Below are 57671 nucleotides of genomic sequence, written 5' to 3'. Positions count from 1 at the left end.
GGACGACGGACGACACCGCGTTGGACTTTGCCCGCGAAGTCCAGCCGATCTTGGCCAAGCATTGCTATGCCTGCCACGGACCGGACGAAGCGGAGGGTGGTCTGCGTTTGACCGACCGCGACGGCGCTTTGGCCGAAACCGACAGCGGCGAGATCGCAATCGTTCCGGGTGATGCGGATGCCAGCCATCTAATCGAACGCATCACCGCAGATGAAGAATCGTGGGTCGACCCGATGCCGCCCGAGGGCGATCGTGTTTCTGCCGCCGACATCGAAATCTTGCGGCGTTGGATTGACCAAGGTGCCCCTTGGAAAAATCACTGGGCATTCGAACCAATCAGTGCACCGGAGATTCCTGCCGTTCCTGGGCACCCGGAGATAAGTCATCCGATCGACGCGTTTGTGATGCAAAGGTTGCAACAGCGTGGATTGACCCCCAACGGCCCTGCGGATCGGCCGACGTTGATTCGGCGATTGTATTACGACTTGATCGGAATCCCGCCCACCGCACGCCAGATCAAGCGTTTCGTCGATGATCCAGATCCACGGGCGTACGAACAGTTGGTCGATCGACTTTTGCGATCGCCTCACTACGGCGAACGTTGGGGCCGGCACTGGTTAGATCTGGTTCGCTACGCGGAAACGAACTCATTTGAACGAGACAATCCGAAACCCAACGCGTGGAAGTACCGCGACTATGTCATTCGGTCGTTCAACCAGGACAAGCCTTACGACCAGTTTGTCATTGAACAATTGGCCGGCGATGAATTGTCCGATGTGACCACTGAAACGCTAACCGCGACTGGTTTTTATCGACTGGGGATTTGGGACGACGAACCGGCCGATCCCGAGCAGGCGTTTTACGATGAAATGGATGACTTGGTCACCACGGTTGGCCAAGCCTTTCTGGGGCTGACGATCAATTGTGCCCGATGCCACGATCACAAAATCGATCCGATTCCGCAGTCAGATTATTACAGCTTTCTGGCGTTTTTCGGCGACGTGACGACTTATGGAGTGCGTCGCGACCAGACGGGAAACAACCAAATCGATGTGTCCAACGAAAGTTTGCAACAACAGTATGCCGACCTGGATCGTCAGACGACGGATTTGGAAAAACAATTGACCGAGATCGAACAACGCGGAATTGCGTCGATGTCGGCTGAAAATCAACGAGCGACGGAGGGTCGCAAAGCGGACCGCGAAGCGGTGTTGGAAAAGCATTTGCGTGGCCATCTGTCTGATGATGACTGGCGGCGGTACGAATCCCTGCGGGCTGAACTGCGCGACGTGCGAAAACGTCGGCGGGATCTGCCCGCACGCCAAAGCGTTTTGGGCTTGGCCCGTTTGGCCGATCCGCCTCGGGAAACGTTCGTGCTGTTTCGCGGAAGTCCTCATTCACCGACGGACGAAGTCGACATCGCCTTTCCCGAGCTATTCGATTCCAACGTCACCGCGATGCCGGCATCGACCAGTCGATCGGATTCGTCGGGGCGTCGATTGGCACTGGCAAATTGGATCGTTGACCCAGAAAACCGCTTAGCATCGCGGGTGATCGCCAACCGAATCTGGCAGCATCATTTTGGTCGAGGCATTGTCCGTAGCACGAACAACTTTGGCCAATTGGGAACGCCGCCGACGCATCCGGCACTGTTGGATTGGTTGGCCAATCGATTCGTCGATGGCGGCTGGCGTTTCAAGTCGATGCATCGGCTGATCGTCACCAGTGACGCCTATCGCCGGTCATCCGATTCGCGTCCTGATTCCATGCAAGTTGATCCTGCCAACGATTTGTTTTGGCGATTCGATCGACGTCGGTTAAGCGCCGAAGAGATTCGTGACAGCATGTTGAAAGTCAACGGATCGTTGAATGATCAGGTCTATGGGCCCAGCATGTACCCCACCCTGAGCCAGGAAGTCATGCAGGGCCAATCGCGACCGGGCGAAGGTTGGGGTGATTCTGATACGGTCGACCAGAATCGACGCAGCATCTACATCCACGTCAAACGATCCTTATTGACACCGATGATGACGGTGTTCGATTTCCCCGATCCGGATCGCAGTTGCGAAGCTCGATTCATGACGTTGCAGCCCGGACAGGCCCTCGCATTGTTGAATGGTGATTTCGCCCACCAACAGGCCGCTCGCTTGGCAAAGCGGATTGATGCCAACCACATTGACGATTCCCAGTTGGTGAATCGCTGTGTCCGCCGGGTTTTGGGGCGCGATCCATCGCAAGAAGAAATTGCCGCCGGGCGACACCTGATGCAACGGCTTGTCAACGAATTTGAAGTCCCGCGAGAACGAGCCGTCGAACTTTATTGTTTGTCCGTGATGAACTGGAACGAATTCCTGTTTGTCGATTAAAGGAATCACGTTGTGACCAGCCAAGAATCATTCCATAACAAATCACGACGAGCCGCTTTTTGCCGCCGGACGCGACGTGAATTCGTGTGGCAATCGGGCGCCGGTTTCGGTGCCACAGCCTTGTCAGCCATGCTGGGACGGGACGGCTTTTTCGGCCAATCGGCACAGGCCGCGGAAACCAACTACCAAAACCCGTTGGCACCCAAACCGCCGGCGTTCGCGCCGAAAGCCAAGTCGGTCATTTTTCTGTTCATGTACGGCGGGCCCAGCCATATCGACACGTTCGACTACAAACCGGACATGGTCGGGATGGATGGCAAAACCGTGGAGGTGAAAACTTTTGGCCGCGGTGGGCACAAGTCCGGTGGCCGGATCGTCGAACCACGCTGGAAGTTTCAGCAACACGGCCAGTGTGGCAAATGGGTCAGTTCGCTGTTTCCCAATGTCGCCAAACACGTCGACGACATTGCGTTCTTGCATTCGATGACGGCCGATTCTCCGATTCACGGATCGGCCATGTTGATGATGAACAGTGGACGGATCCTTTCGGGCAGCCCCGCACTGGGTTCGTGGCTGACCTATGGATTGGGCAGCGAGAATGAGAATTTGCCCGGCTTTGTCGTAATGTTGGACCCGACCGGTGGACCGATCAGCGGTGCGAAGAACTGGTCCAGCGGGTTCATGCCGGCGACGTATCAGGGGACGGTTTTCCGTAGCGAAGGGGCGCCCATTTTGAACCTGGCACCCCCGGCGGATCTGCCCAGTGGTGTCCAACGTGAATTGATCGATTCGATCCAGCAAGCCAATCGTCGTCACCAATTGCAACGACCGGACGACCATGCGCTGGCATCGCGAATCGCCAGCTATGAATTGGCCTATCACATGCAAACGAGTGCACCGGAGTCGGTGGATTTGTCGAACGAGTCGAAACAGACGTTGGCGATGTACGGGGTGGACCGTCCCCAGACGGCGGATTTCGGACGCCGGTGTTTGCTGGCGCGTCGATTGGTCCAGCGTGGCGTACGGTTCGTGCAGCTTTACAGCGGTGGGTCACACAACGACGACAACTGGGACGCGCACGGTGATTTGGAAAAGAACCACAACTACCACGCCGGTCGAACCGACCAGCCCATCGCCGCGCTGTTGGCGGATTTGAAACGCACCGGGCTATTGGATGAGACGTTGGTCGTTTGGGGTGGTGAATTCGGTCGTCAGCCGACGGCGGAATACGCCAAGGGCAGCGGCCGCGATCACAACAGTTACGGCTTTACCATGTGGATGGCCGGCGGTGGTATTCGCGGTGGTGTCAGTTTTGGGACGACCGATGAACTGGGAAGCCGGGCGGTTGAAAACACGTTGCATGTCAAAAACCTGCACGCGACCATCTTGCATCTGATGGGGCTGGATCCGAATCACCTGGCGTATTTCTACGGCGGGTTGGACCAGAAACTGGTTGGCGTCGAACCGGTCGAACCGATCCATCAGATCATCGCCTGACCGCCTCGACATACTCGCCAAGATGGACGCTGACCCCTCCCCGACCGGGACGTGTCCGGCGGCGGATCCAACAAGACCAATCTGACCAAAACCGCCAGACAGCTAGGCCGCTTTGCGTGCGGCGATTCGCTCAGGCAGACGGATGGTGGTGTCATAATCGTCCGGCGAAATCACTTCACCGGTGAACACCATCAGTTCGATATCCGCATCGGCCAGCGGCGCGGTGGCTTGGCCGATCGCTTCGCCCAAACCGACCGAACCGGTCAACACGCCCGCGGCGCTCCGCAGTCCGGCGGTGATGGCGGTCGCCCAACCGCCGCCGCGCAAGTGATGGCGGATTGACCGCAAGCGTTGGCCCCGATCCAGCGTGGATCGATCCCAAGGCAGACGGTCGTCGTCGGACAGCACAACGCTGTCGACCGCCACGGCCGATCGCCAACCGGTTCGACGGGCCAGCAAGCCATAGGCATAGGTGGCTTCGGCGGATCGTGTTCCGACAAATCCCCGGCCCAAGCTGGCCAACAGGTCGCGTCGCCAGAAACCGGCTTGAAGGTAACAGCCGATCGAACGCACCATGTCGCCTTGGCGTGGCGAATCTTGGCCCGCGCAAACGGCGGTGCACAAGCGATGCGGTGTGTCGGTCCATCCGCATGCCAGAACGTCGCCGTCGCGATGGCGGATCGTCGGCGAAACGAAACCGACGTCATCGTCTTCGAATCGTTCGACCGCGGCGGACGCCCAACCGGCGGTCGCGCACATGCCGTCGGCAATCACGTGGACCAAGTGCCCGCGAGCATGTTTCACGCCCTCCTGGACCAGTTCGACGGTGCTAGCACCGCCCGCTTGAACAAAGCGAACCTCATCACCCAAATCAAAGGGGTCATCGTAGCCCCCGTCGTGTGCGACAATGACCTCGCACGATTCGGGTTGATTTTCCAACACGCTGACCAAGCTGGATTCAAACGTGTTGACCTGTTGGTTAACAGGCACGATGACAGACAGTTGTGGAATCGACGGAAAGCGTGGCACCGATTTCACCCGTGCGGCAAGAATGACCGAAGTCCAGCGAATCGGCAAAGCGTTTCGAACCGCCTTATTGTTCCGATCGCTCCTTTTTTCATCATCGGACGGATCAGACAATCAGGTTGAGACGTTCGGCGATGAACCGTTCGAATCCTTGGCGTCGCGGCAAAGCAGGCTTGATTCTGTGCACTAATCGGCAAACTTTTCCTGTTCGGAAACGGTGCGTCGTCCATCGGTGATCAGAATTCGCATCAGCGGAGGCTGCCCTGATTGCTTTCAAATACTGGATCGCGTCCACCAAAGCGTGCCTTGGGGTGCCACCCTGCCCCGTCACATCCAAAAAACAGTTCACGCCCAAGAAAGTCAGGGAAATGAAGACAAGACCTTTCGGACAAACCGGATGGGACGTTTCCGAAATCGGTTTCGGCAGTTGGGCGCTGGGCGGCCAATGGGGACCGCAGACGGATGACCGGTCCACCCAAACGTTGCGTTTGGCGATCGATCGTGGCATCAACTTCATCGATACCGCCGCCGGCTACGGTGACGGCCGCAGCGAAAAAGTCATCGCCAAGACGTTGGATGCGATAGCGGACGCGAGCCCCGTCCGATTGGCAACCAAAGCACCACCGGCCGAAGGCCCTTGGCCGCCCAGCCCGTATTGCCGGTGGCAGGACCGATATGGCGCCGCATACCTTCGCGAAAATATCCAACAGCGTTTGCGAAACTTGGGGACCGATTGTTTGGACGTACTGCAACTGCACACCTGGACCCGGGCGTGGAACGATGATCCGCAACCTTTGTTGGTGCTGCGGCAGTTGTGTGACGAAGGTCTGATCCGCTACGTGGGCGTCAGCACACCTGAGCAAGATCAGAATTGCGTGGTCCAACTGATGCGCGACGGTTTGGTGGATGTGGTCCAGGTGATTTTCAACCTGTTCGATCAAGAAGCCGCCGCGCAGATTTTCCCGGTTGCCGAGGAAACCGGCACTGCCGTGATCGTCCGCGTTGCGTTGGATGAAGGATCACTGACCGGAAAATACGATCGCGACCACAAGTTTGGCAACGATGATTTTCGTCAAGCCTACTTTGCCGGTGATCGACTGGAACGGACCGTTGATCGTGTGGAAATGATCCGCCGAGACATCCGCGATTTCGGTTTGCAGGATGATTACAGTCTGACCGACGTGGCGATCAAGTTCGCGCTTTCCCATGCCGCGGTCAGCACGGTCATCGTCGGAATGCGTTCGCCCGAACACGTCAAAGCCAATGTGGCCGTCAGCGATAAAGCCGATTTGCCGGCCGAGTTTCTTCAGCAACTGCGGCGACACAATTGGCGTCGCGGTGTTTGGTACGCCGGGAAGTGATTTGCCAGATGATCGATTTCCATCCGTGACATTGGTCTGCCGACAACACGGTTGATTCTCGGGGGTTGTTACGGCATTACGGGCGACGATGGATGTGGTTCGGTTCAAACGCGGTTGTTGCTACATTGTGGCCGCTATGACGAATCCAAATACCAGCGAATTGTTGTCCGTGGCGACGGACGCAGCCCGACAAGCCGCCGACGTGTTGATGCGGTATTACCGTGACGGCGTACAGATGCGGCAAAAGACGGGGGGCAACCGTACGTATGATTTGGTCAGCGACGCGGACGAAACCAGCGAAGCAGTGATCGCCAAGTGCATCCGCCAGACCTATCCCGATCACGAGTTGTTGGGTGAAGAAAGTCTTAGCGATGGTGATGCTTCGGCGGAACATTTATGGGTCATCGACCCGCTGGACGGCACCAATAACTTTGCGCACCGTGTTCCGCACTTCGCCATTTCGATTGCCTACTACCATCAAGGTCGCCCGGTTGTCGGTGTCGTCTTGAACCCGGTTCGTGATGAGTTGTTCACGGCGATCAAGGATCAGGGAGCCCAATTCAATGGCCAGGCGATCGTGACACCACCAGCGGTCAGTTTGGACCAAGTGCTGATCGGATGTGGCTTCTACTACGATCGCGGTGACATGATGAAACGAACGTTGTCGGCGATCGAAGAGTTTTTCGATCGTCACATCCATGGCATTCGTCGCTGGGGAACCGCATCGCTGGATTTCTGTAGCGTTGCCCAAGGTCATTTTGGTGGATTCTTTGAATACCAATTATCGCCGTGGGATTTTGCCGCGGGACAATTGATTGTCCAGGAATCCGGTTGTCTGATCACCACCGCCAAGGGTGACGAGTTGCCGATGCAAAAGACCAGCGTCTTGGCCGCGCATCCCGATATCCACGATGCGATGTTGCAGATCACACGTCGACATCATCCCTGAATCGGTTGCACGATCGCGGGTGAAATCTAGTGGGTCGATTCGCGTTCGATTAACAGGTTCGGTTTGCCGGAACGTCGAATCAGCTGGAATGAATCATAGGGTCGTCCCGTTGCGGTACAGGCACGGTAACGCAGCCGGTTTCCGACGATGGAAATGATCTGGTACAGCTGGGTTCGCTCGGCCGACGACTGCATGAAGGGTTCCGGATCCAGGTCATACATTTTGGGGCCACTGACGGAGACCACATAGACAGTTCCATCGGCGTCTTGTTTGGACAAGCCTTCGCCCACGTTTTCGCTGCCGACCGGTACATCGTTCTTCACCGCAGTGGTCTCCGGTGCGTTGTCTTGGAACCGCATCATGCGACTGCGAGCATAGGTGTGGTCGTGTCCCTGCAGCACCAAATCAACGCTGTGCTTGTCATAGATGGGTTGCCACAAATCACGCAGCTCCGGATTGTCCCGCCCCTTGCTGGCGGAGTAGATCGGGTGGTGGTGAGTGACGATCTTCCAACCGGGGGCTTCGGACAAGACCTGTTCCAGCCAAGCGACTTGTTCGGCTTGTTGCTCGTTGCTGTTCAAACAGACAATCCGCACGCCCTGGTAGTCGATGTAGTAGCAAGATTCGGCCAGCGATTCCGGGCCATTGGTGGGAAACGCAAAGGTTGGTTTCCAGTGTCGGCTTAAGCGGCGAGTGCTGCCCGATTCATCCTCCTGCTTGACCATCTCATGGTTTCCCGGCACGGCGACGGCGGGCAGCATCCGATGAATGAATCCGCTGGCACCAAACCATTGGCCCCATTCCGCGTCGCTTTCGGCACGGTTGATCAAGTCGCCGGCATGCAAGAAAAACGCCGCCCGCGGCGCATCGCGAAAGGCATTTCGGACCACCCGTGACCAGTGGCTTTTGATGTTGTTCTGGGCATCACCGAAATAGACGAACGAAAACGGTTGGGCCGTTGAAGCTGCCGTTTGAAACTCCGACCATTCGCTCCAATTCACACCATCGCCGACGCGGTACAGGTACTTTGTTCGAGGAATCAATTCGGTCAGCACCACTTCATGATAGGCGGCGGCGCCCAAGTCCGTTTCCAAACGGCTGAAAGTGCCCTCAACGGTGATGGCGTCGTCCACGAAGTCCGGTCCGTCTTGTGCCACGGCGTATTGTGCGATCGTGGCAGATGTCTTTGCGTCCGTCCGCCAGGTGATGGCCATTGCGGTGGCCGGAGTTTCGGTCATCGACAAACAGATGCGATCCGGGACCGCCGAGGGTCGATAAGTCTGTTGGTCCGGCACCGGTTTGATTTCGTGCTGATGCACGTCGTGCGCGAAGGCGACCCGATGCGAAGACGTGGCGGCCAACAGCATCATCATCACGCCGATTGACACCTGGTGACGGCGGCGATGGCTGGAGGCGTAAACGGATGGGGCGGGCGACGAATTGGCGGGCGACGACATGATGTTTCTCAACAGCCGGAAGAAAACGTTCTTCGCGAACTGTAAGAAGCCGGCACGCACACTGCAATGATGTGGAAACGGAGTGTCAGGTTGTTTCTGACGTCCCGCGAATGGTTTCGCTCTGCAAGCGATATCGGTCGCCTTGGGGACCGACCAGTCGTTGCAGGTGAGGCCGTCGAATCATTTGCAGCCCCGTTTTGGGCTCGCTGCGACCCAGTTGTGGCAAGGCCCGTTGTGCGACGACACCCCATGCGACCAGACGCCGGATCAGTTCGGCGGGAAAGCTGGGCGGCTGGGTCTGTGCACGCGCGGCCAAGACGGTCGGATCTTGACTCATTTGATATAGCTTCTTCATGTCATCTTCGCGAATGTCAGCGTCGTCTTCTTGAATGAAGACAAGATCGCCGGTCGCGCGTTCCAGGCCGGTTTGACCCGCGGCTTCCATTCCCCGCACTCGACTATGGCGAACCAACCGCAGCCGTGGATTCTGTTCCGCCAATTCGCCCAGGTATTCCGCGGTATCGTCCTGGCTGCCGTCGTCGACGACGATGACTTCGGCCGCTTCGGGATCCGCGATCATCTCATCCAGCAGACCCAGGACTTGGTCGATTCGCTTTTCAATTCGATCACGGCCGTCTCGTACCGGTAGCACGACGGACATGCGGTTAGGTCTGGCCATGGAAGTGTTTCGGGATGGGAAGAAACGGTAAGGCGACCGAAGGAAGACATCGGGATGATCGGGCGCATCGCTTCTGTGGATCGGATGACGGCCGCAACGTTCTGCAATGACGCTGGCATCCGGTGGGTTGCCGTGGTCAAACGCGTTGCATGGGCCGTTCGGATTCTGTGGGGTGTGTCTATAATCGCGGCATGACCACGCCAAAGACGACCGAAACGGAAACCGCCGCAATGCCCAACTTCGATGCAGGAGCCAACGGGTTGCTGCCCGCGATCGCGCAAGATGCCCAGTCGGGGCGGGTGTTGATGATGGCCTGGATGAATGCCGAGGCGTTTGAAGAAACGCTGCAAACGGGCCAAGCGACCTATTACAGCCGCAGCCGTGGAAAACTGTGGCGTAAGGGTGAAACCAGCGGCCACCGCCAGCGTGTCCGTGAAGTTCGCATCGATTGTGACGCGGACGCGATCTTGCTGAAGGTCGATCAAGTCGGTGCGGCCTGTCACGAGGGTTTTGCATCGTGTTTCTTTCGCGTTGTCGACAGCGATGGCGGGGTCCGCGAGGTGGAAAAACGGTTGGTCGACCCTGCCGAGGTCTACGGCGACGCATCGAAAAAGTCTTGATCCCGCGGAGTCCGAACTTCCGCGCAAGCCAGCTTCGTCCGCAAAGCCGACGTCGACTTTGTTCGGCCGCCAAGGAGACGATTCACCATGCGGGTCCATGCCGGGACCTGGCTGGTTCGCTACAGTGGATTATCACACCCCATCTCGGACGGCTTGCACGCTGTATCGTCGGGATGGATCCAAAATTTCGACGCCACAACGGACCACAGATGAGCAGCAACGATCAACGATTGGATGCCTTGAATCTACCCCTTCCTCCGGCACCGCAGGCGATGGGGGTCTACAAGCCAATCGTGATCGTCGGCGACATGGCCTATCTGTCGGGGCACGCGCCGCTGAAGGAAGACGGCAGCATGGTGACCGGGCGGCTGGGTTTGAATCTGGACGTCGAAGCGGGCTTTGCGGCGGCCAAATTGACCGGACTGGCAATGTTGTCGACCCTGCGTGCCGAATTGGGTTCGCTGAATCGCGTCGCACGATTGGTGAAGCTTTTGGGGCTGGTTCGGTGCACCGAAGGCTTTGTCGATCAGCCGGCGGTGATCAACGGATGCAGCGAACTGTTCCGCGACGTTTTTGGCGATGATGCCGGTGTGGCGGCCCGCAGCGCGATCGGAACCAACGCCCTGCCCGGTGGTATTGCGGTGGAAATCGAAGCCATTTTTCAGATCCGACAAGACTGATTTCGCCTGTTGCCGGCGTCGTTCTGACCGACGGCGGTGCGTCATGGTTGTGTCGGCGAATCGCTATCGCCTGGCTCCAGATTTGCGATAGACGCGGACATCGTGCGGACCGGCGAATTGGATATGGATCGCACCGACGGTCGCCCGCGCGTCGAAGACGTCACAGTGATAGTCGTTCTCACCCGGCCAGGGATACGAATAAACGACCGCAAAATCGTCTAGATCCAAACCCAGTATTTCATAGGCCGAATCGCTGTGATGCCCCAAGCTGGGCAGCGTCGGGTCGTCGGCCAAGCATTCCGTTCCAGGCGGCAAAAAATTCCCGGCGACAAGTTCCGGGCCCAACGCCGGCGGGTCGAACCAATCCGCCAGCGTGTCCCGGCCTTGTCGGATCAAGTCGGGCTCGGTTTCGATTCCGATGCTGTCGAAACCAAGTTCGGTCGCCAAGCAAGCGACTACCGCGAAACCGCATCCCCATTCGCAGAAACGGTTTCCTGGCAACGGTTGGCTTTCTTTGACCCAAGCCAATGTTTGGTAAACCGCTTCGTAATCGGCCGCCACAAACTGCTCGATCGCGTCGCGGTCCCAACAGTCTTGGAAGGTTTCAATTCGCTGACGAGCCGCCGTAATCGCCAGCCGGATTTCCGCTGGCAACGGACGTTCATCCCAGCGGCGGGGCAAGTCAATCGGAATCAACATGGCGGATTCCGGATTCCCGATGCGAGGCCGCCGGCGGCCATCGTCGGTCGGCAATCTTCTCGCATTCCAAACGCCGACGGGATATTCTGATTCCTCCCCTCGGTATCCCTCCAGCGACGGTTCCATCGAAGAACGATCATGCGTTTACCCACCTTGTCGGCTGTCTGTTTCCTGTTATTTGCGACCGGCACGGCGCCGGCTGCCGACCTGTTCGTCGAAGCGGAAAGCTTCCAAGACCGTGGCGGCTGGAAGCTTGATACCCAATTCATCCAAGAAATGGGATCGCCCTATTTGTTGGCACACGGATTGGGAAAGCCGGTCGACGATGCCACCACCACTATCACCGTGCCCGCCGATGGGAAGTATCGCGTTTGGGTGCGTACCAAGGACTGGGTGGCACGTTGGGGCGCCGCACCACCACCGGGGAAGTTTAAGGTCCGCATCGGCGAAGATGTCTTGGAAACGACCTTCGGAACCCAGGGTAAACAATGGTCGTGGCATGACGGCGGCGCCGTTCAGTTGGCCAAAGGCGCGACGTCACTGGCACTGATGGATCAAACCGGTTTCGACGGTCGGTGTGACTGTCTTTATCTGACGACTGACTTGTCCACCGATCCGCCCGCAGCCGACCAAGTCTTGGGGCCATGGCGCCGCCAACAGTTGGGACTGCCCGATCAGCCACAGCAAAAAGGCCCCTATGATTTGGTCGTCGTCGGTGGCGGTTATGCGGGCATGGGCGCGGCAATCTCGGCAGCGCGAATGGGTTGCAAGGTCGCGCTGATTCAAGACCGACCGGTGTTGGGCGGCAACGGATCGAGCGAAGTTCGTGTTTGGGCAAAGGGGAACATTCGCCGTGGAAAATTCCCCAGGATCGGCGAGATCATCGACGAATTTGCCGACAACGCCACCAAGTCGCCCGGCACCTATGAAGAATTCGGCGACGACTTGAAAGAACGCATCGTCCGGGCGGAGCCTAACATCGACTTGATGCTGAATCATCACGCTCACGATGTCACGATGAACGGCGATAAAATTGTGGCGGTCGCGGCACTGGACACACGGACCGGCGCGGAAGTCGTGGTCGAAGGAAGTTTGTTCTGCGATTGCACCGGTCACGGCTGGATCGGAACTTGGGCCGGTGCGGATCTGGACATGACATCCGAGGGCCGCATGGGAATGAGCAACATGTGGGCCTGGGATGAATTGGACCAGCCGACTGAATTCCCGGAAACTCCATGGGCACTGGATTTGAACATGGCGGACTTTCCCTACCCACGTGATCACCACGGACAATGGTTTTGGGAAAGCGGTTTCGACAAGGACGCGATCGGTGACGCCGAAGCGATTCGCGACTGGAATCTGCGCGCCGTCTACGGTGCTTTCAACGCGATGAAGAATCGTGATGGTGCCGAAGACCACGAGACCGCGATTTTGACTTGGGTCGCGTACATCGGTGGTCCACGAGAGAGTCGTCGCTTGATGGGCGATGTCGTGCTGACGCAAGAAGACATCGTGTCCAAACGAGACTTCATCGACGGTTGCGTTCCCAGCACTTGGTCAATCGATCTGCATTACCCGAAAGAACAATACGCCAAAAAGTTCCCTGACAACCCATTCATCTCGATTGCCGAACACAACCGTGCCGTGGATCGAAACTATGGTTATCCGGTCCCGTATCGATGTTTCTACAGCCGTAACATCAACAACCTGTTCATGGCCGGCCGCTGCATCAGTGTGACCCACGAAGCGCTGGGGACCGTTCGCGTGATGAAGACTTGTGGCATGATGGGCGAAGTGGTTGGAAAAGCCGCTTCGATTTGTGCCGCCGAAGATTGCCTGCCGCGAGACGTGTACGAAGACCATTTGGATGATCTGGTGCGTTTGATGCACTATCCCGGTAAAGCCCGACGGGAAACGCCGACCTCGGACATCGTGGTTCCTGGTGATGCGATGACATTGGCGGGACCCTATGGACCGCCCAGTGGTTTGGACCCCGCAAAAATCGATGGCATCGTCGCCGATGATGGTGATGCGATGCTTAGCGGCAAATGGCAACAAGGCCAAGGTTTGAAGGGTTACGTCGGGTACGGTTATCGCTACGCCGCCGCCGGTACAGAGGCAACCGCGACATTCAAACTGGCCGTCAAATCGTCGGGCAAGTACGAATTGCTGGTTTTCAGCAGCCCCCACAAGAATCGTTCGACTCGCACACCGGTGACCCTGCGAAACGGCAATTTCAAACGTGATTATCACGTCGATCAAAGCATCCAGCATCCCGAAAACGCCGCCATCGCCGGTACGGTTTCGTTAAGCGAAGGTGACGTGGTCGAAGTCGTTCTTAGCACCGAAGACGCCGACGGCATGGTGCATGCCGATGCGGTAGCGCTTCGCAAGGTCGATTGATCGGGCGAATCCTGCCGGTGCGTCGCAACGCTATGAACCAAGCCGCATCAAACGGCAAGCGAATGGTCGGCGCCCATTGGATCCGCGTCGGCATCGTCGCGGTCCTGGCCTGGTTGATCCCGTCGCCAAATCCGATGCTGACGACGGAACAAATCGGTCCTCCGACGATCGGTCAGTTACCTGTCGATTTGCCTTGGGATGTCGCAACGATTGAGCCAAAGCCCGGTGCGGCTGGGTTTTGGTCCATCGCTGATTCGGAGGGCGAAGCTCTGGGCTACGTTGCGCGAACCATGCCAGACGCGCAAGACGTCGTCGGGTATCGAGGACCCAGCGAAGCGGTGGTTGTGATTGATTCGCAGCGCCGCATCGTGTCGGTTGGTCTATTGGAAAGTGCGGATACTGTCGAACACGTCCAAGTGGTGCGGAACAGCGATGATTTCTTCGCACAGTTCCAAGGTTGGACATGGGGCGAAATTGATCGCCGAAAGAAAGTCGATGCGGTGTCCGGCGCTACTTTGACGTCACTGGCACTTGCCCAAGGTCTGATCCAACGCATGGGCGGCGAAGCGGGGTCGCTGGTTTTTGCCGATCCACTGAACATCGACGATGTCCGCGACTGGTTCCCCGATGCACGGCGTTTGACCGGCGGTCCCGCGACGTTGGATGTGATCGATGCCGAAGGCGATCGCATCGGCACCGTCGTAAGGACCGGCCCTCTGGTTGACGATGTCATCGGCTATCAGGGTCCGTCGGAATGGTTGGTCCGCATGAGTGACGGTGATGTCGTCGAAGATTTGAAGCTGTTGACGACGTTCGACAACGAACCCTACGTCGACTGGATTCGACAGGAAAAGTATTACTGGAAACGTTTCACCGACATGACGGCGTCACAGTTGGGACAACTGGATTTGGAAGCCGAATCCATCGAAGGCATCTCCGGTGCAACAATGAGTAGCATTGCAATGACGCAAACGCTGGTCGACGCAATGGCACGCTACGGTGATGCGGAACCGGACGTCGCTGAAGCTACCGACCCATCGGTTTGGCATTCAATCCGGTTTTCCAACAGTGATGCTTGGATGATCGGATTGTTGCTTGCCATGGGATTGCTTCATCAATTCGGTGGGTTTCGCAACCGATCCCTTCGCCGAACATGGCTGATCGCCGTATTCGTCATTGTCGGGCTGTACGCGGGGAATCTTTTGTCGTTGGCTTTGCTGGCCGGTTGGTCGGCCGAAGGCATTGCATGGCGATTGGCACCGGGGCTGACGGCGATCGCCGCGGTCGCCCTGCTGTTTCCCCCGGTCAACAAATCCAATCCCTATTGCAATCATCTGTGCCCGCACGGGGCGATCCAACAATGGGTGCGTCCAGGATCAAAGTCACGTCGACGGGTGTCGGTCCGACGTGGTGTCGACGTTTGGTTGCGGCGGATTCCCGGCGGTTTGTTGACGATCGCCTATGTCGTGCTGCTGTTTCGTCCCAGGGTCGACCTGAGCGGCTGGGAGCCATTTCACGCCTACCTATTCCGGATCGCCGGGCTGGGTTCGATTGTTTTTGCGTTGGCAACCTTGGCGGTCGCCACGGTGATTCCCATGGCCTATTGCCGCTATGGATGCCCGACCGGCTATTTGATCGATTACGTCCGCCGCGCCGGTGACGGCCGAAAGCTGGCGGTTGCCGATCTGGTTTTGCTGGGACTCTTGGTCTTGGCCATTGCCAGACATTGGGTGACGGGCTGATCCGAACAAACAGCATGCCCATGCCGGGGCGGTCGACTTGCCTGTGCGTTCAGGTTGATGGTTCGGGATCGCAGTCGTCGGGGCTGTAATCGAGTTCGGGATCGGTCAAATGTGCCCAACCCAGAAAGGCGACCTCGTCTGTGTTGGCCCAGTGGCTTTGGTCACCGAATAAAGGTTCATGACAGATCGGACACTTGGGGTTTTCGGCATCCGCGTATTGATGCGGACCGGACGTGTCGGGGTCTAGCCAGATCGCTTCGCATTCGTCACAAACGACCAAACCATGGGGGGCGGTAGCTTCACCAATCTCCGGTGCGACGACTTGTTTCTGTATTTCAGCTGAATCGCTCAGCATTGCCTTCTGCAATTCGTGGCTGGGCAATCCGCAGATACGGACGCCACACAGGCCGCCACCACAGATCGGGCATTTGCTGATGGAATGAAAAGGTGTCATGGCTTGAACCGGGTTCGACCTTGGACTGGGTGCGAAAACGTGTGGTGTTCGGGCGATCGTTGGACAACCGCCATCATTTGGGATAGGCCGTGATGACGCGTTGGTCTTCCAACACCAATTGGACGCGGCGGGCCATTGGATTGCGTCGGCGGTTGCCGTCACGCCCGCCGACGTATCCGACACGACGTCCCATATCGACGGTGTGGATGGTTCGTCTGCCGTCTTGTCGCGTGGTTGTGCGCTGGCCTGACTTGGCACGCACGTAGGCTGCATCAATTGTTTCCAAGGTGCCCTGCATTCCGCCATCAAAAACGCCGTGGCTGCCCGGGCGTCCCGGTTGGTCGGACGCGTGTCGTTCGACGTGCTTCAACCGATGGCCTTCGGCACTGCCGGGACCATAAATCAGTCCTGCGGGCGACATGTATCGCTGGCCGCCCAAATCTTTCAACAGGCCGTATTTCAGTCCCGCAGCATTTTCGGCCCCGGCGTCGGGTGGTGTTGTGGCGGTCGACTTGGATGACGAGTATTCCGACGCTGTGCCGTCCGCACCGTCACGTTCGTTCTGAATTTCCGCGGTTGCTTGGGAATCAGATCCGGCGGACTGAACAACCTGGGCCGTGCGATCGCCGGGCGAACTCTTTCGCAAATCGGGCAGTTTCCAGCCGAAACGCTCGTTGGCCATCGGTGCCAAGAACGTGTAAAGAGCCGCCAGTACGGCGATGGCGATTCCCGCCGCCGATTTGCCTGCCTTGGGGCGACGATGGGCTGACGCTCCGGGTCGTGCGGGTTTTTGCGGCTCTGCGGGCACTTCAGGATCCATAAAAACGACTCATTCCGTTGGAAGGTGGGGCTCGATAACCGTCCAGAGCTTTCCACGTTGCAAGGCTAATGTAGCCTACGAAACGGCCGTGCCCGGCACGACCGCGTTGCCGCCGCAGGCCCAAAAACCGTGCAAGTTTTCCACAACGGTTCGGGCGATGATAAATCGTCGCGGCGGTTGATCCGGCACATTCAGAACGCGTCCGTGCGGTGGGTCGACCGCAAACATTGCCTGAAGCATTGGCAGGCATCGGCTTTGCAGCTGTGAAGATTGCGTGCCGAAACCGAAACGTGTGGGTAAAAATTTTACGGTTCGCCAGTTAGAATCTGAGCGTCCGCGAACACATCGAACCCCGGGGAACCGCTGGGATGCCGTCATCCGAATTCACGAACTGCCCGACACTGCCGGAACTGATCCGGCGTCGAGCCGAGCGAACCGGTGATCGAACGGCATTGGTTTTTGTGTCCGATGATGATGAACGGTTCGAATGGACTTATGGCGATTTGTGGCGCCGCGCCCTGGAGACGGCAGCCCGGCTGCCGGAGCCAAATTCAGTCCATTCGTCCGATGCTTCGGCGTCGTCAAATTCAGCCAACCGGATTTCATCGCAGGGCCAACCTGATCGCGCCCTGTTATTGTTCCCGCCGGGTTTAGAGTTCATGGCGGGCTTTTTGGGGGCCCAACTGGCCGGCTTCATTCCGGTTCCGACGGCTTATCCCAAGCCGAATCGACAGATGCCACGACTGGATTCCGCAGCCGATGATTGTCGTCCCACCGTGTTGATCGGTGATGCCGCATCGTTGGCTGGTTTGGACGACAATCGTCTGGCCGCATCGGCACGTTCCATCGCTCGGGTCGCCACCGATGAAAACGTGCTGTCCAATCACGGCATCGCGTTGGCCGACGCGCCCGCGTTCAGCCCACAGCACTTGCCCGGCGCGGACACCGTCGCGTTCTTGCAATACACCAGCGGCAGCACCAGTGAACCCAAGGGCGTCTTGGTACGACATCGCAATTTGATCGCCAACTTGGAATCGATCAGGCGTGGGTTCCAAATCGATTGGCAGGACGATGACGTGCAGCGGCCCGACCGAGGTGTGTTCTGGTTGCCGTTCTTTCACGACATGGGTTTGATCGGCGGTATTTTGGAACCGTTGTACGTCGGCGGGACTGCGGTCTTGATGAGCCCGCGAGCCTTTCTGCGGCGTCCGATCCGTTGGTTGGAATTGATCAGCGAAGAAAAGGCACGCATCAGCGGTGCCCCCAACTTTGCGTTTCAGTTGGCCGTCGATCGTGTCACGCCCGAACAAGCGGACAACTTGGATTTGTCAAATTGGAAGACCGCGTTTTGCGGCGCCGAACCGATCGCGCCCCGGACGTTGTCCGACTTTGCAAACCGATTCGAACCATGCGGCTTTTCCCGCGACGCTTTCTATCCCTGTTATGGATTGGCCGAAGCGACGTTGTTGGCAGCCGGCGGCGATGGGCCTTCCGAACCAAAGACGGTGACCGTGCACCGTGGGTCGTTGGGGCAAGGCAAGGCGGTGGTGGATCCCAAAGGCCGCGGCCGAGAATTTGTCAAATTGGTCGCCTGTGGATCGGCCGCCTATCAAACCGAATTGGTGATCGTCGATCCGCAATCGCGTCAGCCCGTCGCATCGCAAGTGGTCGGTGAAATCTGGATCCGTGGCGAAGGTGTCACCGACGGCTACTGGAATCGTGACGAAGAAAACGAAACCCAGTTCCGCGCGTCGTTGGCCCATGACGATGGCCGTCGTTTTTGCCGTACCGGCGATCTCGGCTTCGAATTCGAGGGAAATCTGTTCATCACCGGACGCCGCAAAGACGTGGTCGTGCTGCGGGGTCGGAACCACTATCCGCAGGACATCGAAGCCACGGTACGCGAGCTTTTCGCGGGCGAATCGATCCAGACCGCTGCGTTTGCCGTGGATGCCCACCGCGGCGAAGCGTTGATTGTGGTGGTCGAATTGCCCCGCCGTGACGCCAACGCGGACCACGCCGGAACGGTCCGGCGGATCCGCCGGGCGATCGTCGAAGCCCATGAAATCGACCCAACGGAGGTCTTGCTGGTTCGTGCCGCGACGGTACCGTTAACCAGTAGTGGGAAAGTCCAACGTCTGCGTTGTCGCCAACAGTTTCTTGACGGCGACATCAAAACGAAACACCACTACCGGCGTGCCTTTGCCGGTGAACAGTCCGTGATGTTGCCCGATCTGCCGGCTTCGCCCGACGGTTCGGACCGCAACACGGTCATTCAAGCCATCGAGGCTTGGCTAGTCGAATGGTTGACGGTTCGCGCTGGTGTGCGACCCGATGACATCGAACTGGACAAGCCCTTTGCCGAATACGGATTGGATTCGATGACCGCTGTGGAAATGAGCGGTGAGATCGAAGATTGGTCCGGGATCGAGTTGACCCCGGTGCTTGCCCTAAATCATCCGACCGTTTCAAGACTGAGCGTGTATCTGGCCGACCAATGGTTGGGCGATTCCCGCACGAGTGCGAGTGCCGAGGACGGTTCGGCACCCCAAGCCTTGAACGGCCACGCCGACGATCTGTCCCAGCCGACGGTCGAAGAACTCGATCCCGCAGAATTGGAAGGGCTGCTTGACGAGATCGAAGGCCTATCCGAAGACCAAGTCAATCATGCCCTCGCAGATAAACGACGAACCTGAATCCGGTGCACCGCCGGCCGACGATCTCAACAAGCGACTATCGAATCTTTCTCCCGCGCAACGCGAACTGCTGGCCCGCCGCCTTCGTGAAAAGGCCCAGTCTTCATCCGCCAACGGTTCCAATCATTCCAATGGTCATGGAGCCGCGGATCCATCGGTTGACGCGCATCGTTCGACGTCCGCGGCGCCGCTTCAGGATGACCTGATTGCCATCGTCGGTATCGGCTGTCGGCTGCCGGGTGCGCCCAATCCCGATGCCTATTGGCAGTTGATCGAATCGGGAAATCGCGCCATCCGTGAAATCGGCAGCGATCGATGGGATCAGCGTCAATTCTTTGACGCCACCGGTCGTTCCCCCGGGAAGATGTCGGTCGACAAGTTGGCATTGATCGACAGTGTCAGCGACTTTGATCCAGAATTTTTCGGCATCTCACCCCGCGAAGCTTCTCGAATGGATCCCCAACAACGTTTGTTGTTGGAGGTGGTTTGGGAAACGTTCGAAGACGCCGGGGTGACCATCGATGCATTGCGTGGCAGCCGCACGGGTGTGTACGTGGGCATTGGTGGAACGGACTATTCAAAGGTTCCGTCGCGCTACCCGGACTACTTTGAACACATCGATGCGCACCTGGGCACCGGGAACGCGCTCAGCATCGCCGCGGGACGGATCTCGTATCTGTTTGATCTACGCGGGCCTTCCTTCATCGTTGACACGGCTTGTTCGTCTGCCTTGGTGGCCATTCATCAAGCGGTCGTGTCATTGCGCCGTCGTGAAAGCGACGCGGCCATCGCCGGCGGTGTGAATTTGATCCTGACGCCGGAAACCACCATCGCTTTCAGCAAAGCTCGGATGCTAAGTCCTGATGGTGATTGCCGCCCCTTCGATGATGATGCCAACGGTTATGTGCGTGGCGAAGGCTGCGGCATGGTGCTGATGAAACGTTACACCGATGCGGTTCGCGACGGCGATCAGGTGTACGGGGTGATTCGAGGTTCGGCGATCAACCAAGATGGCCGGACCAGCGGCATCACCGCCCCCAGCAGCGAAGCGCAGGTCCGATGCATTCGCGAAGCCATGGCGGGTGCCAAAGTCACGCCGGACCATGTCAGCTATGTCGAAGCCCATGGCACGGGAACACCTTTGGGTGACCCGATTGAAATGACCGCGCTGCAAAAAGTCTTCGGCGGCCGCGCACAAGAACTGTCGCCCGTCCGTGTCGGCAGCGTCAAAGGCAACATCGGCCACACCGAAACGGTCAGCGGAGTCGCGGGACTGTTGAAGGTCTTGCAGATGTTCCGCCATCAGCAGATTCCTCGGCAGGCGGGTTTCGGTCGGCTGAATCGAAACATCCGTTTGGAAGACAACCGGTTGAAAATCGCGGATTCTTCACACGATTGGATGTGCGACGATTTGGGAACGCGGATCGCGGGAGTCAGCAGTTTCGGTTTCGGCGGAACCAACGCGCACTTGATCGTCCAGGAAGCTCCCCATCCGCACACCGGTGAAAACGGCACCGCCGTGGCCAATGGCCACGTCAATGGATCTGCGATTGCTCCGGTGCAACGCAATGGTTCATCGGTCGCGTCCAATTGCGAAAGCGAATCCGACGCTGCCAGCCAAGTGGTCGTGTTGTCGGCCAGGGATGATGGTCCATTGCAGGACTTGGCCGTCCAATACGCCGATCGCTGTGACGAATTTGATGCGGCCCAATTACGGGACTTTGCCGCCACGACGACACTGCACCGTTCGTCGCTGACCCGGCGGTTGGCGGTGGTCGGAAACAGTGGATCGGACATCGCCAAGTCGCTGCGTGATTTCGTGACGCAGGAACCTGCGCGTTCCTCAGCGAAGGCCTGCTACGGACGACCGCCGCAAGGACGACGTCCAAAGCTGGCGATGGTTTTCACCGGCCAGGGTTCGCAATATGTCGGCATGGGGCAAACGCTGGCGACGCGATGTGAACCGTTCCGACGATCGATCGATGCGTCATCGCAATGGGTGGACCCTCATTTGCCCTACCCGCTGTGGGACGTTTTGCGGGGCGACGCCGGCGACATCGATCATACTTCGTTGGCGCAACCGGCGATCTGCGCGATCCAATGTGCGTTGGTGGATGTCCTGCGGGACCGCGGCTTGACCCCCGACGTCGTGGCCGGTCACAGCATCGGTGAAATCGCGGCGCTTTACAGTGTCGGCGCGATCGATCAACGACAAGCCATGTTGTTGGCCACCTATCGCGGCAAATGGATGGGCGATCTGCCCGCCGGCGGAACGATGGCGGCGTTGCTGGCCCCCGTCGAACAAGTCCAACAGTGGATCAAACAATCCGGCAGCTCCGCCGTGATCGCCGCGATGAACGGAGTCAACGCAACGGTGATCGCGGGGACCAACGACGCGGTCGCCGAACTGGGACGCGTCGCCCAGGAGGCATCCGTCCCCGTTTATCCGCTGGATGTGTCGCACGCGTTTCATTCACCGCTGATGCAGCCCGCGAAGCAGCCGTTGGAAGACGAGTTACGCAGACTGTTGGACCCGATACACATTCCAAGGAGCATCCGATTCGCTTCATCGCTGACGGGTGACTGGTTGGAAGGTTCGATCGACGTCGATTATTGGATCGAACATCTGGTGTCACCCGTTCGGTTCACCGATGTGATGAATCGCTTATCGGAAGTCACCAACGACTTAGTGATCGAGGTGGGCCCCCGGCCGCAATTGATCGGCATGTTGCGGCGGCATCAACCGACACCAACTGATCCGGATCACGGTCAAGGTGAAACGCCGGAACTGGTTTCCGTCTTGGATTCCGGCACCCCCGATCGTGAAAGTTGGTTAAGAACGCTGGGACAGGCTTGGACTTGTGGTTTCGATGTCGATTGGAAAGCGGAGTGGAGCGGGAAATCGTTCCGTCGGGTCGCCCTGCCCCTGTATCCGTTTGCACGATCACGATACTGGTACGATCCGCCGGCAAAGCGTGGTGCCGCGGTCGGTGGTTCTCAAGTTCATCCGATCTTGGGTTCGCAGCAAACTCTGGCCATCGGCGGGACTCTTTTCGCCAACACGATTCGCGACCGATTGCCGGCTTTCCTGGCCGATCACATTGTCAGCGGCAGCGTCACCGTGCCCGGTGCCGCGTGGTTGGAATCGGTCTTCGCGGCGGCGCGTCAGTGTTTCCCGGATCAGCCAATCGCGTTGGAGTCTTTCGAAATTGAGCGACCGGTGTTCATGCAACCGGAACGCGCCGTGGACGTGCAGATTCATGTCGCACCGCTGGCGGCCAATCGATCCAAGGTTCAAGTTTCCACTGCCGAACACGACGACCAAACCAAGGCCGACTGGGCAACCTGTGCCAGTGCTACGGTCCGGATCGGCCCCACCGCGGTGTCCACCGACGGTATTCCCGCGGCCAAGCAATCGACGCCGGAATGTTTGGATGAAATTCCCGTCGATCAGTTCTATCAATCGGCCGAACGCGCCGGTTTGAAGTACGAGCCGCTGTTTCAAGTGTTACGAAAGATCCGTGTCGGTCACGGCATCGCCATCGGTGAACTTGCCGTCGACGCGACATTGGAATCGGACGTCGACAATTACCAATGGCATCCGGTTTTGCTGGACGGGGCGTTGCAGCTGATCGGTGCGGCCATCCATGGTTCCCCGCGATCTGACAAAAGATCGGACGTCGCTGCATTTCTGCCGCACAGCATCGGGTCCGTTCACTTGGGGACGTCGACCCGCCAAATCGCAAAGGCCGAAGCTGTATTGAAGTCCTGCGATCATGACGCGATCGCGGATGTCGTGTTGCGCGACGATCAAGGCGACGTCGTGGGGACATTGGTCGACGTGACCCTGCGTCGGCTGCAACGTGACCGTCGTGCGAATACCGAAGATCCATCACGCTGGATCTATCAAACCCAGTGGTCGCTGGCCGCCGAACCGGATGCCGGTTTAAGCGGCGATTTGCCCTCGTTCGTTTGGACTTCATCGGGGCACGCCCAAGATCAACAGGTGGGGCAAGAATGGCTGTGGGTCCAGCCGACGTCGAAATGTTCTGGCTCCGGTGCAATCAGCGGGAATTGCGATTTGGCTACGCGAGTCGCCGATCAAACCACCGCCGTATTGGACTTCATAAAGGCGGCTTTGAAACATAGTCCGCCGCCGCGACTGTCGGTGATCACACAGGCGGCTTTCAGCATTGGTGATTCGACGGTCGATGTGGATCCGGTTGCATCTGCCGTCGCGGGATTGATCCGTTCGGCGACCAACGAGTGCCCCGGGCTGCGAATCCGTCACTTGGATGTCGACGTACGCGATGATTCGACCGCTGCGATGGTTCGTCATTGGCTGGCATCTGACGATGCGGTGGAAACGGAATCTGCGATTCGCGACGGCCAGTGGTGGATCCCACGATTGAACCACTTGCCTGATGCACTGCTTTCGCGTCCGGAGGGTTCGGAGTTGGCGTTGCCCGACCGTGGCGAATACCGGATCCGGCTGGACGGGACACACCGCATCGAAGGTTTGTGGGCCCAGCGGATGCCTCAGGAAATCCCGATCGATGACGAAGTCCGTGTTCGCTGTCGCGCCGTTGGCTTGAACTTCAGTGACGTCTTGAAATCGATGGACCTCTATCCGGGCGTGACCGATCAGGTGGTTCCGTTGGGAATTGAAGTTTGTGGCGTTGTGGAATCGGTGGGTCCCGACGTTCAAGATCTGCGCCCCGGCATGCGGGTCATGGGTGTGGTCCCCCATGGATTTGCCTCGGCGGATCGCACGACTGAGTCTTTATTGACTCGCGTCCCGAATGGCCTGAGTGATGAAGAAGCGGCCGGCGTTCCGATCGTCTTCCTGACCGCCCATCACGCGCTGGTAAACGTCGGCCGATTGGCGGCCGGCGAAAAAGTATTGATCCATGCGGGTGCCGGTGGTGTGGGTTTGGCCGCGATTCAGGTCGCCCAGGCTGTCGGTGCCGACGTGTACTGTACGGCCGGTAGCGAGCATAAACGACAGTTGTTGGCTCAGTTGGGAGTCTCTGAAGATCAGATCTTTGATAGTCGCGATCTTGGATCCATCGAACAGATCCGCCGGCACAGCAACGGGATCGATGTCGTCTTGAATTCGCTACCAGGCGAGTGGATTGATGCGTCGATCGGCTTGCTAAGGGCACATGGCCGGTTCTTAGAAATCGGCAAGATCGACATTTACAAGAATCGGCCGATGGGTCTGTTGCCGTTCCAAGACAACCTGACCTACAGCGCGATTGATCTGGATCGTCTGCTACGAAATCGACCGGACGAAGTCCGAGAACTGTACCGCCAGGTCGTCGATGGATTTGAAACCGGGCATTATCGTCCGTTGCCGATCACGCGTTATCGTCTGGACGAATTGCCGGCCGCGATGCGTTACATGGCGGCGCGCCGCAACATCGGAAAGATCGTGGTTGCGCCGGCGTCGCATCAAGATGATCTGGCACGGCAATCGGGATCTCATCTGATTTCCGGCGGCAGTGGGGCGATTGCCACCACCGTCGCTCGACGTCTGATTCAACGAGGGGCGAAACGTGTCGATTTGGTGGCCCGTCGTCCGTTGCCCGAACGGGTGCATGCTTTGACCCAGTGGGCCAGGCAATGGGATGCGACCGTTGTTTATCACCAGGCAGATGTGACCGACGTCGATTCGATGCAAATCGTGGTGGATCGGATCACGCAGTCGGCGGGGCAGTTGCGAGGCGTGATTCATGCGGCGGGCGTTCTGGATGACCGTTTAATCGGTTCGATCGATCACGATTCGCTGTCCGGCGTGTTAAGTCCAAAGACCAACGGTACCGTCGCGTTGCATCAAGCGACTCGTTCGCATGATCTGGACTATTTCACGCTTCTGGGCAGCGTTGCCAGTGTCTTTGGTTCGCCCGCTCAATCGAACTATGCGGCGGCCAATGCGTTCTTGGAAGGCTTCGCCGCGGCACGTCGTGGCGCCGGGTTGCCCGCCAATGTCGTCCAATGGGGACCCTGGGATTCGGCCAACGGTGGCATGACCGACGACGCAGCGACGCAGAAGAATATTGCTGCGTTGGGAATGCGGCCCTTGCCGGTGGAAGTCGCCAGCGACGTCTTGATCGATGCCGCAACCGCATCGGCCGCGCCCGAAACGTTGACCGTGGTGGACGTTGATTGGCGAGAAATGATGGCGGCCGGATTCGCCGACCCCGGACCGTCGCGTCTGCGTGGGCTGACCGGTTCGGTATCGGACGACGTTTCCGATTCCGGTTCGGTCGATACCGAATTTTTGGCCGTCTTGGACCAAACCAAGGTGGACAGCCGGCTTGGTTTGACGCTGACCTACCTGTCCAACCAGCTTGCGATGATTTTGGGGATGTCGGCGGATTCGATCGACCGCACCGAACCGCTTGCGGCGCTGGGGCTGGATTCGCTGATGGCGATCGAATTGAAGAACAATATCGAAGCCAAACTGGACGTCCAGTTACCCATCAGTCGGTTTGTAGAAAACCCCTCACTAAGCACTTTGGCCGAAGCCGTGCTGGATGCCCGTGAAGGAAAGTGACCGTCAGTCCAAGATGACGGTCGTTTTGACGTGCGACAGTTGGTGCGAATGCGTTGATTCAAGGTGAACGAATTTTGCCTTGATGGATATTTGTGGCCGACCGGTTCCCGCAAGACTTGCCGATCGGTGACGGAGGACCATTCGACTTGGGGTCTTGATAACCTAGGGGCCGAAGTATCCGGAATCACCTGACGATCCATCGGGTGAATCACCGACCGACGTCTCTTTTCTTGATGGATGATTCATGCCACTGAAAGAACTGCCGGAATTAACCCTCTCGCAATCAGCGATGAGTGTTTTGGAGGCCGCCGAAGCTGAAAACCGCCTGTCCCTGGTCGGTTCCGTTGCCGAATTAGTCGAAGCTGCGGCACCGGTCGACCAGCGAGACGCCGCCGGATATTACACCGTCGGGTATGACATCCCCGGCAAAGGCTTCATTCCCGAAGCCAAGGTGTGCGAAGTCAAAAATGGCATCGCGGCCAACTATTTGGATCCGTACATGCGACGTCGGGATCCGAACTGCATGGTCATCGGTGACAATCGCGAAACCGACAAGCCACGCTACGAAGACCGATTCGGTGAAGCTTTTGATGGGCTTCGGCAAGAAACGTTCGAATGGCTGAAAACCCAGCCGTTGTCCTGTTTCTTTTTCGAAACCGGCAGCAAAGACGACCCCATTCGCGCCGTTGCGATCTGTCCGACCAACGCGGCCTTCTTCGCACTTGGCTTGGCCATGCTGCAAGGTATCGTGCCGTTGGAAAAGGTCCGCAAGGCGGGCAGTGAGTATTTCCACAAAGCCATTCTGTACATCGCGCCGCCGTTTCGGCACACGCATTTCGAAGGCAAGCAAGTGGTTGTCCACAATCGTCGCTTTGACGATATGGGCAGCGATGGAAACACGACGACGCTTCACGAACTGTTTTCGTACAACTTGTATCCCGGCCCGTCCGCCAAGAAGGGCGTCTATGGGATGTTGTTGACCGCGGGCGAACGTGACGAACAACCTTGGACCACCGCACACTGCAGCACGGTTCAGGTCATCACGCCGTATGACAACACCACAACCATCATGCACGAAGGTGCGTCCGGCGGTGGTAAGTCGGAAATGCTGGAACAAATGCACCGCGAATCCGACGGTCGTTTGAAACTGGCCACCAACCTGATCACCGGTGATGAGCGGTTCCTGACGATTCCACGTGCGTGTGAATTGCATCCGGTCACCGATGACATGGCACTGTGTCACCCGGATCTGAAAGGTCCCGACGAACGGACACGCAAAGTGACGTTGGTGGACGCTGAAGCCGCTTGGTTCATTCGTGTGAATCACATCACTCGGTACGGCACCGACCCGCACTTGGAAGCGTTGACCACGCATCCCCCGGGACCGATCCTTCACTTGAACATCGATACCGTTCCCGGTTCGACGGCACTGATTTGGGAACACATCCAAGACGAACCCGGCGTCCCCTGTCCCAACCCTCGAGTCGTGATGCCGCGGGAATACTATCCCAACATCGTCGACGCACCGGTCACCGTGGATATTCGATCCTTCGGTGTGCGATGCCCACCGTGCACCATCGAAAAGCCGACCTACGGCATCATGGGTCTGTTCCATGTCTTGCCGCCCGCCCTGGCTTGGTTGTGGCGATTGGTGGCACCTCGTGGCCATGGCAACCCGTCGATCGTCGACACCGGCGGCATGCAGTCCGAAGGCGTGGGATCGTATTGGCCGTTCGCGACCGGACGTCGTGTCGACCAAGCCAACATCCTGTTGGATCAAATCACCGATACCACCGACACCATGTTCGTGCTGATTCCCAACCAACACATCGGTTGCTGGGATGTCGGATTCGCTCCGCAGTGGACCGTCCGTGAATACCTGGCACGACGCGGGGCATCCAAGTTCCGTGATAGCGAATTGGTCGAAGCCCGATGTCCGTTGCTTGGTCGGCATCGTCACACGATGCAGGTCGAAGGCCAAATCATCGGTACTTGGTTCTTTGACGTTTCGAAGCAACCCGAAGTGGGCGAAGCCGCCTACGACGCGGGCGCCGAGATCTTGTTCGACTTCTTCAAGACGCAACTGGCGAATTTCAATTCGCCCGATTTGTCGGCGACCGGACGAGAAATCATCGATGCCTGTTTGCAGGGCGCTAGCGTGTCCGATTACGACGACATGATCAAAGTTTGACAAAAAATGCGGCCTTCGGATGAAGGCCGCATCACGATTTGCATCGAATCCTCGCCAGGGACCCGTTAGGAGTTTTTGGCGAGGATTATTCGTATTCCCACTTCATGATCCACGGATCGTCGTACTGTTTTTGCAACTGTTTTAGTTTGCCCTGATACCGCTCCAAAACGTCGGCATGACCGGGGCTGTCAGCCAGATTGTTTGATTCGTTTGGGTCATCGGCGATGTCGAACAATTCAAATTCAGGTCGCTGAACATACTGGCCGACGGTTCGCGTCCCATACGGGGCATCGGGGCCTTTCGCCCATTGAGCCTGCCAACTGCTTGCCGCCCAAAGATCCGACGCAAAGGGATAAGGCAGCGGGTGCGCGATGTTCCAGATAAGTTTGTATTTCGCATCGCGAATGACACGCATCGGATAGTACATCTGAATCTCGTGAAACGTGTGCGAGGCAAAGATCTGTTCGTGGTGGGCGTCGTCTGGATTGGCCAGGCAATGCATCCACGATCGGCCGTGATAGTGGTCGAATGGTTTGCCACCGTTTCGGTTTTCTTGTTCTGCTTCGTCACGTTCTTTCCAGAACTTTTTGACATCGATGATGTCCTTGGGGCGATTGTTTTTCGTGTCCAGACCTCCGGCAAAATCCAGCAATGTTGGTGTGATATCGATGTGGCTGATCATTGCATCCGATTCAACGCCGCGACGCGATTGATAGGGATCCCGGACGACCATGGGAACCCGTAGGCCGCCCTCGTACACCGTTGTCTTTCCGCCAGCGAATGCCATTCCATGGTCACTGGTGAAAGCGATCAGGGTCTTGTCATACAGGTCGGCGTCTCGAAGGATCTGAACCAGGCGTGCCACTCCTTGGTCGATGCGTGCACAGGACTGGTAATACTGTGCAAGTTCACTGCGGGTTTCCGGTGTGTCGGGCAGGAAACTGGGGACCACGACGTCGGCCGGATCAAAGAAGACCTCTTCGACCCCTTCATATGCCCCTTGCTTCGGCTTGTTTCCAAAAAGATTGGGTTTCAGATCCAATGGGGACGATCGATCGACCCCACCACCGCGGTGCGGATCCGAGGTCGCAAAGTACAGAAAGAAGGGCCGGTCATCGGACGAGTCGGTGATAAAATCCGCGCTGGCTTCGGCCATCGACACTGCGTTTCGACCGTTACCCTGGATCACCGTTTCATAGTGATAGACCGCTTCGGGCGCGACGTGGTATTTGCCGATTCGGGCGGTACGATAGCCCGCACGCTGCATCACACGTGGCAACGCCAGCGCGGCGACGTCGTGAAATGACGCAAACTTATGGTAATGATGTTGGTGACCGAACTGGCCGTTGCGATGATTGTGCAGACCGCTCATCACCACACTGCGACTGGCGCTGCAGGACGCCGTGGTGGCATAGGCATTGCGAAAGACCATGCCGTCGGCAGCGATCGCATCGATCGCGGGCGTCACGGCAACGGGATCGCCATAGCACCCCAGCGTCGGGCTTTCATCATCGGTGATCACAAAGATCACGTTTCTTTCGGCTGCCTCGGCAACCGCGTCTAGCGCGAGATGGGCTACCAAACAGGTGATGGCGACTAGAATGAATCTGCGTCGGGTATTCACGGGACGTTCGTCTCGGTCGTTAAGTGGGAACAGGATGTCAGGGATCACAACCCAACAGTCTACGCCGAAGGCGGACATGTTTCAGAGGTTCGGTGCATGTGCCCGCCAGCGCTTGGGGCGACCGATCGGTTCGTCGATGATCCTGGCATGTGTTCTGATGCTCCGGGCCTTGTCCGTCGACGATTCAATGGGGCAAGAATCAGTCGACGCTGATTCTGCCACCGCGTCTTGGCCCGACCGTATCACATGCATGGATCCGTGGTCCGAAGCCGACCGTGGATCATCCGAAGTGGCTGATGCGGTCGCGCGGGCTGATCCACCCCGTGCGGTGGGACCAACCGACCTCGCTTCGATTCGGCACTGCTTGAACCCACGGGCGATCGACGCATGGGAAGCCTATCAACAATTGTGCCGGGCGTTTCAACAGGAACCAGACGATCCGGCAATTGCACGATTTCTGGGAATCAGTCGACCATCACCATCGCAACTTCGTGACCGCGGTGGTCGCGGAGCACCGTCGTGGCTGGGCTGGGATCGAGGAACCTATCGGACTTACGAATCGTCACATTTCGTGATCCACAGCCAAGCCGACGAAGCATCCACGCGATTGATCGCCTCCGATTTGGAACGCACCTTCTGGATTTGGACACAGTTGTTTTTCCCGCTTTGGGAATCGCGTTCGCAGGTTGCTCGGACGTTTGCCGGACTGACAGAACCGACGGTCGCCGATGTGGTTCAACGAATTCGCGATACACAGACGACACTAACAGATTCGACAAGGATGCGGATCGTTGTCTTTGCCGATCGCACCCGTTACCAGCGTGCTTTATCCAAAGCGGTGCCGGGAATCGAAAACAGTACGGGTTTTTACGCCGACGGACGTCGTACCACGTTTCTGTATGTCGATCCCATCGATGACGCGGCGACCCGGCGTCATGAATTGACACATCAACTGTTTCGCGAGGCGACGGATTCCCGTCTGGGACGCACCATGCCGGGATCGCAAGGCGATTTTTGGTTGGTCGAGGGGATCGCCGGATACGTCGAATCACTTCAAGGTTCCTCCCATGCGGCGACTCTTGGCGGATGGGATAGCCCACGGTTGCAATTCGCACGTTATCGCGTTCTGGCCAACGTCGAATACTTGGATCCGGAATCGTTATGGAGACAGCCGGTTCGTGAGGTTCAAAAGCGATCGGATTTGGCACCGTGGTACGCCCACGCCATTCTTCACACGCATTGGTTGATGGACCCACCGAACGATCAGTTTGCGTGGGTCTTGGATCGCTTGGCAAAACTGTATGCGATTCGAATCCCTTGGGCGAACCAACCCCAGGTCCAGCCGCCCCGCCAAAGCGACTTGGAATCTTTTCTGCGTGTCGATGATTCGCATCTACAGCGCAATCCGACGGATCGCGCGATGAAACAATTGTGCCTGGCGCGATGCGAAGTCACCTCCGACGGCTTGCGATCGATTTCTCCGCAAGTCGGCTTACAGTGGCTGGATCTATCGGGGGTGTTTTTGACGTCCGACGATCTTTCGGTCTTGGACCCCAACCCGACGTCGCTATTACAGTTGAATTTGGAGAACACAGCCGTCGACGAAGCCGCGTTGCCGTGGATCGGTCGCGCTATTGATTTGACGGAATTGGACGTCAGTTGGACAGAGATTGATGACCGCTTAGCCGATCATTTGATGAACCACAAAAAGTTACAGACGGCGTGGTTGACCGGCAGTCGCGTCGGTGACGAAGTCCTCAGGATCCTACAATCCATCGCGACGCTACGGTCGATCGATGTTCAGCGGACCCGGGTCAGCGACGGCGTCTTGCAACAGTTCCGAGCCGCCCGTCCGTCGGTCGCTGTGAACCCGCTGGAACTGCGAAATTCACCGCAATGAGATCGAGGTGCCGTTGTCCCATTTCGCCCTGACGTCGATCGTGGCGTCTCGATCACCGCCCTCCAAAGGCCGCCTTGCCCGGTGGAAAGCCTGCGACGGGCTTGGATCTCGGACGTCCAAAACGCAGGGTCTGTGCTGTCCAGCGAGGCTCAGTTCTGGGGTGGCTGTCTGCCAGCGGGTGACGGATCGGTGGTGCGGCCCGCAACTCCTCCGCCAGGATCAATCGGGACAACGGGTGGAATCGAGTTGGCCGAAGGATTGAATCAGAACCGCGCCATGCGTCGGTCGCGTTTTTCGCCGGTCGATCACCATGTACGGGCTTGACGACCGGCAAATTTTCATGCTACTTTCCTGCACTTCTGGCAACGGTTTTCGGCCGTCGTCGGTCCTCCTGGGGGATTAGCTCAGTTGGGAGAGCGCTACAATGGCATTGTAGAGGTCATCGGTTCAAGTCCGTTATCCTCCACCTTCAAGAACAAAAGCCGCTGATCAGGTGTGATCGGCGGCTTTTTTCGTCGCATCTCGGTTCCTGTCGTCAACGGTGCTATCGTGCGGCGGCTTTCAATTCGGCAAATCGATCACGCATATCACGCAAGGTATCCGCGTGCTCCGGATCGCCGGCCAAGTCGTTTTCTTCGCGCGGGTCGCTTCGTAGATCGAACAGTTGTTCGTGATCAAATTCGGGCCAATAGAAATATTTCCAGTCGCGACGCACGAGTGCTTCGGATGCCGGAATGAAGTCTTTGCTGCGTAGCATCGGGTGTTCGTAAAAGAACTCGCTTCGCCAATCTGATTCTTGGTCCGCAAGGTACAGAGAACTGACGTCCCTGCCCTGCATCGTTTCGGGGACGTCGACGCCTGTGGCGGAAAGGATGGTCGGGGCCAGGTCGACATTCAGAGTAAATGCGTCATTGGTTTGGCCACGGATGCTGTCGGGCATCCGCGGATCGCGAATGATCAATGGAACACGAATGCTTTCTTGGTGTGGGTACCACTTATCCGCCAAGCCGTGTTCGGCATGGTAATAGCCATTATCCGTGGTAAAGATGACCAGTGTGTTGTCGCCGAGCCCCTGCTTTTCAAGCTCTGCCAGGATTCGCCCGCAAGTCGCATCGACCTCGGTCGCCAAACGATAGTAGTTCTTCATCATCGTTTGGTATTTCTGGGGCGTGTCAAATCGCCAGTGCCATCGGTTGCGTCCTTCGTTCTTTTCGTTGCCCACGAAGTCAGGCAATCGTTCGAACGACTCTTGTGTTGCGTTGGGTGCCACGGGAACGGTCACGTCCCGATACAGGCTCATGCTTTCGGGCTGAGGCAGAAACTGCTTTGGGTTGGAATCTTCCGCGTGGGTCGCAAAGAATGCCACGGTCAAGCAGAACGGTTGATCAGTCGGACGCGTTTTCAAAAATTCCAACGCGTCCATCTCGTTCTTTTCCGTCACATGAATCTTGGATCCGTCGGGCTGCGTCACCCAGTGTTTTCCAAAATACGACCGGCTAAAGTCGAATTTGTCAGCGGGAATCTTTCCGTTGTGCCATTTGCCGACATGTCCCACGAAATATCCATGTTCACGAAGCAATCCGGGGAAGGTCTTTTGCCAAGGTGTCGTCCAGGGTTTGAAGGAGCGATTGCCGTGGCGTGACATCCATTGGCCGGTAAAAAGCGTCGCACGACTGACACCGCATATCGACGTCGTGACGCAGTTTTGCGTGAACCGGATTCCTTCCCGTGAAAGTTCGTCTAGCGTTGGTGTTTGAACTACCGGGTTTCCTGCAATGCCCAACGTGTCGTGACGCCAATCATCGGCGTACAGCAGCAACACATTCAGCGGTTCGGATTCAGTTGAACCGTGTTCGGACGTATCCGCGCCAGCAAACGCCGGCCATGCAATCACCAGAACCAACGGGCACACGGTGGCAATCAGAAGTCGCATTGTCATGATGTCATTCGATGATGGTGTTTCGTAAGAAGTTTTCGATCAGCCCGACACGGAATCGCTGTGATCTTTCAACGTGTCATCGCGACGGGTGGCAAGGTTGCATTTCCGAACAAACCCGGACAATCACTGCTTTTTGCCATCCGACGCGGGTGAGATGATCGAATCGGCGACGCCCCTATCGCACTTCGACGGTGGTCGTCCCCTGGATCATTTGACCGACGATCCATCGTTCTCCGCTGCGTGTCGCATCGACCTTGGATCCGTCGATGAACACGCCCGTGGTGTCTTTGCCGCCCGGCAGGTTCAATTTCGCCGTCATTTCAGGTGGCAGCGCCACTGTCATGCGAAAGGCGTCATCGTTCGTCCAGTCGACTTCGACGGGGCCAAGCGGTGTGGGGACTTTGCCACGGGCGAACGACAGACCGCTGGTGCAGGGACGAATCATAGCGTTTGACCAACCGGGGACGTTCGGCTGAACACCCAAGACGTAACGCGGCAGCAGGTTCGCAGGGGCCGCGCCCCAAGCATGGTTCCAATCCTGATTGGGTTTGTACTTCATGTCCCAGGCTTCCCAACTGATCGTTGTGCCGCTGTCGATCATGTGTTTCCAACTTCGGTCCCCGTCGGCGGTCATCAGATCGATTGCGTGCTGATCGCCACCATTGGCGAACAAAGCGTCCATCAAATACTGCGCGGCATAGACGCTGCATTGCATTCCTCGTTGCTGCAGCCATGACGTGACACTCTGACGGTTTTCCTCGGGAACAATCCCGAAAGCCAGCGGAAAGAAGTTCGCATGCAGACTGCTATGATCCGTACCGACACCATCACGATAGATACCGGTCTCCTGATTCAAGGCTTGATCATTTAGCGATGCCGTGGCCATCTCTGCTCTCGCCTGAAAGGCTTGTGCTTCCTCTTCCTTGCCAACGGCTTTCGCCATCTCGCTCATCTGTTTCAGCGCTTGAATGTGAAACGCATTGACCACCGTGTTGACCTCGGTGAACACAAAGCCGTCACGTTCGTTTTTGGGCCAATCCACGATGTCGTGCCGACTTTGATCCAATTCGTCGCTGCGAACCAATCCGTCATCGCCACAGCGGTGAATCAGCGTCTTGGTTTTCAATTCTTCGTAGCGATGCTTCAGCCACTGGGTGTCCCCCGTGTGCATCCAATGGGCATGGGCCATGAAGACCATGTGAGGCGCCCATTCGGTCGGCCAAGTTCCGTTTTCCATCAACCAGTCGAAGGTGCGTGCCGCCATGGTGACGTCGTCGTCCGTCGTATAGTGGCTCAATTGATTCAGGTAAGCGTCACCTTCGTAAGGGATCCGTTCGCGATCTCCGTCCACATAAACGCCGGCAAACGTCGTGGCTTTGATGCTGTATTTGCACAGACCCCAAATGCGATTCAGGATGTCGCTGGAACACTGAAATGAACTTGCGTCGTCATTCCAAGCCGCCGAATACGCGGCGCGACGGCGAATCAGTTCGTACGGAAAATCTGCGTCCAGACCTTCGATTTCCACCCAACGGAACGGCATCACCGATCGCCATTGCGGCGGTGTCAGTACGGCGGGTGGATTCGCGTACATCAAACCCGCCTGTTCAATATTGCGCTCATCCACCGGGGTCGGCACAATCCAGTTTCCTCGTTGCTGTCCGAGACGAATCTGTGTCATTCCGTAACGAACCGTCCCCGGCGGTTCACGATCAATTGAACCGTCCTTCAGTTTTTCGCCAAAGTGCACTTTGGCAGTGCCACGACCGGACGCTGGAACCGGCATCACAATGTTTCCAAAGGCGACTTTTCCAAAATCGATTTGGGTGGTTTTGTCGTCGACACGTCGAATCGTGACGGGTTCTTGCTCGGTCAGCTTGACATGGTCTAGACCAGGAATCACAGGCAAGGGTTTGATAAACAAGTTGCGAAACCGATAGGTTTGTCCCTTTTCACCATGGTGCTGGATCCCGATGTATCCGCTGGCGTCCGTCGTGTCACGGAACCGAGTGGTTTCCACTCCATTGACTTCGATCCGAATCAGATCCTTCATACACGTGATGACGTATCGATTCCATCCATTGCGATTCAGTGCATCACGGACGCGCGGCGTCGCAAAGAATTGTTTGGATTCATCGGAATGTTGCAAGAATTGATCGGTGGAACGTCCGGCCGTGCTCGGCCAGACCCAGCCGCGTCGAGATTCATCGTAAAGTCCGCCTGACCACCGTCGATCGGAACCGTCGCATTCGGCCTGATAGCCGTAGACTTTTTTTGCGGCTTCATCGTCCACATGACAGCGAAACATCACGCCTGAATTGGCGGGACCTTCGGGCAAGTGAATTTCAACACTGAGCCGAAAATCCGAATATTTCTGTTCGGTCACCAGGAAGAACTTCTTATCCGCCAGCAAGTGGATTTCACCGTCCACCACCTTGGCTTCACCGTGCGGATAGGGGTTTCTCCAGCCGGTCAGGTCCTTTCCGTTGAAAAGCGGGATGTAGCCACGGTCGGCCATATCGGCAAACACTTCGGGACCCGACGCGTCTGCCTTGGGTTTTGATATGGATGCAATGTCGACTTCTTGCGCGCCCGAACCAGCAATCGTCAGCCACGTGACCATGATCAGTGTCGTGTATCGCAACGTTGTCATTTGATGTCTTTCATAGGAGGGGGGGCATTTTCGAAGCGGTTGGTGCCGTGTGTGGCATGTACCCTTGGCGGCGACCCATTGGTGTTGAAGGTGAACGTGATTTCAGCTTTGGTGCACGCCGACGGCACTTCTAATCAGGCAATTGGAAAAGCGTGATGGACTGGACCGTCATTTCTGCCACATCGGCATAGGGATCGAAATTGGCAAAGGGATCAAACCTAATCATGGAAACTGGACCGTCGCCGGGAATCGCGAAGAGGTAGTCTTGAACACGATCGGTCTTGGACAGTTTTCGCTTGCTAGATAGATCGCCACGAAAACCTTGGCCGGGACGAGCCCAGAAGAACTGACTGGTCGCACCGTTGTCGGGCATCGCCCGCAATTGAATCACCAATTGACCTTCGGCGGGCGCGGCCAATCGAACCGCCATCTGTGAGTCGTTGCCCGTTGCCGCCACAATGGTTTTTCCATCCCGATGGTGCAGTTTCAGATTGCTGCGTTCGGTCCACTGATCGAACGACTGGGCGTTCGTGAAGTCCCACGACGCGATCTTTCGTGCACCGGCCAAATCGATGCCATCCGGGTTGACTGAAAAGTCTTTTGGTTCGGATGTGGCCAAGGGTGTGGCGGCGGATGAGACGCTCGGAATCGCGGCAAATTCATAGGTTCCTGAAGGAATTGATAAAACCGCAACGTCCGGTGTCTTGTCGATCAGAGAAACATTCGAGCGATCGCCCAACGGCTTGCCGCCTTCGGTGATGCTGTCCGAATCGCTGGTCGGAAGATAAACCGTCGCGGTTGTGTTGGCTGGGATCCGGACCTTCAATTGAAACTCGCCATCGGTCAAAGCCCATTCACTGCGGATCGGACCACGAATCGAATCATAGGACGCTTTGACCCAATGGATCGGTTCTCGCATCGCGTTGCTTCCAGGGGACGGTGGGCCGGGACGAATGATGATGTGCTTGAACCCGGGCCCGTCGGACTGGATGCCCGCCAGGGTTGCAAACATCCATTCACAGACTGCACCGAACGCATAATGCGAGAAGGAATTCATTGCTGCATTATGCCGACCAAATGCATCTTCTTTGGTGTAGCTGTCCCACCGTTCCCAAATCGTGGTTGCACCATTGACGATCTCATAGCCCCACGACGGGAAATCACGGGACTGCAATAGGAACGTCGCTAAGTCGTGCTGGCCGGATGACGACAACACGGGTAACAAGGGGCGCGTGCCCAGGAACCCGGTTGACATTCGGTTGCCGTTGTCGGCAAGCATCTTGGCAAGGTGTTGTCCGGTCTTTTCGCGAAGGTTGTCCGGAATCAGATCGGCATACAGCGCCAGTGCTTGAGCCGTTTGGGTGTTAACGTTGACGCTGCCGTCATCGTTGAGATACTTCGCTTGGAAAGCAGCCTTCGTGGCCAGATACTGTTTCATGTAGCGATCGTGCTGAGCATCACGACCAATGGCGGTGGCCATCTCTGCCATCATTTTCGATGAAATGGCTAGGTAGATGGTGTCGATATAGTCCAGCGGTGTCGTTCCTCCCTGCGTCAACCAATCGCCCCAAGCATTTCCGTGGTTGATTCCCAGGTGATCGACGCAAGTATCCATACGCCACTGCATGAACTTCGTCATGGGATCCCAGCAATCATGAATGATGCGGGTATCGCCGTAGAACTGCCAGATGGTCCAGGGACAAATGACGCCGGCATCGGCCCATGCCGTTCCGAAGTCCCAGCCATGTTGAAATGGAAACGGAGCGTATCCGGGGAAGGCACCACTGGGCCGTTGTGATTCCATCAATTCCCGCAGCCATTTCGTATAGAACGCACCAATGTCGGCGTTGTATGCCGCGGTTGCCACATAGGCCTGTGCATCCCCGGTCCAGCCCATTCGTTCGTCTCGTTGCGGACAATCGGTGGGCAGATCCAGGAAATTCGATCTTTGCGTCCACAGGACATTGCTAAACAGCTGGTTCACCATGGGGTCGCTGCATTCAAACGAACTGACCATGGGGGTGTCGCTGTGCATCACCAGCCCAGTCACGGTGTCCTGATCGGGCGTGCCTGGGAAATCGGACAACTCCACATAGCGGAACCCATGAAAGGTGAACCTCGGTTGATAGGTCTCCCCGTTGGGATTTCCGCGGCAGACATAGAAATCGGTCGCTCGAGCCTTTCGTAAGTTTTCGGTCATCAACCGACCATCGGGATGCAACATCTCGCCGTATCGGATGCGAATCTTCTGTCCGGATGAACCCTTGACCATCAACCGAATCGTCCCGGCAAAGTTTTGCCCCAGATCGATGATGAATGTTCCCGAACCGCGATCAACAATTGCCTGGGATCGGACCTTCTCGGTGATTCGCACAGGCACACCTGGGAAAGCTTCCAATTTCGGACGCTGGAACCCAAGGTTGCGGTCTTGTCCAAGGTTCTGCACGCCCTGCCCCGGGCGTGTCGGATTGCGACGTTGATAAAACGTGGCGACCGGGTGTCCGTTGTCTTCGGCCAACACAGCTGGTTGCCATGATTCGTCATCGAAGCCAGGCGATGACCAATTTGGTGTTTCTAAACGGGCATCATAATATTCACCCATCAGCAAATCGGCTTCGCGTATGGGACCTTCTTGGGTGACCTTCCACGACGGATCAGTGGCGATCACTTGACGCGACCCGTCGGCGTATTCGATTTCCAATTGGGCCATCAAGGACGGCGTTTTGCCGTAGGTCGCACGACCAGTCTTTTCGGTTCCCATGCCGGTCAGCAGGCCAAACCCGACGTATCCGCTGTACCAACCATCGGCCACCCATGCACCGATGGCATTGTCGCCGGCGTGCAACATGTCGGTCACGTCATAGGTGTTGTAATAAGCACGCTTCCGATAGTCGGTCCAACCAGGTGCAAAGAAGGCATCGCTGACACGTTCGCCGTTCAAGTGCAGTTCATAAATACCCAAAGCGGTCGCATAAACGGTCGCGCGGACAACACGCTTCTCCGCATGGAAATCTTTGCGGTATTGCTGCGCCGGTGGCAAATGAAGTTGGGCGGTGTCCCTATAAACCGGTGACGTGTCACGGACACTAATATAGTTGGCCGTCCAATCCGATTCTTTCATCAGTCCCATCGACCAACTGGCGGTGGGACTCCAGCTTTGGGGACGTCCGTCGCCGTCCCATACGCGTACTTTCCAATAGCACCGCTGACGGCTCTTTAAAGGGACGCCCTGGTAAGTCACAAACAGCGTTTGATCCGAATCGACTTTCCCGCTGTCCCAAAGGTCGCCCTTGTCGTTGACCAAATGCTGCTTGGTGGAAGCGACCAGAATTCGATAAGCCGACTGGGATTGGTTCCGCTGATCCGACTGAACGATCCACGATAGCCTTGGTGATTCCTGATCGATTCCCAACGGGTCCTTTCGGTACTCGCAGCGAAGATTTGTCGGTTCAATCGCTCGGACGTCTGACGGAGTTGCCACGATGAACCATAGAGCCGAGCAAACGACGGTCCATGCTGCTTTGCAATGTTGTGCGCACATGAGACTACCTTGTCATTGATCAAAATGACCAGCAACGGAAATGTGAAAGGGATGACGCATCCAGTCGATGATTGATCGGATGTCGTTTAGATTTCGACTTCGGCGGAATCCACCTGCAATCGACGACTCATCCATGTCGGGGTCACCAAAAACCAAACCACGGTGCCGACCAATGCTGTCCACTTCACCGTGGGAAGATCAATGATCCCCGCAAAATGCAACATGCAGGGGACCACGACCAACCCAAGGGCAACCGCCGAAATTGTCTTTAGAAGAATATTCATGACAGGGCTCGCAATTGATCAGTTGTGGTCGTTGCCGAGATTTGGATTTTGAAGAACCTTGCTAAAGATCAGGTAAAGAATCGCACAGGCGACCCAGCAAGGAATCACGGCGTAGGCTGCAAAAAGACCCTGGACGAAAATCAGGTACAGTCCGACGACCACGGGCAGCACCCAAGCCACCAACACCGCGATATTGATTTGTGTGCCGCTTTTTGATGCGTACTGATCCCGCAGACCAAAGCGTTTCATCAGATAAAAGTCGACAAAGATAACGGCGCCCATGGGGCCCAGCACGGTTCCATAGGTCCCAACAAAATCCAATAGTTTGGCGGATAAGTTGGGAAAGGCACCCGCCACGGTTGCCACTGTGCCGGCCACCAATGTCATCGCGGTACGTGAGCTTTTCGGAAGCATGCCTTGGAACGCCAGGCCCGCACGATAAATCGTGGGGTTCGCCGTTGTCCAACCTGCGATGATGACACAGATGATTCCGGTCCAGCCTACCGACTTGTATGCAAGTAGTCCGGGATTGGCCGTAACTTTGCCATCGTCGCTCAACACCAATTCCGGTTGGACCTTGATCAAAGCGGCCAACAAGAATCCGGCACTGATCCATGCCATGTAGTGACCCAGAAACATCCCAATCGCGGGTGCCCAACCGGATGATCGACTGCGGGCGAATCGGAAAATGGAAAGATCCGCCATCCCGAAATGCATCGCTCCGTTGCACAGCCACGCGAAAACGACGATCTGCCAAAAGCCAAACGTCTGTGGACCATTCTTTTCTTGCACGAACGCAATGGATTCATTCCAGAATTCACCGCTGGAGAGCTTTTCCATACTGGTCACATTCATTTGCGCCAGTGAGACAATTCCACATGCGGCGAAAACGCCGATCATCCAGGGTGCGGCAATATTGGCAAACCGGGCGACGCGTTCGTAACCACCTGCCGCAACTGCCGTGATGACCACACCGACGATGAAAACCAGGACCGTGAACGAAGTGTTGCTGAGACCGAGAACGGTTTCCGGAACATCAAAGGTGATATCAAACGGGACGCCCACCGCGGACGCCGAAACCGTGATCATGGCACCCGCGAGGAAACAAAACAGCAGACCGTTGACCAAGTTGTATAGCTTGACCAGCGACCCGCCGGCGATGCATTCCAATTGATAGTACAGCGTTAGACGCTTGGCGACCGCAATCGGAACGACCAGGAAACGCCAGGTCAGCACCGCCAGGATGTTTCCCAGCAACAGCCCCAACAAGAGATCGGAAAGGCTGGCACCGGCCGCCAGAAATAGCGGCCCAATCATGAATTCGGTGCCGGCGGCGTGTTCGCCGGCATACATGCCCCAGAATTTCCCGCTGCCCAGTAGTGCCGAGTCCGGCACTGGTTCGCGTTCAAATTCTCCGCCTGAATTTGATTCTGCTTCGCTCATTTCAACGACGACCTGATAGATTTGGGCGTGAACGGAATGACGTTAGATGATGGACGGAGCAATATCGCTGCGATCGGCCAAGATGCTGTTTTCGTAATGACGCACGTTGGACAGCCACTGTGACCCGCTGGGGACGCCCGTGGATTCGCAGTAATAGTCCCAGACGGCACCCAACGGCATCGTCTTTTGTTCTTCCATCAACGCCAACCGTGTCGTGTAATCGCCTTCGGCTTCGGCCTTCTGCAACAGGTCGACCGGTTCCAGCAGAGCCGCCAGCAATGCCTTCAAGACATTGCGTGTACCGATCACCCACGCTGCCACGCGATTGATACTGGCATCAAAGAAATCCAAGCCGATGTTGACACGCTGCAAGTATCCGCCGCGTACGATCTCTTGCATGATCGCCTGTAGTTCGTCGGTGTAAGTGACAACGTGGTCGCTGTCCCAGCGAACACCGCGACTAACATGCAACAGAATCTGTGGCAGGTACATCAACACCGACGAAATCTTGTCCGAGATCACTTCGGTGGGATGAAAGTGACCGGCGTCCAAGCACAGCACTTTGTCGCGGGACATCGCGTATCCCATGTAGAACTCGTGGGACCCGACCACATAGCTCTCACTGCCGATCCCGAACAACTTGCATTCCACCGCATCCAGCGTGTAATCGGACGCCAAGGGTTCGGCAAATACAGCATCCAGCGAATCCGCCAATCGTTCACGAGGTTGCCGACGATTGGCCGGTGTGTCTTTGTAGCCGTCGGGAACCCAGAAGTTGTTGATGCACGGGTTGCCTTGATCCGCACCCATCGCGGCGGCGATTTTGCGGCACGCGATTCCGTGGTCGATCCAGAACTGGCGGATGCCCGGATCGGAATGAGCCAGAGTGAACCCGTCTGACGCGTTGCGGTGCGAAAAGAAGCTGGGGTTGAAGTCCAGGCTGATCTGTTGGTCACGGGCCCAGTCGATCCAACCCTGGAAATGCGAGACCTCAATTTCATCTCGATCTGTCGGCGTTTCAAAGTCGCCGTACAACGCGTGCAGATTCAGCCGGTGCTTTCCGGGAATCAGCGAATAGGCCAACCGCAAATCGCTGCGAAGTTCGTCGGCGTTTCGGGCACGCCCGGGGTAGTTACCCGTGACCGCCAAGCCATCGCCCAAGGCCCGGGCGTCACTTTCAAATCCCACGACGTCATCACCCTGCCAGCAATGCACCGAAACGGCAATGTTGGACAACATCGACAATGCCGCTTTGACGTTCACGCCGATCGACGCGTATTGCTCCGATGCGAGCTCAAAGGCGGCGTCACAGTTTGGGGTCGAAGTCATTTTGGTTCCTTTACAGCCGATTAGCGGGCCGGTAATCCACCCTCTTTCAGCGGCCAGTCTAAGGTGCACTGCCCGCCCAAACCTTGACGATCGGTCCATCGAATAGCACGATGGTGCCATGGTCCGTAGGTTCGGCATCCGTGCAGAAAACGAGTTTACGGGAAGCTCAGGCCCCGTGCGCGGTTGTTTCCGCCTGAGCGGTGATGGCTCGAAGCATTCAAAGCTGGACTTGTTTGACGCAGGCACCTGCGATCGAGATTTATCGACCGACGTATCCGCATAACGCTTTCATCGTCTCGTCGACGAACAAAACAGAACACGTCGTGATCGCATCATTCGGATGTGATTTTCCAATCGGCCGGCGCGTTGGCTGGTTGCAAACGTGTGGCAATCGGACGTCTGACTGAGCGGTCGTGTACGATGCGAGCAATCATTGGGGGTGATTGTCCCGGTCCTGCGCAAGGTTTGGTTCCGTTGTTGCTTATGTCCTGTCAACGTCGATCTGTTTGGTCGCTACTTGTTTGTCTTTCGGTCGCGATGTTGCCGGCCGGTCTTTCCGCCGTGGAGACCTTCGAAGACGAGTTACTTGATCAACCGATCGCAACGATCGCCGCACGTGCTCGGGTCCTGGGAGATCCGATTCGCGGTTATCAGTTGTTTCACCGGTCTGGGCTTAGTTGCGTTCAATGCCACCCGACCAACGGCGGCGAAGAACTTCTGGGACCCGATCTGTCCCGGATGCAGCAGCGTTCGTCGTACGCGCACGTGATTCAGTCTGTGCTTCGTCCCGACGCCGTTGTGACCGAGGGATTTCAATCGGCCACACTTTTGCTGGACAGTGGTCAGGTCGTCCGCGGAATCGTCCGCGGCGAAACGGACGACGCATTGCGGCTTGCCATTCCGGGGCAAACGAAGTTACAGGCGATTGCCAAGGAAGAGGTGGAAGAACGTCTGACCGGAAAGTCGCTGATGCCCGGTGGGTTGGTCAACCAGTTGTCGGACGAATCACAGTTTTACGATTTGGTCGCTTACGTGGTCGGTCTTGGATCGGGATCGTCGTCCGTCGATCACGTGGACGTAAGCCAACAGAACACTGCTGCGGATGCTCCGATTCCGTTGCCTGAATATGAATCGGACCTGAATCACGCGCTGTTGATTCGCCAATGGGATGACGATTCTTTTCAACGCGGAAAAGTCGTCTATCAGTCATTGTGTATCAACTGTCACGGTGATCATCAGCAACCGGGGTCGTTGCCCAATGCGTTGCGTTTCGCATCGGGAGTGTTCGCCAACGGTGGTGATCCATATTCGATGTACCGTACGCTGACGCACGGGTTCCGCATGATGATGCCGCAGCGGCAATTGGTGCCACGGGAAAAATACGATGTCATTCATTACATCCGCGAAGCCTATCTGCGTCCACACAATGAATCCCAGTACTCGCGGGTGGATGAAGCCTATTTGCATTCGCTGCCTAAGGGGGGACGCACCGGACCGAACGCGGAGCAACGTCAACCGTGGCGTGAAATGGACTATGGCCCGTTCTTGATCAATACGTACGAAGTCACCGGTCCGGATACCGGGCCACGTCCTGGGATCACGAGAGAAGAACGACAACGAGCAGCGGAACAGAATCGCCCGCCGCAAGAAGTTTGGCCCGACAGTACTAACTTTGCCTACAAGGGGATTGCGATTCGTTTGGACACTGGCGACGGAGGGGTTTCCGCGGGTCGCCAGTTCGTCGTTTTTGATCACGACACGATGCGTGTTGCCGGTGCTTGGACGGGCGACGGTTTCATCGACTGGCGCGGGATCCTGTTCAATGGGAATCACGCGGTCACGCCGCGAACGGTCGGCCAGCTCCATTTCGGCAATCTGCCAGCACCCGGCTGGGCACATCCGATCAACGGCACCTTGGACGATCCACGTCTTCGTGGAAAAGATGGCCGCGCTTACGGCCCGATGCCAAAAGACTGGGTTCGGTATCGAGGGCTGTATCGTCACCCCGAACGAATCGTGGTTTCCTACCAAGTCGGTGACACCAATGTGTTGGAATCGCACGACGCGAAGACGGTCAGTGACGTTGTGATGTGGCAACGGATTTTGAACGTCGGACCTACGGCAACCGAGTTATTGATGCGTGTGGCACCCACGGACCAAGTGGACGTGACGGTGCATCCGCAATTGGATTTGATTGATGTCCGGGGTGATTGGTTCGTCCGTGTTCCCGTGTCTGAGAAGCCGCTACGGTTCGTGGTCAATATCACCAAAAAGGGTGGCATGCCGACGGACCCAAGCATTGCCCAACCCAACGACGTGATCGATCTAAGCGAGTTTACCGATGGTGGATCGCCGAAAGAGCCCGAACGTTGGACGACCAAAATTGAAACCGGCAACCGCGATCTTGCGTTTTCAGTTGACACGCTGACCCGTCCTCTTGCGAATCGCTATCGCAGTCGACTGCGGCTGTCGGGCTTAGATTTTGTTGACGAAGATACTCTGGTGGTTTGTTGCTGGGACGGCGACGTTTGGACCGTACGGGGGATTACCAACGGAAATGGGTCCGTTCAATGGCGTCGTATTGCGACGGGGTTGTTTCAGCCTTTGGGGATCAAGCTGATTGGCGATCGAATCTATGTCGCCTGTCGCGATCAGATCGTGATTTTGAACGATTTGAACGACGACGGAGAAACCGATTTCTACGAATGTTTCAACTGTGACCACCAAGTGACGGACCACTTCCACGAATTTGCGATGGGGCTTCAGTGCGACGACCAGGGCAACCTCTACTATGCCAAAAGTGCCCGCCATGCTCGTGATTCGCTGGTTCCCCAACATGGAACGCTGTTGAAGGTCAGCGCTGATGGCGAATCGACGGAAATCCTTGCCAACGGCTTTCGTGCCGCCAACGGCGTTTGTCTCAACGACGACGGTTCCTTCTTTGTCACCGATCAAGAAGGCCATTGGAATCCAATGAACCGGATCAATCGCGTCGAGCCAGGAAAGTTCTATGGCAACATGTATTCCTACGGTGCGCCGGATGATTCCAGCGATGATGCGATGGAACCGCCACTGTGCTGGCCGAACAAGATGTTCGACCGATCACCCGCTGAATTGTTGTGGGTCGACAGTCCGAAATGGGGCAAGCTGAATGGCAGTCTGCTGAGCTTGTCGTACGGCTATGGGAAGATCTTTTTGGTGCCCCACGAACAGGTCGGTACCGTGTGGCAGGGCGGCATGTGCGAATTGCCCATTGACCGTTTTCCGACCGGGATCATGCGGGGGCGTTTTCATGCCGCTGATGGTCAGCTGTACGTTTGCGGTTTGCACGCTTGGGCAAGCGACCAAAGCGAACAAAAGGGCGGGCTGTATCGCGTGTGTGCAACCGATCGCCCGGCTCATTTGCCGATCGGGTTGGCGGCACATCGTGACGGCATCACATTGACCTTCACCGATCCGGTGGATCCCGCGGTCGCCAAAGATCCACGACAATACATGGTCGATACGTGGACACTGAAGCGAACGTCCAACTATGGATCGCGACTGTACGACGAACAATCGTTGGAGATTGATGAAATTCAGATTTCCGACGATGGACGCCGGGTGACGCTGGGGTTGCCCGACATTCAGCCAACTTGGTGCATGCAGATTTCCTACAAGCTGGCCGACGCGCAGGGTGTTCGCTTTTTGGGTACGGTGCAAAACACCGTCCACGCGTTGTCCAAACAGGATCCGCCCATGCGGTGACCGTCATCACGATGACGATGCTGGTCAGCGGATGCGATCCGCCATCAAGATCAGCAGGCAGCTGGGGGCATGGGTGATTTCGCTGCGAAGAACCTTTTCCACCGCGTCGGCCAGTGGGATGCGAACGCAGCGGATCAGTTCGGTGCCCTCGGGGGCCGCTTGTTCATGCCGAATATCTTCAGCTAGATAAAGCTTGGTCGGTGAAACGACACTGGCCGTGAACGGATCACAGACGCCCAGATCGGTCCAGCGATTGGCAACGATACCGATCTCTTCCTTCAACTCACGACGTGCGGTCGACTCGGCGTCTTCGCCCGGTTCGATACCGCCACTGACCGATTCCAAAGTCACACGTCCCACGCCGTAGTGAAACTCTTCGGTCAGATAGACGTCCCGATTTTGATCGATCGCTAGAACCGACACGCCGTGCTTTAGATGCACCACACTGTGGGTGCCCGGCTTTCCATCGGGGCGTGTGACTTCATCACGACAAACCCGAATCCATGGGTCCTGATAGACCGTGGCGGATTGGTTGATGGTCCAAGGGCCGTGCCGTCGTGGGGTCGATTGGCTCATGCGGCTCGTTCAATCTCGCCGCCGCAAAGGCTTTGATAGAAGCGGTTGGATCGGATCAATTCCTGGTGTTCGCCATCGCCGGAAATCTTTCCAGATTCCATGACGATCACCCGGTCGGCCAACGCCAACGTTGACGGACGGTGCGTGATCATGACGCCGGTACGTCCGTTCAAGAATTGTTCCAATGCCTTATGGATCAGTTGTTCGCTTTCGGTGTCGATCTGGCTGGTGGCTTCGTCCAGGATCAGAATATCGGGGTCACGCAGGAAAGCTCGGGCCAACGCGATGCGTTGCATCTGGCCGCCCGACAATCGGCTGGCATTGCTGCCGACACCCAATCGTGTCTGATAACCAAACGGTGTCTTTTCACGAATGAATTCGTCGGCAAATGCCAGCTTGGCGGCACAGACGACTTCGTCTTTGGTCGCCGAGGGCGTGCCATAGCGGATATTATTTTCAATCGTGTCGTCGAACAGGATGGTTCGCTGGGTGACCAAGGCCAAGCGACGACGCACATCGCGACACCGCATTTCGGTGATCGGTACATCATTCAACAAGACCCGACCGGATTGCGGGTCATCAAATCGGCACAGCAGGCTGATCAACGTGCTTTTTCCGCAACCGTTGGGACCAACAATCGCGATCGTTTCTCCGTGACGTACCGTCAAGTCCAGCCCACGCAGAACCATGGGACCGGACGGATACTGATAGCGAATTTTCTCGAAGGTCAGCGTGTGATGGGGGCGTGGCGCGGACTTGGGTTCGGCCACATCGTGAACGCGAGTCGGCTGATCGATGATGTCGAACACCCGCGTCGATGCGGCGATTCCCGACTGCAGTGAACTCCAGACGTCCGCCAACTTTTTCGCCGGGTCGGTGGCACCGATCAAGAATCCAAAGAACAAGATGATTTCGGTCCGATCCAGCGGCAACATGCTCATCCGGATCCCGAACAGGTGTGTCTGTTGATTGATCGCCAAGTAACCACCGGCAAGCACGGCAACGGTGATCACTGCCATGCCGATCAACTCGGTGACGCTACGGGCCAGCGAATTGTAGAAGCCGACTTTCAGCGACTTGCGGAAGTAGGATGAGATGCGATGTTGGAACTTTGCACGTTCCTTGGCTTGCGTATTGAACGCGCGAATGATCCGGATGCCGGCGAATGAATCGTTTAGCACGCCATAAAGTTGGCTCATTTCTTCCATCGTTCGGCGGCTGGCTCGACGGATGGCCCGGCTTAGGTAGTGGATGACCAGAGCCACCAGAGGCGTGATGATCATGACGACCAACAGCAGACGCCAGCAAACCCAAGCGGCACCGGCCAAACAAGCGATCAGCTTCAACGGTTCACGCAGCAACCGGCCGAGAATCACACCGATACCGCCAGCGGCCACGGAGATATCGTTGGTCAATCGAGAGGTCAAACTGGCCGAACCGTGTTCGCCGAACTGATCCAAATCCAGATGAAGCGATTTACGGAAAAAGATGGCCCGCAGTTTCATCGATGTCTGTTCGGTCACATACTGCACGAGCAACAGATTGGACATCAAGGCGGCCAGCTTGATGCACGTCCCGATCATCAACAAACCGATCAGCCAGATTAGCGTGGAATAGGGATCCGTCGGCGCGTAGCGATCGATGTAGGGTCGAATGTTGTTGAGCCAATCGATCGTCTGGGCGTACGCATCACGGACGCCGATGTCATTTTGCAATGATCGGGTCAACCGTTTGACATCGTCTTCGGCTTCCGTGGCCGCCAATTGCTGCCGCGTGTCGGCAATTTTGGCGTCCAATTCGTCGATTTTCTCGGTGGTCGCCGCCATTTCGATCTCGGCGTACTGCGACAGCGTGTGGCCTTCGAAAACCACTTTGATCAGGGGGCCCAAGGTGGCAATGTTCGCGCCCCACAGCGATGCGATGATCCCGGCGGTGATCACAATCATGATCATCGCCGAGTGATGGCGGGCGGCAATCAGCAAGACGCGGCCGAAGTCTTTCATCGCGGTTCGTGTCGTCCTTGACGCAGGTTGCATTGGAATGGGTGGCAGTCGACGCGCACCCGACGGGTCCGTTGGTTCAATGACCCATGGCTTGTAGCGAAGTCGACCACCCAGGACCAGTCGGATTCCGGTCGGGGGATATCAAGCCAAGAAACTCCGGCGTCGCCCACCACGTAGGGGAGCGGAAAAACCGGGCGGAAAGAAATTGACTGGACTCGGCAAGCTTGCCGCGGCGTGTTTCACCGCGATCGGTTTCACGCTTCGGTCCGACCGCTTGCGGATCCGTCTGTATCACGCTGCGGCAAGACTTCACCACGGCTTGCGGTGGTCGCTACACCGCCGATTCGGCGAGCGGTCGTTCGTCGACCACGGGTTTGGGATTGCTGCCCAGACCACAACGCCGCTGGAAATCTGGCCACACCGATTCGTCCAGCAATTCTTCGCCAAGGGTGATCGTCTCGTTGACGTTCAGATTTCCTTTGACGATGTGAGCCGAGTTGAGTGCGTAGAAACCTGGAACCGACGTGACCACCGGCGGTAATCGAGTGCTGTAGTCGACGGTCGACAACGCGGCAACGTATTTCGCACGGCTGACTTTGAAGTCAACGACGTCGTCGCGGCTGAAGTGATCGTACATCTTTTCCAATGTCGACAAACACTTTTCCCGGTAATCTTCGTCCGACTCGTTGAGCCCCGGATGATCGTCGGGCAAGTACTTGGGCAGGTAAACCAAATGGTGGCCACCTAGTTCCTGCTGTGGGTCCACGATGGTGGACATTTCGATCACCGCGGTCAGCGGGACCCAAGTGTCGGTGATGTTCGTGACGTAGTACTGGCTGATCGGTTTTTTTAGCAGCATCGATGCACACACGACACCCAAGTATCGGATGTTCGCATGCCGCGATTTTTCTTCCGCGGTCAGACCGGGACACGTCTTCGCGATCAGGGGCGACGCGATGGTCGACACCACGTTGTCAAAGTGTTCTTGGGTGCCGTTGGCAAACGTCACGTCCAAACCACCCCCATCGGTCGAACGGATTTCGCCCACCGGGTGGCCGGAAAGCAGTCGTACGCCACGCTCGGTCAACGTTTCCGCCAAGCGATCCAAGACCCGTGCATAGCCGCCGGGGACATATCCGAACATCTCGGTTTTCATGCCGCTGCGGCGGGCTTTGTACATTCGTGCGGTGTGAGCCCAAATGAACGCGGCGGAAGTTTGCGGATAGGCTTCGCCCAGCTTGGCCTTCAGCAACGGTAGCCAGATCTTTTCAAAGACTCGGTTCCCCGACCAACGACGCAGCCATCGTTCAACGGTCAGCTTTTCCAACCGTCGCCAGTTTCTGATTTTTGACGCATAAAAAATCGTTCCGCCCAGCCGCAGCTTTTGAATCAAATTTAGCGGGGGGAACCGCAGAAATTCCGCGGTGTTGCTCATCGAAAGCAGTGCGCCATCGGTGTAGAAACCGGTTTTGGTTTCCACCCATTGCATTTCACTTTCCAAACCGATTTCAGAAAGCAGATCACGCAACTTGGTGTCGCTAAGCAGCGTGACGTGATAGAAGCGATCCCAGACCACGTCGCCCAGCTGCCAAGCACTGGTCAGACCACCGAACTGTGGTGCCGCCTCGGCGACCGTTACCTTCTGGCCACGCTTGACCAAGTCCAGTGCCAATTTCAATCCCATCACACCGCCGCCGACCACCAGCCAGTGTTGTTGTGATGGACGGGACGTAGAGGGGTCAACGTCGTTGATGCGATTCATCGGCTGATGGAGTACGCGTGTGAATGAACGTCTGGCTTCCGACGCAACACTTACTTTGACGCGCCGCCAAAGCGGTGACGCCCCAGCATTTTCAGCGTCAACCAAATGGTGCGGAACACGCGCATTTTGCTGTCACCACCCTTTTGGTCATAACGTAAACGCAGCGGTGCTTCGCCGAACAAACAACCTTGCTTGCGAAGCTTCAACAGCACATCGGCCATGCAAGAGAATCCTGTTTCGCCGACAAAGTCATCACCGTACCTGGCGAAAGCATCACGGATCACACCGGCACGATAGGCACGGAAACCGGATGTGTAATCGCGGACGCCGCGTGTGGGAAACAGCATCGTGAACAGCACTCGTGCGCCGACGCTTAAGAAATGCCGTTCGATCGGAACTCCCACGACTCGGGCACCAGGCTGGAAACGTGATGCGATGACGACATCACATCCTTCGTGGATCATGCGGACCATTCGATCGATCAGGCCCGGTGGATGCGTATTGTCCGCGTCCATCGTGATGATGATGTCGCGTTCGCCGGCGCGATCGACAGCCTCGCGTAATCCATCACGCAACGTGATGCCCAAGCCTTGATTGACTTTGTGTTGGACCACGTGGACCGGCATTTGATAAGACATCTGCGCCGCGATGCGGGCGGTGTCATCGGCGCTACCATCGTCGACTATGACGACTTCGTACGGCAGGCCGCTGTCGGCGAACGCTTCGCCCACACGCTCCAACAGTTCCGGCAACGCTTCTTCTTCGTTATACGCCGGCAGAGCCAGAAACACTTTGGAAGGTCGGAAACGGATCGACTGGTGAGAATCCGTCGCGGCGCGGGGCGACGTGGTCGGCATTCCGACGACTGAATCGGATGGATCTGGAGGCAACGGCTTGGGCATCTGACAATTGGCTAAACAAGGTGTGTCACAACAAAGCTGCGGGCAATCTACAGTCGCGTAATTCCGCCACGCCGTCCGTAGTCAGTGTCACCTCTGTCCGCACAAATGCCCCGATTTGACTGATTTCCGACCGCTTTCCGGACGGAGGTGGTGCCGCTGTGGGTGCCCAGTCTAACTGCGGTTTTCCGCATCACAAGTTATAGGGAATCGCCCGACTGTGCTGGTTCTGAGTGTCCGGCCGTTTCGGACGGCAACGATGGCTTGGCAATCGGGCGACGAGGCCAACCTAAGACCGAGAGAGCAACCATTAACACCGTCAGACCGACACCGCTGACGCCAGTGACCACTCCGAAGGCCGGGCCACTGAATCCATCAAACTTCATCAAAAACCAACGTGTGGAAAGAACGTTGAAAAGTGGAATGAACATCAACGTCACAAGAAAACCGCGGGCCGCCGGCGACATCAACGACCAGGGGCGGCGCAGCGCCGCGATGACGGCGGTCGCCGGCAGGACCAGCAACAGGGCGTCATAAGACTGGTGGTACACCGAAACCAACGATGTCACCAGAATCAGAGCACCGGTCAGCCCCCCAAGGCCGTCGTCAATCCCGCTTTGTCGGCGTCGGTGTAACACCCACATCGGCCCGGCCAGCAAGAGCCCCATGACACCCAAATGAGTCGCATCACCGGGATTCAAGTTTCCCCACTTGGCGATGACCGCAAGCAGGTCCAGACGCGTCCAGGAGAAGAACGGGGATTCGTCGACTTGGCCCCGATGGGTCGCCTGTGTTTCAGCGATCTGATCCAACAAGTTCTGAAATCCTGCGGCGATGTCGCCACCACCTTGGTGTGATGCCAACCACAGCAACGGCAACACGGCCATGACGACGCTGATCGCGGCACCATAGATCAGTGATTTTCGGTTACCACGGGCCAGAAGCAAAAATCCGATGGGAAGGATATAGGTCGGCTTGGCACTGACGACGGCCAACGCCAACGCCGCTTTCCAGGGCGAACGGTCGCCCCAATGGATCGCAAGAAACGTCGCCAAAATCAGTTCCAAAGTGAAGTAGCCGTTGAAGATCGTGACGTGTCCGCTGCGCGTCACGCTCATCGCAAAAGCGATCACCAACAGCGCATCCAAACGATGCGGCCGACCGGCCTGGGCTGCGATCACCCCGGCGATCCACAACAACAACAGCAAGTTGATCCCGGTGAAGACGGCTTCGGCCGCGTGCAAGGGCAGCCAAGTCAGCGGTGCATGCAACACCAGAATGCCGGGCGAAAAGAACGGGATCGGACGTTCCACCGGGAACCGTGCGACATAGTCTTGCCCGTAAGGACTGATGCCTGACATCAGCGACATCGCCGGGAAATAGACACCGTTATGGAAGTCACACAGGCCTTGCTTGCTGGCGTCAAACGGTCCGGGCGTTTGGTATTGAACGACGATGCGAACAACGGTCAGCGCGAACGTCAACGACAACATCAACCCCGCAGCGAGTGCGACGGTCGGTCGACCGATGCACCAATTCGCGGTTTCTGCGTTGTGCTGGATTCGGTCCGGTGGCGAGGCGGATTCGCTGACGGTCGACGACCAGGCCAAAGTGGAAGCCTTTGGATGCGCGGGGGATGTGCCAAGACAGGGGGCTGACGACAAAAAACCAAGCAGGGGCAACCGGCCGCTGAGGCGGCACCCTAGCATCGCGAGGGGAATGCTGTCGTCGGCGTCTAGTGTCGTTGCCGCCGCCGGCGGACTCCACCCTGAAACCTAGCGAGGTTCCAGTGATTCGCGTGCTGCAATCGATAAAACCGCTACCACCGTAGCGTCACGTGATGGTCACGGCGTTGCCGCGATTGTTTGAAGTGCCACCCGACGGGACGCGCGTCCGTCACGGGCCGAGATCCGATTCAGCGACCCAGCAGGGCTTCGGTTGCGGCACGGATGTCGGCTTGTCGCATCAACGATTCGCCGACCAAGACCGCTTTGACACCGCCCTGGCCCAGCATCTGGACGTCATCATGGGTGCGAATACCGCTTTCGGCCACCAGCAACCGGTCCTCGGGGATGACCTGTCGCATTCGCAGGGTGTGATGCAGGTCTGTTTTGAAAGTCTTCAAGTCGCGGTTGTTCACGCCCACCAGCTTGGTACCGGTATCCAGCACGGAATCCACGTTTTCGGGGTCGAACAATTCGATCAGGGTGTGCATCCCCAATTCAGCCGCATGATCGTGCAGATCCTTCAGCTGGCTTGGATCCAAACATTCGGCGATCAGCAACACGCAGGACGCACCGGCGGCGCGGGCCTGAAGAAGCTGGTAGGTATCAACAATGAAATCCTTACGCAGCACAGGCAACTGGACGACATCGGCGACCTGGTGCAGGTAGTCCAACGATCCTTGAAAGAACGGTTCGTCGGTCAGAACGCTCAGGCAACTGGCACCGCCGCTTTGATAGGCACGCGCGATTTCAATGGGATCAAAGTCTTCACGAATCATTCCCGCCGACGGACTGGCCCGTTTGACTTCGGCGATCAAGTTCACGTCGGGTCCGGCTGCCAATGCGGCATAGAAATCCAGACAGGGACCCCGCCGGTCGATGGCATCGCGGAGTTGCGACTCGGAGACTTTGGAACGATCGCGCTCAATGGTTTCACGCGTCCGGGCGACGATCGTTTCAAGAATGTTCATCGTGAGGTTGGCTGGGGATGCGGACCGATGCGATTGGCTTGCCGTGGTGCCCCGCCGGCACATTTGCTGAATCAGTGTTTAAAGTGACGCCGACCGGTCAGCACCATCGGCAAATCATGTTCATCGCACGCTTCGATCACTTCATCGTCGCGACGTGAACCCCCGGGCTGGACGATGGCAACCACACCGGCATCGGCGGCGGCTTCGATCGAATCGGGAAATGGAAAGAACGCATCGCTGGCCAGCACCGAACCGGCGACGCGATCGCCAGCCTTTTTGATGCTGATTTCCACGCTGTCCACGCGGCTCATCTGCCCCGCCCCGACGCCGACCAATGACGTGTCGCGGGCCAGCACGATCGCGTTGCTTTTGACGTGACGGACCATTTCCCAAGCGAAGGAGATGTCGTCCCACATTTCACTGGGGACTTGTGCCTCGGTGGCCGTCTTCCATTGCAGTGGTGCGCTGGTCATGCGGTCGGCATCTTGAACCAGCATGCCACCGCTGATGAATCGTTTCGCCAGCCCGCTGGGTTGATCATCCAAACGACCGACTTGCATCAAGCGGACGTTGTCTTTCCAGCGCGGTTTGGACGTCAGCAAGCCGACCGCGCCGGCCTGGAAATCGGGCGCGACGATCGCTTCGATGAACAGCCCCGGTTGGCAAAGCAGTTCAGCGGTTTCCACGTCGACGGTGCGGTTGAAACCCAGCACGCTGCCGAAGGCCGAAAGCGGATCACCGTCCAAAGCCTTTTGACAGGCATTGGCGAGTTTCGCGTCCGTTGCCGCACCGCAAGGATTATTGTGCTTGATCACCGAAACGGCTGGTTGGGCGAAACCGCGAACGATCTCCAGGGCCGAATCCAGATCCAACAGGTTGTTGTACGAAAGTTCTTTGCCGCTGATTTGACGCGCTGCGACCAGGTTGGCCGAACGGACCGACGGGTCCAAGTAAAGCGCCGCACGTTGGTGTGGGTTTTCCCCGTATCGCAACTGTGATTTGCGTCGCAGGGTCAGGTGCATCGATGCCGGGAAATCACCGCTGATCGATTCGCCCAGCATGTAATCGGCGATCGCGCGATCATAGGTCGCGGTGTGATCAAAAGCCTCGGCGGCAAGCTGCTTTCGCAAATCGACGGTCGTTCCGCCGTGTTCTTGCAGTTGGTCCAGGATGTCGCCGTACTGTTCACTGCTGGTGGCCACCGCAACGTCGCGATGATTCTTGGCCGCCGCCCGCACCAAGCTGGGACCGCCGATGTCGATTTGTTCGATGCATTCTTCGCGGGTCGCACCGACGCGCGATGCGGTCGCCTCGAAGGGATAAAGGTTGACGACGACCAAATCGATCGGCTCGATGTCATGTTCCTGGATCGCATCGACGTGTTCATCGTTGTCGCGAATCGCCAAGATGCCGCCGAAAATCTTGGGGTGCAGCGTTTTGACGCGGCCGTCCAACATCTCGGGAAAACCGGTGTATTCGGCGACGTCCAAGACCTCCACACCGCACTCTTCCAAGTGACGCCGTGTGCCGCCGGTGCTGTAAATCGTTACACCGGCCCGTTGCAGCCCGGTCGCCAGATCAGCCAACCCCATTTTGTCGCTGACACTGATCAAGGCACTTTGAATGGGGACGACGTCCGACACTGGATTCATACTGCGGTGTTGGGGTAAACAAAAACGGCCAAAACGTTTGCGGCGCGCCGCCCACTGTGACCGAAGGCGCGGGAATCGGCAAGCTGTCCGGTGGATCGGGGCAGCGAAATTCAACGCGGTTCGGGCAAATCCCAGGCGGCCGCGGTGAAGACTTCCGCGATCCGCTGCAACGGGAAAAAGTGGTCACCCGGCAAAGTCTGCAGCCGCACCGGGGGCTCGGTGAACAAGTCCCACCGTTGGACATCCGCCAGACTGACCGCTCGGTCATCGGTACCGACCATCGCCGTGACCGGAACGGGCAATGCGGCCGCGTCCAAGTCTGGTCGATAGCGTTCCAGCAACCCTAGATCGCTTCGCAACCCTGGCACGAAATGCGACCACGTTTCGTCGTTGTCCAAAATCTCCGGCGGTACGCCACCGAACAGCTCGTCCACTTGTTGCATCAACGATCGGTCATCCAACGTGTGCAACTCGGTTTGGTGCGTCAATCGATCGGGGGCCGGAAACGACATCACGACCAGCCGCGCCGGCGAATGGCCCCCGTCGATCAATCGTCGTGTGACTTCGTAGGCCAACACCGACCCAAAGCTGTGGCCTAGTACGACGAAGGGAAGCTGACCAATTCCAAAGTCCTGCTGAAGGATCGCCGCGTACTGATCGGCCAGGGTGTGAAGTTCACCATCAAAGCGTTCGTCGATCGCGTCTTCACGCAGCGGTGTGACCGGCGTCAGCAGTCGGATATCGGGCAAACCCGCCGCCTCGATCCTATCGACCGACTGGCGAACGCGATGGGCCAGCGTATTGGATCCACCACCGGCATGATGAAACCAAACGCAATCGACCGTGGGATCCGAACCGCCCGTGTCGATCTGCCGGAACCTTGGTTGGTACGCTTTCAAAGTCGAATCCGGGTTGTCAGACATGGGGGATCGTGGGGTGCACCGATCGGTTCGACGACGGCTGGAGAGAGACGGACAAGTGGGAATGACCGACGACCGTGGGGTTTTGTTCGGGCAAAGTATCAGAGGCGAACGGGAACCCCGGCGTCACGCATGACGCGTTTGGTTTCTTCGATCGTGAATTGGCCAAAATGAAAGATGCTGGCGGCCAGCGCCGCGTCGGCTTTTCCTTTCAAGATCGCATCGGCCAGATGGCTCGGGTTCCCCGCCCCGCCGCTGGCCACCACTGGGATGTGCACGGCTTCGCTGACGGCCGAAGTGATGGGCAAGTCGTACCCGTCACAAGTGCCGTCGGCATCCATGCTGGTCAGCACGATTTCGCCGGCACCCAACGATTCGACTTCCTTCGCCCAAGCCACCGCTTCCAACCCGGTCGGTGTTCGGCCGCCGTTGATGTGCACTTCCCAAAACTCTTGTCCGTCGCGGTCGACACGTTTGGGGTCAATGTTGACGACGATGCACTGGC

General features: G+C 57.3%; 35 protein-coding genes and 1 tRNA gene (2 of these 36 running past the window's edge). 14 read left to right on the top strand and 22 right to left on the bottom strand.

Annotation, left to right across the window (positions count from 1 at the left end):
- Both HFP54_RS20455 and HFP54_RS20450 read left to right on the top strand, forming a co-directional pair.
- Window positions 1–2366, top strand: the 3' portion of a protein-coding gene (locus HFP54_RS20455) for a PSD1 and planctomycete cytochrome C domain-containing protein (RefSeq protein ID WP_168566591.1). The gene continues 124 nt to the left of window position 1, outside the view; only the last 2366 of its 2490 coding nucleotides appear in the window; its start codon lies off the left edge, out of view; it ends in the stop codon at window positions 2364–2366.
- Between the two features lie 12 nt (window positions 2367–2378).
- On the top strand, window positions 2379–3863 hold the full coding sequence (locus HFP54_RS20450; RefSeq protein ID WP_168566590.1) for a DUF1501 domain-containing protein: 1485 nt from the start codon (window positions 2379–2381) through the stop codon (window positions 3861–3863).
- A gap of 102 nt (window positions 3864–3965) precedes the next feature.
- Here the strand turns inward: HFP54_RS20450 and HFP54_RS20445 are convergent, their stop codons facing one another.
- Entirely contained in the window at window positions 3966–4853 is an 888-nt protein-coding gene (locus tag HFP54_RS20445; protein ID WP_168566589.1) for a glycosyltransferase family 2 protein, read from the bottom strand.
- A gap of 404 nt (window positions 4854–5257) precedes the next feature.
- Between HFP54_RS20445 and HFP54_RS20440 the strand changes: the two genes are divergently transcribed.
- Both HFP54_RS20440 and HFP54_RS20435 read left to right on the top strand, forming a co-directional pair.
- Window positions 5258–6250 (top strand): aldo/keto reductase, encoded by a 993-nt coding sequence (locus HFP54_RS20440; RefSeq protein WP_168566588.1) that lies wholly within the window; start codon window positions 5258–5260, stop codon window positions 6248–6250.
- A gap of 136 nt (window positions 6251–6386) precedes the next feature.
- Window positions 6387–7199 carry an inositol monophosphatase family protein gene (locus tag HFP54_RS20435; protein ID WP_146416381.1) on the top strand — a complete coding sequence of 271 codons (813 nt, stop codon included), beginning with the start codon at window positions 6387–6389 and terminating at the stop codon, window positions 7197–7199.
- 26 nt (window positions 7200–7225) lie between these two features.
- On the opposite strand, the gene HFP54_RS20430 is transcribed toward HFP54_RS20435, so the two are convergent.
- Window positions 7226–8656, bottom strand: coding sequence for a purple acid phosphatase family protein (locus tag HFP54_RS20430; RefSeq protein WP_168566587.1), 1431 nt, complete (start codon window positions 8654–8656; stop codon window positions 7226–7228).
- A gap of 85 nt (window positions 8657–8741) precedes the next feature.
- Entirely contained in the window at window positions 8742–9335 is a 594-nt protein-coding gene (locus HFP54_RS20425; RefSeq protein ID WP_146416379.1) for a glycosyltransferase family 2 protein, read from the bottom strand.
- A gap of 191 nt (window positions 9336–9526) precedes the next feature.
- On the opposite strand from HFP54_RS20425, the gene hisI reads away from it, so the two are divergent.
- Together hisI and HFP54_RS20415 are read left to right on the top strand one after the other, a co-directional pair.
- The gene (gene hisI, locus HFP54_RS20420; protein ID WP_168566586.1) at window positions 9527–9955 is read left to right on the top strand and encodes a phosphoribosyl-AMP cyclohydrolase; all 429 of its coding nucleotides are present in this window, start codon (window positions 9527–9529) and stop codon (window positions 9953–9955) included.
- A 209-nt stretch (window positions 9956–10164) separates the two neighbouring features.
- The gene (locus HFP54_RS20415; protein WP_146416377.1) at window positions 10165–10635 is read left to right on the top strand and encodes a RidA family protein; all 471 of its coding nucleotides are present in this window, start codon (window positions 10165–10167) and stop codon (window positions 10633–10635) included.
- Between the two features lie 63 nt (window positions 10636–10698).
- On the opposite strand, the gene HFP54_RS20410 is transcribed toward HFP54_RS20415, so the two are convergent.
- Complete coding sequence (locus tag HFP54_RS20410) at window positions 10699–11334, bottom strand: class I SAM-dependent methyltransferase (protein WP_146416376.1); 636 nt, start codon at window positions 11332–11334, stop codon at window positions 10699–10701.
- A gap of 138 nt (window positions 11335–11472) precedes the next feature.
- On the opposite strand from HFP54_RS20410, the gene HFP54_RS20405 reads away from it, so the two are divergent.
- Together HFP54_RS20405 and HFP54_RS20400 are read left to right on the top strand one after the other, a co-directional pair.
- Complete coding sequence (locus tag HFP54_RS20405) at window positions 11473–13737, top strand: FAD-dependent oxidoreductase (RefSeq protein WP_168566585.1); 2265 nt, start codon at window positions 11473–11475, stop codon at window positions 13735–13737.
- Between the two features lie 17 nt (window positions 13738–13754).
- Window positions 13755–15479 (top strand): FMN-binding protein, encoded by a 1725-nt coding sequence (locus tag HFP54_RS20400; RefSeq protein WP_168566584.1) that lies wholly within the window; start codon window positions 13755–13757, stop codon window positions 15477–15479.
- 49 nt (window positions 15480–15528) lie between these two features.
- On the opposite strand, the gene HFP54_RS20395 is transcribed toward HFP54_RS20400, so the two are convergent.
- Both HFP54_RS20395 and HFP54_RS20390 read right to left on the bottom strand, forming a co-directional pair.
- Window positions 15529–15933, bottom strand: a complete 405-nt coding sequence (locus tag HFP54_RS20395; protein WP_168566583.1) for a hypothetical protein — start codon at window positions 15931–15933, stop codon at window positions 15529–15531.
- A 73-nt stretch (window positions 15934–16006) separates the two neighbouring features.
- Complete coding sequence (locus HFP54_RS20390; RefSeq protein ID WP_206036317.1) at window positions 16007–16753, bottom strand: hypothetical protein; 747 nt, start codon at window positions 16751–16753, stop codon at window positions 16007–16009.
- Window positions 16754–17121: 368 nt separating this feature from the next.
- On the opposite strand from HFP54_RS20390, the gene HFP54_RS20385 reads away from it, so the two are divergent.
- The 3 genes from HFP54_RS20385 (at window position 17122) to HFP54_RS20375 (ending at window position 28199) form a co-directional block, all read left to right on the top strand.
- The gene (locus HFP54_RS20385) at window positions 17122–19449 is read left to right on the top strand and encodes an AMP-binding protein (RefSeq protein ID WP_168566582.1); all 2328 of its coding nucleotides are present in this window, start codon (window positions 17122–17124) and stop codon (window positions 19447–19449) included.
- On the top strand, window positions 19421–26008 hold the full coding sequence (locus tag HFP54_RS20380; RefSeq protein ID WP_168566581.1) for a type I polyketide synthase: 6588 nt from the start codon (window positions 19421–19423) through the stop codon (window positions 26006–26008). Before HFP54_RS20385 ends, HFP54_RS20380 begins: the two co-directional genes overlap by 29 nt.
- A gap of 244 nt (window positions 26009–26252) precedes the next feature.
- Complete coding sequence (locus HFP54_RS20375; protein ID WP_146416369.1) at window positions 26253–28199, top strand: DUF4914 family protein; 1947 nt, start codon at window positions 26253–26255, stop codon at window positions 28197–28199.
- Window positions 28200–28284: 85 nt separating this feature from the next.
- On the opposite strand, the gene HFP54_RS20370 is transcribed toward HFP54_RS20375, so the two are convergent.
- Window positions 28285–29802, bottom strand: a complete 1518-nt coding sequence (locus HFP54_RS20370) for a sulfatase family protein (RefSeq protein ID WP_390657958.1) — start codon at window positions 29800–29802, stop codon at window positions 28285–28287.
- 157 nt (window positions 29803–29959) lie between these two features.
- Between HFP54_RS20370 and HFP54_RS20365 the strand changes: the two genes are divergently transcribed.
- Complete coding sequence (locus HFP54_RS20365) at window positions 29960–31723, top strand: hypothetical protein (protein WP_168566579.1); 1764 nt, start codon at window positions 29960–29962, stop codon at window positions 31721–31723.
- A 393-nt stretch (window positions 31724–32116) separates the two neighbouring features.
- Window positions 32117–32189, top strand: a tRNA-Ala gene (locus HFP54_RS20360).
- A gap of 78 nt (window positions 32190–32267) precedes the next feature.
- On the opposite strand, the gene HFP54_RS20355 is transcribed toward HFP54_RS20360, so the two are convergent.
- The 6 genes from HFP54_RS20355 to HFP54_RS20330 form a co-directional block, all read right to left on the bottom strand.
- Window positions 32268–33662 (bottom strand): sulfatase family protein, encoded by a 1395-nt coding sequence (locus HFP54_RS20355; protein WP_206036316.1) that lies wholly within the window; start codon window positions 33660–33662, stop codon window positions 32268–32270.
- Between the two features lie 175 nt (window positions 33663–33837).
- On the bottom strand, window positions 33838–36306 hold the full coding sequence (locus HFP54_RS20350; RefSeq protein ID WP_168566663.1) for a family 78 glycoside hydrolase catalytic domain: 2469 nt from the start codon (window positions 36304–36306) through the stop codon (window positions 33838–33840).
- Between the two features lie 139 nt (window positions 36307–36445).
- A complete protein-coding gene (locus HFP54_RS20345) occupies window positions 36446–39856 on the bottom strand; it encodes a family 78 glycoside hydrolase catalytic domain (protein ID WP_168566578.1) in 3411 nt (1136 codons plus the stop codon).
- An 86-nt stretch (window positions 39857–39942) separates the two neighbouring features.
- Window positions 39943–40140 (bottom strand): hypothetical protein, encoded by a 198-nt coding sequence (locus HFP54_RS20340; RefSeq protein ID WP_146416365.1) that lies wholly within the window; start codon window positions 40138–40140, stop codon window positions 39943–39945.
- 18 nt (window positions 40141–40158) lie between these two features.
- Entirely contained in the window at window positions 40159–41583 is a 1425-nt protein-coding gene (locus tag HFP54_RS20335) for a purine-cytosine permease family protein (protein ID WP_168566577.1), read from the bottom strand.
- 42 nt (window positions 41584–41625) lie between these two features.
- Window positions 41626–42912 (bottom strand): L-rhamnose isomerase, encoded by a 1287-nt coding sequence (locus HFP54_RS20330; protein ID WP_168566576.1) that lies wholly within the window; start codon window positions 42910–42912, stop codon window positions 41626–41628.
- Window positions 42913–43395: 483 nt separating this feature from the next.
- Here HFP54_RS20330 and HFP54_RS20325 point away from each other — a divergent pair, with 483 nt between their 5' ends.
- Complete coding sequence (locus HFP54_RS20325) at window positions 43396–46659, top strand: DUF6797 domain-containing protein (RefSeq protein WP_235952129.1); 3264 nt, start codon at window positions 43396–43398, stop codon at window positions 46657–46659.
- A 24-nt stretch (window positions 46660–46683) separates the two neighbouring features.
- On the opposite strand, the gene HFP54_RS20320 is transcribed toward HFP54_RS20325, so the two are convergent.
- The 9 genes from HFP54_RS20320 to hisF all read right to left on the bottom strand — a co-directional run.
- A complete protein-coding gene (locus tag HFP54_RS20320) occupies window positions 46684–47235 on the bottom strand; it encodes an NUDIX domain-containing protein (RefSeq protein ID WP_168566575.1) in 552 nt (183 codons plus the stop codon).
- Complete coding sequence (locus tag HFP54_RS20315; RefSeq protein ID WP_168566574.1) at window positions 47232–49238, bottom strand: ABC transporter ATP-binding protein; 2007 nt, start codon at window positions 49236–49238, stop codon at window positions 47232–47234. Before HFP54_RS20315 ends, HFP54_RS20320 begins: the two co-directional genes overlap by 4 nt.
- A gap of 331 nt (window positions 49239–49569) precedes the next feature.
- The gene (locus HFP54_RS20310) at window positions 49570–51000 is read right to left on the bottom strand and encodes an NAD(P)/FAD-dependent oxidoreductase (RefSeq protein WP_168566573.1); all 1431 of its coding nucleotides are present in this window, start codon (window positions 50998–51000) and stop codon (window positions 49570–49572) included.
- A gap of 50 nt (window positions 51001–51050) precedes the next feature.
- Window positions 51051–51857 (bottom strand): glycosyltransferase, encoded by an 807-nt coding sequence (locus HFP54_RS20305; RefSeq protein ID WP_146416448.1) that lies wholly within the window; start codon window positions 51855–51857, stop codon window positions 51051–51053.
- A gap of 242 nt (window positions 51858–52099) precedes the next feature.
- Complete coding sequence (locus tag HFP54_RS20300) at window positions 52100–53509, bottom strand: glycosyltransferase family 87 protein (protein ID WP_168566572.1); 1410 nt, start codon at window positions 53507–53509, stop codon at window positions 52100–52102.
- Window positions 53510–53814: 305 nt separating this feature from the next.
- Window positions 53815–54594 carry an indole-3-glycerol phosphate synthase TrpC gene (gene trpC, locus HFP54_RS20295; RefSeq protein WP_168566571.1) on the bottom strand — a complete coding sequence of 260 codons (780 nt, stop codon included), beginning with the start codon at window positions 54592–54594 and terminating at the stop codon, window positions 53815–53817.
- Window positions 54595–54665: 71 nt separating this feature from the next.
- Window positions 54666–56246, bottom strand: a complete 1581-nt coding sequence (purH, locus tag HFP54_RS20290) for a bifunctional phosphoribosylaminoimidazolecarboxamide formyltransferase/IMP cyclohydrolase (protein ID WP_146416357.1) — start codon at window positions 56244–56246, stop codon at window positions 54666–54668.
- Window positions 56247–56356: 110 nt separating this feature from the next.
- Window positions 56357–57169 (bottom strand): thioesterase II family protein, encoded by an 813-nt coding sequence (locus HFP54_RS20285; protein WP_168566570.1) that lies wholly within the window; start codon window positions 57167–57169, stop codon window positions 56357–56359.
- Window positions 57170–57267: 98 nt separating this feature from the next.
- Window positions 57268–57671 carry the 3' portion of an imidazole glycerol phosphate synthase subunit HisF gene (gene hisF, locus HFP54_RS20280; protein ID WP_146416355.1) on the bottom strand. Its footprint extends 364 nt past the window's final position, so the window shows 404 of its 768 coding nt (coding positions 365–768); its start codon lies off the right edge, out of view; its stop codon occupies window positions 57268–57270.

The organism is Crateriforma spongiae, assembly GCF_012290005.1.
In the GTDB taxonomy this organism is placed as follows: domain Bacteria; phylum Planctomycetota; class Planctomycetia; order Pirellulales; family Pirellulaceae; genus Crateriforma; species Crateriforma spongiae.
Note: the sequence above shows the minus strand (reverse complement) of the source record. Positions and strands in the feature narration are given on the sequence as shown.

Excerpts from the sequence above, each read along its gene's own strand:
- HFP54_RS20440 (WP_168566588.1), top strand. The coding sequence starts at position 5,258 with ATGAAGACAAGACCTTTCGGACAAACCGGATGGGACGTTTCCGAAATC.
- HFP54_RS20435 (WP_146416381.1), top strand. The coding sequence starts at position 6,387 with ATGACGAATCCAAATACCAGCGAATTGTTGTCCGTGGCGACGGACGCA.
- HFP54_RS20430 (WP_168566587.1), bottom strand. The coding sequence starts at position 8,656 with ATGTCGTCGCCCGCCAATTCGTCGCCCGCCCCATCCGTTTACGCCTCC.
- HFP54_RS20425 (WP_146416379.1), bottom strand. The coding sequence starts at position 9,335 with ATGGCCAGACCTAACCGCATGTCCGTCGTGCTACCGGTACGAGACGGC.
- hisI (WP_168566586.1), top strand. The coding sequence starts at position 9,527 with ATGACCACGCCAAAGACGACCGAAACGGAAACCGCCGCAATGCCCAAC.
- HFP54_RS20415 (WP_146416377.1), top strand. The coding sequence starts at position 10,165 with ATGAGCAGCAACGATCAACGATTGGATGCCTTGAATCTACCCCTTCCT.
- HFP54_RS20410 (WP_146416376.1), bottom strand. The coding sequence starts at position 11,334 with ATGTTGATTCCGATTGACTTGCCCCGCCGCTGGGATGAACGTCCGTTG.
- HFP54_RS20405 (WP_168566585.1), top strand. The coding sequence starts at position 11,473 with ATGCGTTTACCCACCTTGTCGGCTGTCTGTTTCCTGTTATTTGCGACC.
- HFP54_RS20395 (WP_168566583.1), bottom strand. The coding sequence starts at position 15,933 with ATGACACCTTTTCATTCCATCAGCAAATGCCCGATCTGTGGTGGCGGC.
- HFP54_RS20390 (WP_206036317.1), bottom strand. The coding sequence starts at position 16,753 with ATGGATCCTGAAGTGCCCGCAGAGCCGCAAAAACCCGCACGACCCGGA.
- HFP54_RS20385 (WP_168566582.1), top strand. The coding sequence starts at position 17,122 with ATGCCGTCATCCGAATTCACGAACTGCCCGACACTGCCGGAACTGATC.
- HFP54_RS20380 (WP_168566581.1), top strand. The coding sequence starts at position 19,421 with ATGCCCTCGCAGATAAACGACGAACCTGAATCCGGTGCACCGCCGGCC.
- HFP54_RS20375 (WP_146416369.1), top strand. The coding sequence starts at position 26,253 with ATGCCACTGAAAGAACTGCCGGAATTAACCCTCTCGCAATCAGCGATG.
- HFP54_RS20365 (WP_168566579.1), top strand. The coding sequence starts at position 29,960 with ATGATCCTGGCATGTGTTCTGATGCTCCGGGCCTTGTCCGTCGACGAT.
- HFP54_RS20355 (WP_206036316.1), bottom strand. The coding sequence starts at position 33,662 with ATGACAATGCGACTTCTGATTGCCACCGTGTGCCCGTTGGTTCTGGTG.
- HFP54_RS20345 (WP_168566578.1), bottom strand. The coding sequence starts at position 39,856 with ATGTGCGCACAACATTGCAAAGCAGCATGGACCGTCGTTTGCTCGGCT.
- HFP54_RS20340 (WP_146416365.1), bottom strand. The coding sequence starts at position 40,140 with ATGAATATTCTTCTAAAGACAATTTCGGCGGTTGCCCTTGGGTTGGTC.
- HFP54_RS20335 (WP_168566577.1), bottom strand. The coding sequence starts at position 41,583 with ATGAGCGAAGCAGAATCAAATTCAGGCGGAGAATTTGAACGCGAACCA.
- HFP54_RS20330 (WP_168566576.1), bottom strand. The coding sequence starts at position 42,912 with ATGACTTCGACCCCAAACTGTGACGCCGCCTTTGAGCTCGCATCGGAG.
- HFP54_RS20325 (WP_235952129.1), top strand. The coding sequence starts at position 43,396 with ATGTCCTGTCAACGTCGATCTGTTTGGTCGCTACTTGTTTGTCTTTCG.
- HFP54_RS20320 (WP_168566575.1), bottom strand. The coding sequence starts at position 47,235 with ATGAGCCAATCGACCCCACGACGGCACGGCCCTTGGACCATCAACCAA.
- HFP54_RS20315 (WP_168566574.1), bottom strand. The coding sequence starts at position 49,238 with ATGAAAGACTTCGGCCGCGTCTTGCTGATTGCCGCCCGCCATCACTCG.
- HFP54_RS20310 (WP_168566573.1), bottom strand. The coding sequence starts at position 51,000 with ATGAATCGCATCAACGACGTTGACCCCTCTACGTCCCGTCCATCACAA.
- HFP54_RS20305 (WP_146416448.1), bottom strand. The coding sequence starts at position 51,857 with ATGCCGACCACGTCGCCCCGCGCCGCGACGGATTCTCACCAGTCGATC.
- trpC (WP_168566571.1), bottom strand. The coding sequence starts at position 54,594 with ATGAACATTCTTGAAACGATCGTCGCCCGGACGCGTGAAACCATTGAG.
- purH (WP_146416357.1), bottom strand. The coding sequence starts at position 56,246 with ATGAATCCAGTGTCGGACGTCGTCCCCATTCAAAGTGCCTTGATCAGT.
- HFP54_RS20285 (WP_168566570.1), bottom strand. The coding sequence starts at position 57,169 with ATGTCTGACAACCCGGATTCGACTTTGAAAGCGTACCAACCAAGGTTC.